The organism is Pseudoalteromonas sp. T1lg122 (genome assembly GCF_002964825.1).
In the GTDB taxonomy this organism is placed as follows: Bacteria; Pseudomonadota; Gammaproteobacteria; order Enterobacterales; family Alteromonadaceae; genus Pseudoalteromonas; species Pseudoalteromonas gelatinilytica.
In genome coordinates, this window is sequence record NZ_PQCG01000031.1 from 296,146 (window position 1) to 353,816 (window position 57,671).

Below are 57,671 nucleotides of genomic sequence, written 5' to 3' on the forward strand. Positions count from 1 at the left end.
TGTGTTGTTTCAACTGCTTGACGCACTTTCCAATAGGTGTCGCGGCTTTTAACGTGCTGCTCAGTTAAAAAGCATACCGCTTCCATCGAACCGGTTTCGTTTAGCGTGTTAATCGTTTTTGAGATGATTTGTTTATATTGTTTGTCATCAAGCTCACGCTCTTTACCACAACCTACTAGTAGTACACGCTCGCTCAGCACATTAGGCACATGATGCAATAGCAATACTTGGCCTGGTTTACCTTCAAGGTCACCGCGGCGTAGCAAGTTAGAAATATAACCGTCACTGATCTTATCTAATTGTTCACCAATGGGGGATAAACGACGTGGCTCATAAACGCCTACTACAATACATGCGCTACGTTGCTTTTCTGGACTACCACTTTTTACGCTAAATTCCATTGTTACTCCTGATATTGAGTCATATAACCTTAGTTAATAAGGGTAAGAAATTCTTTTACGAGTCCTTTCTTACATTTTTTAGTTTAATAGCACTAATCTTAGTACATAAACTATGACTCTATTTATGTGTTTTTGAACTTTATCTTAATGTGACTATCAATATCACATAATAGACGCCATCTGCACCATTTATGCAAGATTATATGTTCTTGCTAGGTATGATATTTAACTGTGATGGCATATAATAAAGTGAGTAAAATAACTAGTTTACTCAAAATTCCTTACTATTCCAGTGAAACTCGATGTTTAACAGGGGCGAGCATTGCTAATTTTTCGTTATTTGACCACTGAAGTTCTCAAGTCGCAGGTCGCCGTATTTTTAACTTTGATGACTATTTTTGTGTCTCAAAAGTTTGTTGTTATTTTAGGAGACGCCTCTGAAGGGGGTCTTCCTGCTAAACTTGTGCTCTCGATGATTGCACTAAAACTTCCTCAGCTGGCTTCCCTTATCTTACCTTTGAGTATCTTCTTAGGGATTATTCTGGCGTACAGTCGCATTTATGCCGACAGCGAAATGACCGTATTCAGAGCTTGCGGTGTCAGTGAATGGTATGTGGTTCGGGTAACCCTTATCTCAAGCACTGCGATGGCTGTTTTAGCTGGGACGCTGACACTTTACATCGCGCCATGGGCCAGTGAACAAGAATATCAATTAAAAGAGCAAGCCAAAGCTGATGCTGGCTTATCGGCATTACGTGCCGGGCGTTTCCAACAAACCGGTAACGAAAAAGCTGTGGTCTTTATTCACAATATTGAAAATGGCGGCAAAGAGTTACACAAGGTATTTGTTGCTCAGCTACCCGATCGTGAAAAAGGTGACTTAGCACGTTTGGTGTATGCAGAACGTGGTGTGGTGATTGAGCAAGAAAGCGGTGAACAGCAACTTGTTCTTAACGATGGTAAGCGCTACGAAACAGATGGCGAGTCTGCTGCGTTAAACTTAACAGAATTCGATGGTTACAGTGTGCAAATTCAAGATCAAGAAATTGAACACCAGCGCCGTAAGTTAGAAGCCATTCCAACGCTTGATTTATTCAAAATGAAAACCTCTGAAGCCATTGCACAGTGGCAATGGCGTCTTGCTATTCCGCTGTCAATTCCATTGTTAACTTTACTAGCAGTACCTTTGAGTGTGGTGAATCCACGCCAAGGTAAATTTGCTAAATTAGTGCCTGCAATCAGCTTGTATTTAGGGTATTTCATATTACTCAATGCCGCTAAATTTGCAGTTGAAGATGGCAAAATACCTCCTTCAATTGGTTTATGGTGGATCCATTTGTCAGCTTTATTTATTGGTGGATTCTTGATTATTAAAGGTCGTCCGCTCGGCGCATGGTTAAAAGCAGTTGTGACTAAGCGGGAGTTAAACGCATGATGAAAACACTCGACTGGTATTTAGGTCGCAGCATAATTCAAACCACCGGTTTTGCTTTAATGGTACTGGTAGGTATTAGTACCCTAATTAAGTTTATTGAGCAGTTAAAATCGGTTGGCCGTGGTAGTTATGATATTGCTACTGCGCTTATTTACACTCTATATAGCATGCCGGGTGATTTAGTTATCTTCTTCCCAATGGCAGCCTTGATTGGTGGCTTAACAGGCTTAGGTGCATTGGCATCAAACAGTGAGCTGGTAGTCATGCAAGCGGCGGGTATGTCACGTTTACAAATTATTGCATCAGTAATGAAAACCGCGATGTTTATGGCGATTTGTATGATGGCGCTTGGTGAATGGGGCGCCCCAGAAGCACAGCTCAAGGCAAAAGAGATCCGTAACCAAGCAATTAATGGTGGGGATATTTTTAATGCCAAGCGCGGTGTGTGGGCTAAAGATGGCAGTAATTTCATTAATATTGAAGATGTCGACCAGCAGGGCACTTTACGCGGTGTTCACATGTATCACTTTGATAAATCGTTGCAACTTACTCAAATTACGAAAGCAAAAGAAGCCGTAAACCGTAAAGATGGTTGGTTGTTGCGTGATGTAAACAAAGTAATGATCACGCCAGAGCAAATTAGTACAGAGCAGCAAAAAGAAGAGTTTTACGACTCGCAACTGACCGCCGAGAAACTCGGGGTGGTGTCGGTTAAGCCGGAAGCACTGTCGTTTACTGGGCTTTGGTCATATTTAAGTTACTTAAAACAGAATGAGCAAGATACTAGCACCTATGAATTAGCGCTTTGGCGCAAAATAATGCAACCGGTGTCTGTGGCTGTGATGTTGCTTGTTGCTTTATCGTTTATATTCGGCCCGCTTCGCACCGTGACGATGGGGGCACGTATTATAATGGGTGTAATAACCGGTATTACTTTCCACTTAACCAATGAGATTTTCGGTCCTGTGGTGATGGTTTATCAAATTCCAGCAGTGGTTGGTGCCGTGTTACCAAGCCTGTTGTTTATTGGTTTTGCAACTTATCTCTTAAATAAACGAGTGTAGTACTTGTGTAAAATGCACAAAAAAAGCGTGGTTTGTAGCCACGCTTTTTTTGTGCCTGATGTGTTGCTTAATCACTTAATCAAGTGAGCGATAAATACGTTTATTTTCTTCTTTGGTGAGGGTGATCACTTCAGTTTTTGCGATGTAATCTTGCAATGCGCGCTTATTTTTAAAATCGACCAACACCACTAAATTACCTAAACCTAATAGCGCAGTAATGGCTCTAAGTGCACCTTGTTGCCAGCTAATTAATTGACCATCGAGGGTTTGCACCTTTAAACGCCATGCCCGCATACCAATTGTTTGGCCGCTCTTAGCCCAAAAATAGCTAAAGAAACTAATACTCACTATCACCAATAGCGCACTACGGATGCCATACAATAATGGTGAATTTTGAATGAAAGCAGATACATCTTCAGCGTCACCAATGCTTAGTAACTCTAAAGAAATTAGCCCTTGAACAGCTAATAAATAGAGTACGGTTGTCAGCATCGCAAAAGCAATGATAACCAAGGTATCGTAAATTAAAGAGGCAAAGCGGCGCCAAAAACCGGCACGTGGAAACTCAGCTGACATAAACAATCTCATCCAATTAAATTGCGCAGTAGTTTAGCAAAGTCCTGAGCAAACAAGAAATAGTTAGCGGTTGTTTAGTAAGTCGACAAACAGGTCTGACCTGCTATAGTTGAGAAAATAATAAAAATGAGCACACAGTTATGGCCGTTTCTCAAAGCGAAACTCATCAGGTATTTAATCAACCCAAACCACTTGAAAACTACAATGCCTATGAGACCGACACGGTACTTCAATATTGGCAAAATCGTTTTGCTGGGCAATGGGGAACTGCGCATTTAACGGCGTTTGGGGAGCAAGTGGGAGGTGTATTACTGCAAGCTGGGTTCTTAGCAAACAAACACTTACCCGAATTAACCACTCACAGCCGATTTGGCGAACGCATAGACCAAGTTGATTATCACCCAAGTTACCATCAGCTAATGCAGCATGCGATAGAGCAAGGGCACTGCGCATTGCCTTGGCAGCAACAAAAAGCCGGTAGCCATGTTGTAAGAGCGGTAATAGCGGTGCTGCACAATCATGCTGATCCGGGCTCCGGCTGCCCATTAACCATGACCTTTGCCAGTGTGCCTGCCATTGCGAGTCAAGAAAATGTAGCGGCTATGTGGCTACCTAAAATACTGGCAAATCATTACGATTCAGATAATAAGCCTTGGACCGAGAAAAAAGGTGTCACCATAGGTATGGCGATGACCGAAAAACAAGGCGGCTCCGATGTTCGTGCTAATACCACCAAAGCCGATGCCGTCAATGAGAGGGGGGCAGGGCAATTATATGCTTTAACTGGGCATAAATGGTTTTGCTCAGCACCTATGAGCGACGCATTTTTAGTCCTCGCTAATACCGATGAAAAGCAATTATCTTGCTTTTTAGTGCCGCGCTGGCTCGAAACTGGCGAGAAAAATGCCATGTATATTCAGCGCTTAAAAAGTAAATTAGGTAATCAATCAAATGCGAGTTCTGAAATTGAATTTAGAGGCGCGCATGGCTGGTTACTCGGCGAGCCGGGGCGAGGCATTGCCACTATTATTCAAATGGTTGCTCTAACTCGTTATGACTGCATGTTGGGTTCAAGCTCGCTGATGTTACAAGCAGTAAAAGAGGCAATTTGGCATACCGCTGGGCGTAGTGTGTTTGGTAAAAACTTACATCAACAGCCACTCATGCTCAATGTATTGGCAGATTTAGCTATCGAAGCAGAGGCTGCACTAGCCATTTCAATGCGTATTGCCAACGCCCTTGATAACCAAGATGATAGCAATGAAGTGGCATTAATACGTAGCGCCACAGCAATCGGTAAATATTGGATCTGTAAGCGTGCAGTGCAGCATACTTATGAGGCTATGGAATGTATTGGTGGTGTGGGTTATGTACAAGACAACATTACCAGCCGACTGTATAAAGAAGCGCCGGTAAACTCTATTTGGGAAGGCTCTGGTAATGTGCAATGCCTCGACCTTCTACGCGTGTTTAGCCGTGAACCTGAATCACTTGAGGTGCTTATCAATGAACTTGAAAAAGCGCGCAGTTTGCATCCTGATTTTGCGATAAAACTCGATGAACTAAAAGAGATGCTCACAGATACTGCAAACCTTGAAATGCATGCTCGGCGCATAATTGAAAGGCTGGCACAGCTTTGGCAAGCAGCAACACTATTACAATTTGGCGAGCCACTTATTGCCGATGCGTTTGTAAAAAGTCGTTTAAGTGGTGCAGGGTTTAGTCAGTACGGCTGCCTGAGTCATGATATCGATTGTCAGGCGATTGTTTCGCGAATGATGCCAAAACTCTAAAGTTAACAACTTGTTTAATTATTGTGCGGTTGAGCAGTGGCGCCGCACAAAACGCTTGCCGCCTTACCCATTCTTTGTATAATGCTTGGCATAGAGACAAAAGCAGTTAAAAAAGCTTCTTGCTCTAAAGTGGTTTTTCTTTATCTTCTCGTGTTTAGAAGGTTAAAGAAAAATGAAGCCAGTATGATGGAATTGGTAGACATGACGGATTCAAAATCCGTTGCCTTCGGGCGTGGCGGTTCAAGTCCGCCTACTGGTACCACTTTTGAACCCTAGCCAATTGGTTAGGGTTTTTTTATGCCTGAAAAAGTTGTTTGCGGACTTGAGCGCCACGCGAGGCGTGGCACTGAAGCAAGTAAAAGTCCGCCTACTGGTACCACTTTTGAACCCTAGCCAATTGGTTAGGGTTTTTTTATGCCTGAAAAAAGTAGTTAGCGGACTTGAGCGCCACGCGGGGCGTGGCACTGAAATAAGTAAAAGTCCGCCTACTTGTACCACTTTTATGACCCCAGCAGATTTGCTGGGGTTTTTTTATGCCTGAAAAAGCTATCAGCCATCAGCTATCAGTTTTTAGCCGTTCGGTGCGGTTATTGGTTTTTGAAACCACCCTCAGCAATTCAATTCGTAAAGGTATTGTAGGAGGTACTTTAGTGCCGAACTAGCAAAACCTACCCAAATAACACCAAACCAGCAATGCTAAAAAACATAATTCATGGCTAAAGCCATTCCTACGGGTGCATTTTTCCTAGCGCCTAAAGCCTACAACTCAATTCAATATTCAGAGATAATTTAAAGGTCAGCTATCATCAGTCAGTTTTTAGCCGAGCGGTGCGGTTGTTGGGTTTTGAAACCATCCTCAGCAATTCAATTCATAAAAGCATTGTAGGAGGAAGTTTACTGCCGAACCAAGAAAACCGAACCAGCAATACCTACCCAAATAACACCAAACCAGCAATGCTGAAAAACATAATTCATGGCTAAAGCCATTCCTACGGGTACATTTTGCCTAGCGCCTAGCGCCTAGCGCCTAGCACCTAGCACCTAGCACCCAGAGCCTATAACTCAAATCTAAGTACCAATTCAGCCTTTATTAAAGCAACTTTTGTTCTATTTATAAGCGGTCAAGTTCAAACTATGCTTAGCCTACAAATAACCACGAAAAATGTGTGCTTATTTGGTTGAAAATTAATCATTTAAGACTAGAGTACGATGGTGTTTGAATACATCTTATAATACAATTTGCGGTCTGAACTATAAGTGAAGTCAATCACTTAGTGCACAATATCGGTAGGGTAGCATAGCGTGGGTACATACGACTTAAAGCGTATTGTTGAAAGTATTTCAAATCTTAAAAGTGAGAACTTTTATAATGCAATATGCCTGTCTTTATCAGAAGTGCTTGGTGCTTCTCATGTTTTTTTAGCTCAAGTCGATGAGTCAACTTTGTATGCAACGACTATAGCTTTGTGTGCGCATGACGAAATTGTTGAAAACATCAGCTACGATATCCGCTGTACGCCTTGTAACGATGTCAGCTGTGGCAGTATCTCTAGTTTCAGCTCGGGTGTTCAGCAGTTATTCCCAGATGATCAGATGCTCGTTGATATGGGTATCGAAGCCTATGTGGGTGTGCCTTTACAAAGTATATCGGGTAAAACCGATACCATTCTTGTCGCGCTATTTCAGCATGAAATAAATGATGCGATGCAAATTGAGTCTTTTTTCTCGTTATTTACTGGTCTTATCCAGCGTGAAATCGAAAAAGATCGCTTTATAGCTAAATTAGATTTCTCAAACCAACTGATTGAGCAAAGTCACGAAGCGATTTTTATTTGCGACCACAACGTACATATTACCTACGCGAATACCGCATTTACTAAAATGACGGGTTATTCATTGGATGAAGTCTTAGGGCAAAATCCAAAAATTTTAAGCTCAAACAAGTATGACCCGCATTTTTATAAAGCAATGTGGCACCAAATTAATACTGAGGGTAAGTGGTCTGGTGAGATCACTAATAAAACCAAACAAGGTAAGTTGTACACGCAGTTTTTATCGATAACCAAAATGCAAAATAATGGTGAAGATTGCTATGTGGCGTTTATTTTGGATATCACCGAGAAAAAAGAAGCTGAGCAGAAAATTTATTTTCATGCAAACCACGATCAACTCACCGGTTTGACCAATCGTTTTTACTTCAAAGAGTACTTATGCCAGTTGCTATCATCTTTGTCTTATCAAGATGATGAGAATACTAACTTAGCCGTGATCTACTTTGATGTTGATAAGTTTCAAGATATCAACACCGTTTATGGCTTAACCTTTGGTGATAAGGTTTTGTGTGAGCTTGCAGAACGCCTCGACGGTAGCTTTAAAGAATCGGCTTTTTCACGTATCGATGGTGATAGTTTTGCTATCTTACAAACTTATCAGCATGTCAGTGAACTAGAGCATGTTTGCAAACAAATTACCGCGTTACTTGTTGAGCCTGTTTCTATTGGCGGCATTAGTCAGCAGGTTTCAGTTACGCTGGGCATTAGTCAATTTGAGCAAGCTGGAACGGCGACTTCACAAGAAAAAATCGAAAAAATTGCTCGTCGTTTAGTTCGCCAAGCTGAGCTTGCTACCTTGAATGCAAAACAGACAGGCGATGAATATCTGTTTTTCTGCAAAGAGATGGATAACAAGGTTAAAAAGCACAACTTACTGGTTGAGCAGCTTACACAAGCCGTAAAGAACAACGACATAGAAGTGTATTTTCAACCTATTATTGATATTGAAAATAACACGGTCGCCAAATTCGAAAGTTTAGTGCGATGGAACAACCAAGGGCAATGGGTATCACCTGCTGAGTTTATTCCGTTAGCAGAAGAGTCGCGGGTAATTATTCCCCTCGGTGAACTTGTATTGATTAAAACCTGCCAGCAAATAAAGGCGTTAGAAGCACAAGGTTATGAAAACTTTGTTTTTAATGTGAACCGTTCTTTGTTTGAATTTACTGAGTTTAACCCTGAACGTAATGCATGGCTTGAGATTATTAAAGGGCAAGGGGTTAAACCATCACAAATTTCATTTGAATTAACTGAGAGTGTTTTAGCGCCAGAAAATACGAATCATCTCGATGTGTTAAAGCAGTTGAAGCAAGCTGGGTGTTTAATTTCGCTAGATGATTTTGGTACGGGTTATTCGTCTCTTAGCTACTTGCGTCGTTTTCCGGTTGATGTACTTAAACTTGATAAGTCATTTATTGATGAAGTACATGTTGATTTAGGCGACGAAGCGCTGGTTAAATCGATTATTCAAATGAGTCGTGTATTAGGTATTAAAGTCGTTGCTGAAGGAGTTGAAGAGCGCGAGCAATTGGCTGTGCTAAGCGAAGCCGGTTGTGACTATATACAAGGCTATTACTTTTCTAAACCATTGCCAGCAAATGATGTAATTCCATTTTTAACGCAATTTTCTCGAGAGCAGTAGGTAATTACTGTATGATTTTGACATCAAACAGTTAGCAAAGCTTGTGATGTCAGAATTAACCGCAAAGCAAAACATAAAGGCGATTGTTACAGCCATTAAGGCCGAAGAGCAATCGCTTAGAGCGCGTTTCCCTATACTCAACCAGCAAAATACACTTGCGATGATTATTCTGCTGGTGTCGTTGTGCTCACTAATCGGTGTTGCAACACTTTATTACTTAGCGGTTATTCCCTCTTGGCTGTGTATTATTCTGGCTGCCTTTATTACCTCGGTATCGCATGAGCTTGAGCATGACCTTATCCATAAGCAGTATTTTAGTAATCACCCTTTTATACATAACTTTATGATGTTAACCGTGTGGCTTATGCGGCCGAATACAGTTAATCCTTGGTATCGCAGAAAGATTCACTTACATCACCATAAAGTATCCGGCACCTCACAAGATTTAGAAGAGCGTTTAGTGGGCAATGGCATTAAATCGCCATTTTTGAGGGGCTTGGTCATTACTGATGGTCTGCTAGGTTTATTAATCAATACCAAGCGATTTAGTAAAGAAATTAGCGGCTTTAAGTTTTTACGGGTGTTTAATGCAGGCTTTCCGTTTGCAACCGCGTATTTTGCGATTCTTTATGGGGTAATTGCTTATTACGCAGTGCAGTTTGTACAGCCATTTACATTGCCGCCGTGGGGAGCTGAGTTACTGGCGGGAGCTGAGTTTTTAATGGTGGTACTTATTGTGCCTAATATCATTCGCTCAACGTCTCTTAACTTAGTGACATCTTCAATGCATTATTATGGCGGTGTAAATAACTTGCTTGAGCAAACGCATGTGATCACCAGCCGTTGGTTTTTACCGTTTCAGTTATTTTGTTTTGATTTTGGCCGAACCCATACAATCCATCATTTTGTGCCGAACCAGCCCTTTTACATTAGGCAATTGATTAGCAAAAAAATACGCCTTATTATGGCCCAGCATGGAGTACGTTTTAATGATTTACAAAGCTTAAAACAGGCTAATCATTACCCTGTAAAAGAGCAGCCATCTCAACAAGGAGTTTAATATGAAGGTTACCGGCCGTTGCCATTGTGGTGAAGTCACTTACCACGCAGAAGTTGATGAAAATAAAGTGATTAACTGTCACTGCACTGACTGCCAAATTATCTCGGGTGCGCCTTTTCGTACCGTTGTTGTGTCTGTGCCAGATGGGGTTACTTTTACAGGTGCTGAGCCAAAAGAATATATAAAAATTGCCGAGAGTGGTAATCAGCGTGCGCAAGGGTTTTGTGGTAACTGTGGTACAGCCTTATACGCGACTTCTGTAGGTGCAGGTGAACGTATTTATGGCTTACGTATTGGCGCTATAGAGCAAGCTGATAAGCTTATTCCAAAAGCGCATATTTGGTATCGCTCACATAAACCTTGGCTCGATAACCTTAGTAATATGAGCGCCTTTGAAACCGCCCCTAAATAGCTGCGGTTTCATATTTATTGTTGGCCGATAGTGATATTTCGGCCACTTAAGTAACCAAATAAAGCACACAATAGGCTTGATGCAATACACAGCCAAAGTGCTCCCGCCCAGTTATTAAAATAACTATGTAAGGCGCCCGCAATAATAGGGCCTGTTGCAGCCAATAAATACCCGATACATTGTGCCATACCCGATAACGCAGCGGCTTGCATTGAGTCATGAGTGCGCAGGCTTACAAATGATAAGCCCAAGATAAAACAGGCACCTGAGCAAAAACCTAAGGTGACTGACCAAAGCATCGCAAAGCTAGGCGCAACTAATAATCCAACAGAACAAAGCGCGCCAAGTAATGCCAAGCTTAGGGTTAAGATGCGTTGATCTTTTAATTTGGCAAGTAGTGGAATAAGCACAATACCTGGCAGCGCAGAGGCTACTTGAAAGGCGCCTTGCAAAGCACCCGCATGCTGCGCACTATGGCCGCCTTCTATTAAAATGCTGGGTAGCCAACCTAGCATGATATAAGTGAAAAAGGAGTTAAAGCCAAGTAATAAGGTGATTTGCCAAGCAAGTGCAGAGTGCCAAATTTTGCTTTGTGTACTGTTTGAAACGGATGCCTGTTTTGGCATGGTATGTTGCTTAAGTTGTGGTAACCACACCACAATAGCCAGCACAACCAATAAGGCATAACTGGCAAGCGCCAATTGCCAACCAAGGTCTTTATACTCAGCTAGTGGAATGATGAGTGCTGAATAGCTGCCACCAAAAATGCCCATTGCTAAAACATAACTAGACGTCATTACTGCTACTTTGTGTGGAAAGTCACGTTTTATTAAGCTTGGTAATAACACATTACCAATCGCGATACCGACACCAATTACAGCGGTGCCAATAAATAGCACGGTGGCAGAATCAATAACTCGAGAGACAACCCCTATGCCTATGAGTACCAGGGCAATGAACAGTGATACTTCAAGGCCGCACTTTTTAGCAAGGCTTGCTGCCATAGGCGAGGCAATAGCAAACGCGATTAAAGGTAATGTCGTCAACATGCCAGCTTGTGATGCATTTAACTTAAATTGTTCAATGATCTGTTCAAGCACCGGTGCAATACCAGTGATAGGGGCACGTAAACTGGCTGCAATAAGAAAAATGCCCAGCACTAAAAGAAGGTTACGAATTAGATTTTGAGAAGATGTCACGCTGTTTAGGAGTAATAGCAAGAGGTACATTTATCATACCAAAACACTAAACAGTGTGGGTGAACTATGAGATAGCTCACCAAAAAATGCGGTTATTTAAAACTGATAACTTGCTGATAACATGGCATTGCGCGGTCTACCCGGAAAGTAGCGGTCGCCACTAAATGTAGTGTAGTCAGCGCGCTCTGCATAACGCTCGTCGGTTAAATTGTTTATTCGCGCAGTCACCGTTAGGTTGTCTGTTAGCTGCCACGCCGCTCTTAAATTTACTAATGAATGGCCTTCGTAACTATGCTGGTTTTCAGGATCAGTAAAGTAGCTGCTGGTGGTATGTAACTCAAGGCCAACACGCGTTATGTCGTTTGCTTGCCATAGTAGCTGTAAGTTAGCGATGTTACGTGGTGCAGTATCAATGAGATTACCATTGATATTAACTCCGCTAAGTAATTGGTCATAACTGTATGTATGCTTGGCGTGGCTCGCGGCTAACTGCATCGATAGGCTAGGCGTTATGGCATAGGCTAACTCAAGCTCAATACCACGATGCTGGGTTTGGCCATCATTGACGTAATAAAAATCACTGTCGCGGAAAATTACGTTCTTTTTATTCATTGCATAAATGCTAACTACATAATGCAGCTGTGCTTGTTGACCTTTTAAACCAAGCTCTAGGTTTTTAGCAGTTTCAGATTTTAGATCTGCGACATTTTGTTCGCGTTGTAACTGATAAAGCTCTGCCGCTTGCGGTGCTCGATAACCTTCTGAAGCATTGGCATAGATAAACTGGTTATCTGCAAATTGATAGCTTAAACCAAGCTTTGGCGAAAAGTGAGTAAAGCGATTTACGCCGCTTTCTGGTCGAGAATAGCGACACCCACCCATTGCGCATGGAGTACCATCGTCTTTTGTAAGACCAGCCAACATATGGTTGTCGTAGTCATATCGCATACGCTCGTATCGGCCACCTAGGCTGATGAGTAACTCATCAAGTTGCCAATCAAGGTTAACAATTGGTGCTAATAGAGTGCTAGTTACTTGATAGTCGTAATGTTTACCTTGAGGCACGGTGGCGACTAAAAACGCTGAGCCTTCAGTTGGGCTATCTTGATATTGTAAAAAGTCAGCATCTGTAAGCTCACCATCAAAGCCAACAGTTAACAGGCTAGAACCGGTCAACTTATGCTGCCAGCTTGATTGAAGGCCAACACCTTGCTGAGCATTTTCTTCAAGGGGAGTACCCGGTAAAAAATGCTTAAAGAAGGTCATGTCTTGGTCGCGGATATAAGGCGTTAAGGTAAAGCTGTTAGCCTCATCTTGTGTCCAATTTAGCTTTGACCAAACACGCAAAGATCGGGCTTTACGAAATGCATCGGGGTCAAAATTAGACTGAGCTATTTGCTCATTTTTATAGCTTTCAAAGCCTTCAATAAAACCAGCCGTTTGTTGATCTAAATGGGTGTAAGTCAGGCCTGTACTTACGTTTAGTTTTTTGCCATCAAAACGGTGACGCAGTGATAGCTTTTCTTGATCAACACTTTCATCATCACGATAACCCGTATCTCGGGTGATCGTAGCATTAATGCCTAAACCTTGTTGGCCAAAGTCACGCCCCGTACCTAGTTTGTAGCGGGTGTAGCCAAACGAGCCGTAATCAAAACCAAGTTGGTTATGGTCGTAGGTTGTATCTGGGGTGATTACGTTGATCACACCATGCACTGCGTTTGAACCATAAAGTGCAGAGCCCGGACCTTTCAGTACTTCGATGCGTTCAGCCATTTCAGTGTGGGCTTCGAATAACTCATTGATGTTGCAAAAACCGGCTGCGCGAAGTGGAATACCGTCTTCGGCAGTGAGTAAGCCGCCACAGGCACCTGCGCCAGAAAGTACAGGTGAACGTAAAGCGGGTAAATACTCTTGTCCGTTACCATGTTGAAGATTGGCACCGGCCACTTGCCTTAGGGCTTGTTCAATGTGAGTTGGAGCGATAAGAGCCAGTTGCTTTTGTGAAATACTGCTGACGACAACAGGGAGTGGATCTGCCAACACTTCGCTGCGCGAGGCGGTCGTTGTAATATGTTCTAGCTCATTATTAGCGAAAGCTTGATGGTTAAATAATGAGGTGCTCACAAGCACTGAGAGTATCGACAACTTCATGAAAACCCTTTGGTTAGGTACAACAAAAACCAAAGGGTATCTGCTTTTTAGGATGGGTAAAAGCTTTCGCGATTAATAACTTTGTCTGTTATGCATTACGGCGATGTACGGCAAAACCTGCCAGTACTGCCACTAACCAGAATAAGCTACTGCCGCCAGTACCATTTCTGTGCGTGACATTAGCCACTTTTTCTTCTTTTACGCGGGTTTTAAATTGCGCCAATTCAGCATCGAGATTTGTGATCATGTCATCAACGGCACCATTAAAGCTTGCTAGTGACTGCTCTTTAGCGACTTCATCGATGCCAATCGCTGTGCTGCGTTGCTCTGCTTTATGAATACCTGGCGCGCGAAACAGCATTTTTCGGCTTTTTACGTCAAATACGGCGGTATCTACAAAGGTTTGTACTGAGTTTTCATTGCCCGGAATCACATATAAACCAACAATCGTTAGATATAAAAACGCAGCGTTATTTTCTAAGCTTTGCGACACTTGGTCGTACGAAACAAGCGCCATAATATCCACATCATATAAACGAGAAACTTGCTCTAATGCGGTAAATCCTTCACTACCTTTTAAGTAAGTGCTTGGGATCACTTCAATACGGTCTATGTAGTCATATTGCTTAAACTGCTTTTTAACTTTATTAAGCAGTGCGACTTCATCCCCATGATGCAAGCCATCATTGTACTTGTTAGGGATAAAGGCAATCCCTACTGTGGCAGGTAAGTTCAAGGTTGGAATTGTTGCTTGGTGTGCAGCTCTGTCTTGTTGGTCTGGGTAAAGGTACTCAACCAATGAACTTGATTGCGTTTTTTGATTGCCATATTGGCTCATCATGGCACTACAACCTGTTAGTGCAGTAATACTAATTATCAAACACCATTTTAGTACATTCATAAATTATCCTTATTATGTAGTGAAGAAGCGTTTGTTTATGTTGCAAATATAAAGACAAACACTGCAACTGGAACTGTAACTCAGACTTGATTTTTCGTAAATAGTGCCAAAGATGTTTAAAGAAATGTAAAGATTGGCTTTCTAATGTGTTGATATGTAAACAGTTGCGTTTTTAAATTGTAACCCTTCATCTATGATTCAGGCTAAAACGTTAGGCTTTTTATCAAGAGCAAACGTTGAGGGTCTCTATTATGAATAAATTAATTACTATCTCAGTTGCCGTTTTAGGTTTGAGTTTGATACCTATGGAAGCAAACGCGAAACATGATCGTGACCATGATAGATACGAACAAAAACACGAACGCAAAAAGCATAAACATAAAAAACATCACAAGCATCATCATCATGACAGACATGATCGTCATGACCGATATGACCATTACAGCTACCGTGATTTACCACCCGGTTTATACAAAAAAGTAGGGCATGGTGGTGGCTTACCACCAGGTTGGTATAAGCGTTATCACCATGGTGATATTCTTGACCGAGATATATATCGCCATGGTCGAGTGATTAAACGTCGCGACCGAAATGGCATTATTGCCATCGAAATCGATGACCGTCTTATTCATCTAGTACACGATACGCGAGAGATTTTATCAATCGTTACTCGCCATCGTTAATCCTGTCAAAAGCCGCTTAGCGGCTTTTTTTTAGCTTGTTTCATACCCAGTTCAGAAAAACTTGCTACGCTTAATTTGGACTAATAAAAGGAGCACTCGCATGAAAGCATTGTTAACAGTTGCAGTGATTGGTTTAAGCCTAGTGACGGCTGGCGCACTTGCAAAAGATAAAGACAAGGATAAGGACAAAGATAAAAGTCTGCCACCTGGCCTTGAAAAGAAACTTGATAATGGTGGTGATTTACCACCTGGTTGGCAAAAGAAATTACGTAAAGGCGATATTCTTGACCGTGATATTTACCGCCGCGGTAAAGTGATTAAATCACGAGACAGAGATGGTCTAATTTCAATTCAAGTCGACGATACTGTCGTGCGTTTAGTGGAAGATACCCGAGAAATTATTTCTATTCTGAGCCGCTAGTTTTGCTTGAATCGTTCATGACTTATGGATTGAGTTCACTATTGGCCATGCTGCTTGTGGTCTCAATCTTGCCATTTTCATATTCCCAACATTATTTAATTCGCAGTTGTGACTTTGTACGCTTGCAAGTGGTTTACCTTGCTTGTGCGAGTTTAATTGCTGCAAGCTATTTAATCAGTCGTACGGGCTCCGCGCTTTATATTGGTTGTGCTCTGGCGAGTATCGTCGTGTTGCTTTTACAAGTCGGCTGGATTTACCCTTACACAAGGCTCGCTAATAAAGAAGTTGCCTCAAGTAATAAATCCGATAAGCACAGTATTCGTATTATGTCGGCAAATGTACTGATGTCGAACACTGAATATGACCAACTCGTTGCTTTAGTTAAAACGCACCAACCTGATTTACTCATTACGTTAGAGTCTGATCAAACTTGGCAAAATAAACTGAGCAGTTTAGAGCAAGAATACCCATATCGAGTGTACTGCCCAAAAGATAATCGTTATGGCATGCACTTGTACAGCAAGTTTAAAATCAAACAACAGCAAGTTTGTGAGCTTATAGAAAGCGATATCCCCTCAATCCATATTTTGTTCGAAGATGCAGATGGCGTAGAAGTACAAGGGCACTTTATTCATCCTGCTCCTCCGAGCCCCACAGAAGAAGACAGCTCTCGACCCCGTGATACTGAGCTGATAATTTTAGCGAAAGCACTTAAAAACAGACTGCGACCTTGTATTGTTGCCGGTGATCTAAATGATGTTGCATGGTCGCGGAGTACCCGCTTGTTTATGCGTATTAGCGGTTTGTTAGACCCACGTAAAGGTCGCGGCTTTTTTAATACCTTTCATGCCAGCTATTTCTTTATGCGCTGGCCGCTTGATCACCTTTTTCATAGTAATGAGTTTAGTGTTAAGCGTATTGAGCGTTTGGCAAAGTATGGTTCTGATCACTTTGCACTGCTTACTGAGCTTGTTTATCACCCCGACTCTGACAATCAAAAACAACAAGAGCAGATTGATAAAGAAAAAGCCGTGGATGAGTTAAAAATGCCATCAGCCTCCAAACAGCAAGTGCCAATGTTTGATACCAACCCGCAATAATACTTAATCATTTTGTGGGATAAAACCTGTCGCTAACTGCGTTAAAAATTTCTCATTTAGAACAACTAAATAACGAAATTTTTGCCTTGTTATCAACGAGGTTTTATTGCCTCAAAATAGACTACTTAATTAAGCGGATTGGTATGAAAAGTGATACGTTTTAGTATTAAAGAGGGCTCTAATGAGCCCTTTTTGTGGTTAGTCGTTGACCATAATAGTTTTGATATTAACAAATTCTCGTAGTCCAAAGCCGCCGTGTTCACGGCCATAGCCACTGTCTTTTACACCACCAAATGGTAAGTTCGGCTGCGCAAGGCCATAGCCATTGATATTCACCATACCGGTATCAAAATGGTGTTTTGCAAGTTCAATGGCTGCTTGTTCATCTTTTGAGAAAATACCGCCACCAAGACCATAGCGTGAATCATTAGCAATTTGCATTGCTTCAGCGTTATCTTTTGCTCGAATAAGCGATGCTACAGGGCCAAATAATTCATCATCGTAAGCGGGCATGCCCGGTTTTATATTTTCAAGTAGAGTCGGGGTGTAATAAAAGCCTGTGTGTTCGGCAACTTTACCGCCGGTAATTATGCACGCACCTGCATTTACTGATTCAGTCACTTGCTGATGAAGCTTATCGCGTAGATCTTTACGGGCCATTGGGCCGAGCGTGGTTTTTTCATCATTCGGATCACCAAGAACAACCTGTTCAAATTGCTCTTTAATTAAGGCTTTAAAGTCATCGTATAAGGCATCAACCACAATAAAGCGTTTTGCTGCAACACAGGTTTGCCCGTTATTGATCAAGCGCCCTTGCGTACATGCGGTAATCGCCGTATTTAAGTTAGCATCATCGAGTACAACATAGGCATCGTTACTGCCAAGTTCGAGTACCGTTTTCTTAACCTGTTTACCCGCAAGCTCAGCCACTTTTTTGCCTGTTTCGTCGCTACCAGTAAATGTCACGCCACGAATAGCTGAGTGCTCAATAAGCTTGCTTGCGGTTTTGCCGTCAATCAGTAAGTTTTTAAAGCAATAGTCATCAAAACCTGCTTGAGTAAATAACTGCTCAATTTTTTCGGCCATGCCAAATACATTACCAGCATGTTTTAGCACCGTGGTATTACCCGCCATGATATTCGCGCAAGCATAGCGAATAACTTGATAAAGCGGGAAGTTCCAAGGTTGGATACCTAAAATGACACCGATTGGTTGATAGCTAATAATTGCGTGCCCGTCTTGCATATCACGGCTTTCATCAGCAAGCACTTTGGGCCCTTGCTCAGCGGTATAGCGACAAATTGCAGCGCAAAGCTCAACTTCTTGTAGGCCTTGTTGATATAACTTGCCCATTTCATCGGTCATCAATTGGGCTAATTCTTGTTGATTAGACTCAATCACTTGTGCAAGTTGATTGAGTAATTTAGCGCGCTGTTTATGGGATGTGGTGCGCCACTTTAAAAAAGCTTGATGACATTGGTCAACTTCACTCTGTGCTTGTTGCAATGACAATAAATTATACGTATTTAAGGTTTGCTCATTGGCTGGATTGATTGTAGTAACAGTATCAGTCATCATTATCTCCTCACAAAATTGTAGGAAAAGGTTTGCAAGGCTAATACCTAATTTTCGATATTTTATCTATATGATTTAAATGCCTTTTATTTTTATTTAATCTTAACTAGGCACTCTTTTTTCTGTAAAAACTGCAACAGGCTGCAAAACTTACAAGGAATACGTAATGACAAACTCAGTGTTAAATACCGAACTTGCGATTATTCAAGCACCGATGGCGGGTGTGCAAAATGCCAAGCTGACAGTGGCTGTGTGTGAAGCTGGGGGGCTTGGCTCGTTACCTTGCGCTATGCTCTCGGCTGAGCAGCTTGTCTCAGAGCTTGATTACATTAGTCAGCAGACGGATAAGCCGTTCAATCTTAATTTCTTTTGCCATCAAACACCTGACTATTCACTGGCTCAGCAAACTGCTTGGCATAATGTGCTTACATCTTATTTTGATGAGTTTGCTGTCGATGTCTCACAATTTACCCGTAACGCCTCACGCCAGCCAATTAATCAGCAAGTGATCGATATTATCGCCCCTTATAAGCCTGCTGTTGTGAGCTTTCACTTTGGTCTGCCAAGTAAAGAGATTGTTTCTCAAATAAAAGCATGGGGCGGGGTCGTTCTTTCATCAGCCACAACGTTAGATGAAGCGCGTTGGTTACAAGCAAATGGTGCCGATGCGGTTATCGCACAAGGGATTGAAGCAGGCGGCCACCGCGGTCATTTTTTATCGATGGATTTATCGCTGCAACCAACCACAGCGCAATTGGTGCGAGAGTGTGTAAAGCTTGATATTCCCGTTATTGCAGCTGGTGGAATTTGTACAGCAGAAGATGTAGCACACTATCAAGCATTAGGTGTAGCAGCAGTGCAGGTAGGGAGCGCTTACTTACTTTGTGAAGAAGCGACAACAAGTGCTTTGCATCGTGAAGTATTAAAAACAGTAGCACCAAACTCAACCGAATTGACGACATTGTTTTCTGGCCGCCCGGCACGAGGAATACGCAACAGAGTGATGCAAGAGTTAGGCGCGATGCCAGAGCAAGCGCCGCCTTTTCCGTATGCGTCGATTGCGATGACGGCATTACGTGCAAAAGCAGAGGCTAAAGGTGACAGTGGTTTTTCACCGCTTTGGTGTGGTGAGCGCTTTGTGGTTCGAGAAGGTATAAACGCCAAGCAAATGACGGAATTACTAATGCAAGGTTGGCAATCTTGATAGATACCCAGTTACTTCCGCTCGGTGATAGTTACCATCAACTAGCCTGTGAATTTCGTAACAAGCTTGCTGGGCAATGCGCTATAAAGCGTTACGCTAAAGGTGATGTTTTATTGCAGCAAGGCGACGAACAAGATGCAGGTTACTTAATTATATCTGGGGTGCTTGGGGCATTACATGCATCATCGCAAGGTGCGCAAAAGTGTAAAGAGTTCTACTTTCAAGATGAATTTGCACTGCTATATGGTAACTGGTTAACCAAAACCCCAGCGCTTTACCAGCTCAAAGTGATACGTGATGCTGAGCTTATTAAGGTGCCTTTGGTTTTACTTGATAGTGCTGACTGGCAAGCAATTAAACATCAGTTAGTTAGTCAGCAATTATTGTTTAAAGAAGCAAAAGAAGCGTTTTTATTACTCAATACCCCTGAGCAGCGTTATCAATATTTACTGGAACAAAAACCGCATTGGCTTGAACAACTGAGTTTAACCGAGGTTGCTATGTATTTAGGGATTTCTGCGATTTCTTTATCGCGAATTAGACGGCGTCTTAACTTAAGTTAAGGCGTAGCAAAATAGTGAACATTACACTGCTGATTTTTCAGGAGTTGTTATGTTTATTTTATCTCAGAGCCTAGTTGCCATTGCCACATTACTCGATTTGGCTTCATTTCAGTTTAAACAAAGGCAGGCAATTTTAGCTTGTTTGTTTAGCTCGGTTTTACTGACATCTGTGCACTTTATGCTGCTCGATAACTTCAGCGCTGCATGTTTAATGCTGATTGCAGCACTACGTTATGGCTATTGTATTTTTGCCCGCAAAACCTGGGTGATGATAGCTTTTATGCTTTTGAGTATTAGCGCAGTACTACTTACTTGGCAAAGCTGGATTAGCTTTATCGCGCTGTCGGCAACGTTACTGCAAACTTATGCTTCATTCCAAGGCAAAGATTTTACCTTACGCATACTGATGATTGTTGGCACGATTGGTTGGATAGTCCATAACATTTTGGTTTTTTCACCACTAGCAGTGGTAATGGAAACGGTGTTTTTAATAAGTAATTTAGTGGGCTTATGGCGCTTTTATGCTCATCCTAAGCCCGCTTAAATTTGATTTAAGACTTACCTAGCATGCGGCTCAACATGCCATCTTTATCAACAAACTGGTGTTTAAGTGCAGCAGCAATGTGTAAGGCTAAAATCACCACGATAATAAGCACTGAACTGTGGTGTACAAAGCTGCCTGCATCAGCAAGCCAAGGTGTTTTCTCTGGTGCGCTCAATAGCTCAAACTCAAAGAAGCTAATTGCACGACCGCCCGCATAGCTCATGATAAAGCCAGAAAGCGGCATAGCTAGGGTCGCAAGTAACAATAAGCCATGAGTGAGGTGAGCAACTGCTGTTTGCCATTTAGGCATTGCAGATGTTGCAGGTAATGCGCCTTCTTTAATACGCCAAATGAGTCTTGCAATGGCAAAAACCAATACCACTAAGCCCATTGATTTATGCCAACCCATATAGGTAAATTTAGCGGGGGGCTCGGCAAAATCAGCAACATAAATGCCCATCGCAAATACGCCGATAAACAAAATGGCAACGGTCCAATGTAACAGGATGGTTGGTTTTGAAAGGGCAGCTACTTTACTCATGGTTTACTCTTATAATTGGCTTTAATTATAAGTATAGACTGCCACAATGGCTGAGGGTTGCGTAAAGTAATGTAAAGTAACTTAAAGAGTGTCAGCAATCAGCTTTAATAAAAACGTTTCGCGCTGAATCGATAGGCCCTGTTTCTCACTCATTGCCATGGTGGTTTCGTTATGTGCAATGGCATCAAAAATATTCACCCACTTAGGGTGCATACCATTTTGCACTTCGTAGTGCTCCATTTTTGGGTCTGCAAATTCATCACTAATTTCACAGAAGTAGCAATAGGATTTGATATGAACACAATCAAAGTCGTCTTTATACCAAGGCCTAACTTCTTCGTATAATCCTAGTGGCTGCTTTATTTGAATTTGTTGTGCGCCTGTTTCTTCATGTAACTCTCGTAGAAGCCCTTGCTCAATGCTTTCGCCTTCATCAACGCCACCACCAGGTAGGCTGTAGTCATCATAACGGGCGGTGTATAAAAGTAGTATTTGTTCACCTTTTAAAACAATGGCGCGGGCAGTGTTACGAATAAACACCGTGCCATAGTCATTACTTAAACTTGGGTGAACTACTTTTCTTAATAACTTCATAGGATTACAACTTTAAATTAATGCAAGTACAGCTTAGCTTAATATTGAACGTGCCATAATAACTTTTTTTTCGCATTTAATTCATTATGCTTACCCCAAATTGAAACTAATAAGGTAATATAACTGGAATTAAGAACTATTTAGGTATCTAGCGCATATAGTTTTCATTTCAATATAACTGTGCGTAAAATGATTAAAAAAGCTTAGGGAATGAATATGTTAAACGTACTTTTGGTTGATGATGACAGTGAATTTAGTGATGTAGTTTGTCACATTGTTGAGTTCCTCGGGCACAATATAAATACTGCAGCGAACCTTGCTGAAGCGGAGCAATGGTTTGAAAACAATACGTTTGATCATGTCTTTTTAGATTTTATGTTGCCAGATGGCAGCGGCCTTCATTTACTTGAGCACTTAAAAGCAATCGGTCAATCGCCTCGTGTTACGTTAATTTCAGGTCACCCTTCAGTAAAAGGTAAGCTGGCTGAAATGTGTGAGCCAAATGTCGGCCATCTAGTTAAGCCACTGCAACGTGAAGACATTGAGCGTGTACTTAACCCTAAAAAAGCAGCCCCTAAGAAAAAAGCAACGCCAGCAATAAAGCGCCACTTCGGCACTCTAATAGGTGAATCTGAAGTGATGCAAAAGCTTTACACTATGATTGAACGCGTCGCTGCCACTTCTGCTAATGTGATGTTGATGGGTGAAAGTGGTGCAGGTAAAGAAGTGGTGGCGCAGGCGATTCATAATGCGACTGACTGTGATGGTCCGTTAGTAGCAACTAACTGTGGTGCATTTTCAAAAGAGCTGATTGGTAGCGAGCTTTTTGGCCATGAAAAGGGCGCATTTACAGGTGCGATTGCTCGTAAAGAGGGGGTGTTTGAGCAAGCTGCTGGTGGTACTTTATTTTTAGATGAAGTGACCGAAATGCCAATTGATATGCAGCCAAATTTACTGCGTGTGCTTGAAAGCAAAAAAGTAACTCGAGTGGGTGGCACCAAAGAGCAAGCAGTGAATTGCCGTGTTATTTCTGCAACAAATCGCACCTTGACCGACCTTGCGCAAAACAATGTTATACGTGAAGACATTTACTTTCGTTTAGCGGTATTCCCCATTGATATTCCACCGCTTCGTGAGCGCAAAGAAGATATTCCACTGCTTGCCAATGCCTTTTTAGAGCAGCTTAATGAAGAAAACGGCACTGACTTTAAATGGCAAGCGGCGCAAATCAAAGAGCTTGAGGCCCATGATTGGCCGGGTAACGTACGTGAGCTTCGTCACGCTATTCACCGTGCTTTTATTATGAGTGACCCGAAAGGCTCCGTTATTACATTACCTGATTCATTAGAGTCGCCATTTTCTAAAGTGAATAAAGAGAGTCAAGCAAACCAAGTTGTTGCTGGGCAAACTATTGAAGAAGTTGAAAAAGAATTGATCCACGCGACCTTAGACAAAGTACAAGGTAATAAGACGATTGCAGCACAAATGCTGGGGATCAGTACTAAAACACTTTATAACCGTTTAAATGCTTATGGAGGCATTGGCGAATACAAATAACAAAGGATAACTATGAATAATAACGAGTCTTTACGAAAAATGGTGCATGATGCACGTGCGCCACTAAACCGTATTTCGATGAATGCTGAGTTAGTTAAGCTCGTATTAGAAAATGATATGCCAAAACAAAAAGCACTTGAGGCATTGAATAAAATTATTGCTAATTGTCAGCAGTGTAGTGAGCACTTACAGGAAATAAGCGACGCTCACGCAGCTGATTAAGCACTCATAGATTGAGAAGTAAATGCAAAAACAAAAAGGAAAAATAGCAGTCAGTTGGGCTGGCTTTATTGCCGTGGTGCTTTGTATTGTGGTGGCTAATGCGTTTTTAGCCCTTAATAGCATTCGCTCACTCACTGAAACACAAAGTAGCCTTGATAATACCAACTCACTCAACACTGCGATTGAGCGTTTGCACTTATCTGTGGTGCAAGCTGAGTCTGGTCAGCGTGGTTATCTATTAACCGATCGTAAAGACTATTTACTCCCTTACAATGATGCGATTGCGTCGATGCAAGCGCAAATCATGCTTGTGAAAAGTTTGCATTCAGAAATACCCGGTCAGGCAGACCGCATTGCGCGGTTAATTTATCTAGTAAACGACAAAGTGGCGGTGATGACTAAAACCACCGATCTGGCCCTTGCAAATAAAGATCTTAAAGCACGCCAACTGTTGCTAACAGACCAAGGCCGCGAATTATATAAAGACATTCGTGTAGCGGTTGATGAAATTCAAATGCGTGAGCTTAACTTTAAAATCGAGCAGTTTGCGAAGCTGTCGCAAATTAAAAACGAAGCAAAGCTCACATTTTTGATAACCGCTGTGACCAGTACCTTATTGATTATTGGTATGTTTGTGTTAACTCGTATTAACCTACGCAACCAAACTAAGTACAGGGCAGAGCTTGAACAACAAAACGAGAACTTGGCGGCAAAAGTCGCAGAGCGCACGCAAGAGCTAACCATCTATTCTGACGAACTAAGCCGCTCTAACAGAGAGCTTGAAGACTTTGCTTTTGTTGCAAGTCATGATTTACAAGAGCCACTGCGTAAGATCCAAGCTTTCAGTGACCGCCTTGAAAAGATGTTTAAAGATGAACTCGGTGAAAAAGGTATCGACTATATTAGCCGGATGAAAAATGCGGCGCAGCGTATGTCTAATTTAATCAATGACCTGCTTGAGTTCTCTCGCGTAACCACCCGGGGTAAAGATTTTACTGATACTGATTTAAATGAAGTTGTTGCAGAAGTTCTTGATGATCTTGAAATTGCGATAAAAGAATCTGAAACCACAGTTAACCTTGATACTTTACCGCACATTCAAGCCGATCCAAGCCAAATGCTGCAATTGTTCTTAAATATTCTTTCTAATGCGGTGAAGTTTAGACGTGAGAATGTTGCGCCTGTGATTGATATTGCATACCAACGAACGTCAGAATTTAGCGAAACTCACAATAGCGATGTGGAGTGGGAAGTTATTACAATTTCAGATAACGGCATCGGCTTTTCTGAAGAGTATCTCGAAAAAATATTTGTTCCGTTTCAGCGATTGCATGGTCGTTCTCAATATAAAGGCACAGGCATAGGTTTATCGGTTTGTCGCCGTATTGTTGAGCGTCACGGCGGAGAAATAACCGCAAGCAGTCGCGTTGGTGAGGGGGCAAGTTTCACTATTAAATTACCCGTGGAAGCATCGCTTTTCACATTACAAGGAGAGGCGTAATGCCACTTAATAAAGTTAAACCAATTACCATTTTAATGGCTGATGACGACGAAGATGATCGTTTATTAACCCAAGACGCATTGGCCGAAAGCCGTGTATTGAACGAGCTGTTTTTTGTTGAAGACGGTGTAGAACTGCTTGAATACCTTGAGCGTAAAGGCAAATTTAGTGAAAAAGAAAACTCGCCTCGTCCGGGCTTGATTTTACTCGATTTAAATATGCCGCGTATGGATGGTCGAGAAGCTTTACAAGCCATCAAAGCCAACCCTAACTTGAAGGGCATACCGGTTGTGATTTTAACCACATCAAAACAAGAAGAAGATATGGTTAAAGGCTACGACTTGGGCGCTGCATCATACATCACTAAACCGGTTACTTTTGAAGGTTTAGTTGAGTTAATGCAAACACTAGGGAAATACTGGGTAGAGTTTGTAGAGCTGCCAACATCACAGAACGATTAAGTCCAATTCGCATAAATACTTAATTAAGCAAATTGGAATAAGGAATAAGAATGTTAGACAAGGTAACCCGATTACTCTTAGTAGAAGACGACGAAGACGATTATATTCTTACTTGCGACTACCTAGACCAATTAGGTTCCCATACATTCGATGTTGAGTGGTTAAGTTGCCCTGAAGAGGCCATTAGTGAGCTTAGCGAAAACAAACATGATATTTGTTTGTTAGATTATCGCTTAGGCGCATCAGATGGCCTCGAAGTATTAAAACGGGCTGTGGCAAATGGCTTTCGCGGCCCGATTATCATGCTAACCGGGCAATCAGATGAAGCTCTCGATTCTGCAGCGCTCGATGCCGGTGCGGTTGATTATCTGGTTAAAAGCGAGATGAACTCTAGCCGCTTTGCCCGTGCTATACGCTACGCTTTAGCTCGCCGAGATGTTGAAGATGAGCGTGTTGAGCGTTTAAAAGCAGAAGCTGAAAACCGCTCTAAAGACCGCTTTTTGGCCCATTTGAGTCATGAGTTACGCACACCTCTGTCTTCTATCTTGGGTTACACAGAGTTACTCATGCAAAGTGATAAAAATCAGCATGCTCAAAATGAGTTGGGTGTGATTTACCGAAATGGTAAACATTTACTGAGTTTGCTTAATGATGTGCTCGACCTATCAAAGATTGCTGCCGATAAACTGGAGCTCAATTGCAGTGATGTTAACTTAGATAGCCTAATGGCTGACGTTTATACCTTAATGCGCGTTTCTGCGCTTGATAAAGGCTTAACACTTAAATTTGAGTCACAGCAAGCCTTGCCTTTAGTTATAAACACAGACGCTACACGGTTACGCCAAATCCTCATTAACATTATTAATAATGCAATTAAGTTTACCAACCAAGGCGAGATCACCGTGCGTGCTTGGACTGCTTGGGTTAATGAACGAGAAATGCTGTTTTTTAGTATTAAAGACACAGGCCTTGGTATTCCAGCTGAAAAACAAGCACTGATCTTTAAACCATTTGAACAAATTGCTGATGTAGAATCACGAGATGTCGGTGGAGCAGGGTTGGGGCTTGCTATTTGTTCAGAGTTACTTAGTCGTATGCAAGGTTCTATTGAACTTGAATCAACGCAAGGCGTGGGCTCTGAATTTACCCTTTCGATTTACCCTGGCAATATTCGAGATATTGAACGCCAAGTGCTGCGCTTTGATTCAAACCCCGATTGCCAGCAAAAACTAGCAACGTTAAAAACCACTGGGCGAGTGTTGGTGGTCGACGACCTAAAAGATTTACGTAATCTCGTTGGCCATATGATCACCAGCACTGGCGCAGAAGTGGATTATGCCGAGCACGGTAAACAAGCAATTGAAAAAGTAGCTAATGCAGAGCAAGCGGGTAAGCCTTTTGATATTGTATTTATTGATTTGCATATGCCGGTTATGGGCGGCAAAGAAGCCACTATTGAGCTTCGTAAAATGGGTTATCAAGGACCAATCATCGCGCTTACAGCTGCCACCATGAAAGGGGTGAAAACTGAGTTAAGCGCGCTTGGCTTTAACGATATGATTGCCAAGCCGGTTGATTCTGGGCTGCTTTACCAAGTGCTCAATCATTATGTTTGCGAAGGCAATACTGCACCTGTGGTTGAGCAAGACGACAGCCCTGAAATGACAATACAAAGTACACGTTATTTACTGGTCGAAGACGACAGTGATGCGGCGCAAATCACTCAGTTATTGCTTGAAAGCTTAGGTGTTGAAACTGTTATAGCGCCAAGTTGTGCTGCATGTCTTGCGACGCTGAGTGACGATCAAAATTTTGCTAAAGTATTACTGGATATGCATTTGCCTGATGGTGGAGGGCTTGATTTAGCCCAGCAGATAAAACAGCGCCACCCCGACTTAAAGTTAGTCATTGTTAGTGGCGCCGAGCCAGAACCAGAAAAAATCAAGCAACTTGAGATTGAGCAAGTGCTGTTAAAGCCGATTAATCTTGGTTTGTTATCTGAGCTTATTGGCGGCTAATTGAATGCCTAATAACAAGTTCAGGTTCAAATAGCGTTTGTAGCGGTGGTGTTTGTTTTTGATAAACATGGCTTAACACCCAATCTGCTGCCATGCGGCCCATTTCATTTATTGGATAATTAACAGTGCTCAATTGTGGGTAAACGTGACGGGTGAAAAACACGTTATCGTAACCCATAATCGACAATTGCTTAGGTAAAGTTAGCCCTAAATCACGCGCGCTTGCCATGGCACCCACTGCCATTTCATCATTGGCACAGATAAGCGCCGTGAATGGATGCGTTTGTTGATGCAGCGCCTTTAACCCTTCATAACCGCTCGCTTCCATGAAATCACCTTGGAATAAGAGGTTTTCATCAAACTCAAGATTAAACTCAGCCAGTGCTTGCTTATGACCTTCTAGGCGGTCTTTGGCATCTTGCTTCCATAGCGGCCCGCTGATGTAGGCAATATTTTTATGACCTTGCTCTAACACATGTTTCGCCGCTAAATAGCCACCTTTGATGTTGTTAAGCAAAATACAGCGGTCACTGAGTTCGCTGATATAGCGGTTGATCAAAACAAACGGCGTGCGACCTTTACTGAGCTTAATAAGGTAGTCGTCGCTTACTGCTTCAACATGCAAAATAAGGCCATCGCAGTTACGGCTAATTAAAAATTCAATCCCTTGTTTTTCGCGTTCTTCATCACTGTGACCTGCAGCAATAATCAGATGTTTGCCTTGATTACGAAAGGTATTTTCAATGCCGCTCATCATAGGCCCGTAAAACGGACCTTGTAATTCAGAGACCAGTAGGCCAACACTGTTCGAGCAATTTGATGCCAATGACTGGGCAATAGAGTTAGGTCGATAGCCAAGCTCATCCATTGCGGCAGTGACTTTTTTACGCGTTGCATCGCTGACATTTGCATTGTTGTTCATTACTCGTGAAACGGTTGCAAGAGAAACCCCTGCAAGTTTCGACACCTCGTAAATGGTGGCCATGTTATTCCTTTTTAAACAAAGTTATGGATGCTGCTTTAACGATAAATCGGCACTGATCTGCTCAACCGTTTGATTATCAAGAATATACCTTTTCATGATAAATGCGACAAGCATACTACCTATTGCTGGATAAAGGGTAAATGAAATTAAGATACCCGAAAGCGTGTGTTCACTGAGTTCGGTATTGGCTTCATAGCCATAAAATGCCAGTAACCAACCTGCAATGGCACCGCCAAGGGCAAGACCAAGCTTAATGAAAAAGACCACGCTTGCGTAGACTAGGCCTGTTAGCCTTTCACCGGTTTTCCACTGCCCGTAATCTATGGTGTCGGCCATTTTTGCCCACAGTAACGGGGTTGCCATTTGCGTGAAGAAACACCATAAAAAGTACACCGCAAAGGCAAGTATCAGCTGTTCGCCCGGCAACCAAAATGCCACGCAACTAATTGCCGCAGAAATATATTGCAAACGAATATAGGCGGTTTTCTTATCAACACGTTTGCTGAGTGGGTTTGCACAGGCGCAGCCCAAAATATTACCTATCATGCCGATGGTAACAAAGTAGGTGACCAGCTCAGCTTCACCAAGCACATATTTTACATAGTAAATGGCAAGGGTGGTGCGTAGTACCATACTGGTTAACAGCATAAATGCGGCAAAGCACAATACTTTAAATGGGCCATTTTGCCATAGCGTATTCATGCGGGTTTTCCAGCTCAACGATGAGCTGTTATGAGCAGCTACGCGCTCTTTGGTAAAGCGAAAACAAATTAGAAATAAGATCACACCTAAGCCGCTCATCAGGGCCATAGTGAGTTGGTAGCCCGTAGCGTTATCACCTTTGCCAAGCCAGTTTACCAAAGGCAAAGTACAGGCACTGACAATTAAGCCGCCCAGCATACCAAACACAAAGCGATAAGATTGAATGGATACTCGCTCTTTCGGGTCGCCACTTAATACCCCACCTAAGGCTGAGTAAGGAATATTGATCGCGGTGTAAACCAGCATTAGCAAAGTGTAAGTGACAAACGCGTAAATGACTTTGCCTGATTCAGGCAGGTCTGGCGTGGTGAAGGTGATCATGCTGATCACCCCAAATGGTAAAGCAAGCCAGAGTAAGTAGGGACGATAGCTTCCCCACTTAGTGCGGGTTGAATCGGTTAAGGCTCCCATTAATGGGTCGGTAATTGCATCAACGACTCTCACCACCAAAAACAAGGTGCCAACAATCGCGGGTGAAATACCAAAGATATCAGTATAGAAAAAAGTTAAAAATAACATCACCGTTTGAAAGATGATATTACTTGCTGTGTCGCCTAATCCGTAGGCTATTTTTTCTCTTTTTGTCAGCATGTGTGTTCTCGATTGTTGTTATTTTTATCGCTGTTTGAGCAGCGCGCGATATTGTTTTGCGCTTTCTTTTAAAATGCGTTGTTGGCTTTGATAATCAATGTAAACTAACCCAAAGCGCTTTTCGTAGCCATACGCCCATTCAAAGTTGTCCATTAAGCTCCACGCAAAGTAGCCTTGAATATCAACACCTTGACGAATTGCATCACATACCGCATTTAAGTGAGTGTGATAATAATCTACGCGTTCTATGTCGTTCACTTCACCATTTTCTAGCGTATCGGCCATGGCTGCGCCATTTTCAGTAATATACATTTTTGGTAAATCATATTGCTGATGAAGTGATACTAAAAGCTCTGTTAAACCTTGTGGGTAAACTTCCCAGCCCATATCGGTAACACGAACATCAGTAAGGCTTGCTTCTTCAAACCAGCCATCAGCAGTATTTTTGTAGTGTATGCGGGTATAATAGTTAACGCCAATAAAGTCGACGGCTTGACTAATAATCGCCATATCGTCAGCAATAATAGTTGGTTTAACTTCATCTGCTAAATCATTCAGTAAAGAAGGGTAAGCACCCTCTAAAACCGCTTTGATATACCATTGATTATGATATTGATCGGCAAGTTCTGCGGCTTTTTTATCATCGGCTGTTAAAGGATACGTTGGGCTGAAGTTTAATACGATACCCGCTTCTGTGTCTGGGCAGTTTTTACGTAATACTTGCATAGCAAGGCCGTGGGCGAGTAGTAAGTGGTGCGCTGCTTGTCGGCCAGCTTGTTGTGATTTTATGCCAGGTGCATGTACACCCACTTCATAACCTAAGTAGGCGCTACAAAATGGTTCGTTCAAGGTGGCGAATGAATCAACCAAATGGCCTAAATGTTGAGTAACAAGTTCGGTATATTCTTTAAATTTATAGGCTGTATCGCGGTTTAACCAACCGCCATTATCTTCAAGGTATTGAGGTAAATCCCAGTGATATAAGGTGACATAGGTCTTAATGTTACGTGCTTTTAACGCCGATAATAGCTGGGCATAAAACGCCATACCTTGCTCGTTAACCGAGCCATCTTGCAGCATGACCCTTGGCCACGAAATTGATAAGCGGTAAGCATCGACAGCCAAATCTGCAATCATCTCGACATCTTGCTGCCAACGCGCAACATGGTCACAAGCTATATCGCCATGGCTTTGGTCTGCAATAGCGCCAGGCTTTTCGCAAAATGTATCCCAGATACAATCGAGGCGTTTATCGCGTGCCCCTTCAATCTGGAATGAGGCTGTTGCCACACCAAACGTGAACTCGGGCTTGAGTAAAGATGAATCTGGTAACAGTGAAATTGATTTATACACAGTTGATACTCGTCCTTCGGGTTAAGTGTAAGGCTTGGCTAATTAGAGCTTAAACTCGACTGTAAGCGCTTACAATTTTTCTGCAAATAAATTGCTAAATATGATTTATATGTTATAAATGTAAGCGCTTACATTTAATGTTGCAACATATTTCGCTATTTGTTGTTAGTGATTAAGTACCAAACGTTGCTGTAACAAACTGATAAATATAATTAACTAGAGAAGAAAAATTATGGCTCATGTTTCAACCCCTGTGTCGGCTGCTGCAAGCCAAGCAGATATGCCTAAGCAGCACTTTGCGTGGCATCATTGACCACATTATTTTTTATGTGGGGATTCATCACCTGTCTGAATGACATTTTAATCCCTTATTTAAAAGGTATGTTTTCACTTAACTATACGCAGGCTATGCTCATTCAATTTTGCTTCTTTGGTGCGTATTTTGTGATGTCGATTCCCGCAGGTAAGTTGGTCAGTCGTATTGGCTACCAATTTGGTATTGTGGTTGGTTTAGTGGTTGCAGCCGTTGGGTGTGCACTGTTTTACCCCGCTGCAGTTGCCCATGTGTATGAGTTATTTTTATTGGCTTTGTTTGTTCTTGCTTCGGGTATCACGATTTTGCAAGTATCAGCCAATCCTTATGTAAGTGTTCTTGGTCCACAAAAAACAGCGTCTTCGCGTTTGACTATGACGCAAGCTTTTAATTCTTTAGGAACAACAGTTGCGCCAATTTTTGGTGGCTGGTTAATTCTATCTGAAATTAGCCAAGCTACTGCAGAACAAGTGAAACTGCCTTATTTAATGTTGTCGTTAAGCTTGTTGGTACTTGCGGTTATCTTTGCGTTTTTAAAACTGCCAAAACTAGGTAAAGAAAGTGATAGCGAAGCGGCACATCAAGATTTAGAAGACTTTGTTGATTTAGGCAGTGTTTGGCGCTATCGCCACCTTATTTTAGGCGCTGTTGGTATTTTTGTGTATGTGGGTGCAGAAGTGGCAATAGGTAGCTTTTTAGTCGGCTTTTTGACCCTAGATAACATTGCGGGCCTCGCTGAAAAAGAAGCCGCTCATTACATTAGTTACTACTTTGCAGGTGCTATGGTTGGCCGCTTTATTGGCGCTGCTGTAATGCAAAAATTTAATGCTGGTAAGGTGTTAGCATGCCATGCCTTATTGGCTGTACTGCTGGTTGTGATTGCTATGACAGGTGAGGGTAGCCTTGCTATGTGGGCAATTTTACTTGTGGGTTTATGTAACTCGATTATGTTCCCAACCATTTTCAGCCTTGCTTTACACGGCCTTGGTAAATACACCTCAAAAGGCTCTGGCATTTTATGTTTAGCGATTGTAGGTGGGGCAATTATCCCATTACTACAAGGTGTGTTAGCCGATTCTGTTGGCGTACAAATGGCGTTGTTTTTACCTATCGCCTGTTATTTATATATTACTTACTTTGCGCTGGTTGGCTCAAAAGTATCGACTCAGACTTCATAGGTGCAAAAATGAAATTGAAAAAAACATTCACTCTCTGTTCGTTAATGATGGCAAGCGTCAGCATGCTAGGTTGTACTGGGCAAGATAAGGTGACCAACGTGAACGCTGAGCAAGAAATTTGGCCAAACATTGAAACGGGTATTGCTGCAAACCCAGAAATGGAAGCAAAGATTGCTAAAATGCTGGCAAATATGACCCTTGAGCAAAAAGTTGCGCAAATGATCCAGCCAGAAATTCGCGATATTACCGTTGAAGATATGCGTAAATATGGCTTTGGTTCCTACCTCAATGGTGGTGGTGCATTCCCAAATAATGATAAACATGCCAGTGCCGCAGATTGGATTGAGCTTGCTGAGAAAATGTATCAAGCCTCAATTGATGACTCGCTTGATGGCAGCTCAATTCCGACAATGTGGGGTACTGATGCCGTGCATGGTCACAATAATGTTATTGGTGCGACATTATTTCCACATAACATTGGTTTAGGTGCAACAAACAACCCAGAGTTAATCGAAAAAATTGCAGCTGCTACCGCGCAAGAAGTGATGGTAACCGGCATCGACTGGGTGTTCGCACCAACAGTCGCAGTTGTTCGTGACGACCGTTGGGGTCGTACTTATGAAGGCTATTCTGAAGACCCTGAAATTGTGAAAGCATACTCGGCAGCCATTGTTAAAGGGTTACAAGGTGCGGTTGATGAAGACTTTTTATCTGATAAGCGCGTGATAAGTACCGTGAAACACTTTTTAGGTGATGGCGGTACTGAAGGCGGTGATGACCAAGGTAATAACACGGCATCTGAGCAAGAATTATTTGATATTCATGCGCAAGGTTATGTTGGTGGGTTAGGTGCGGGTGCTCAGACCGTAATGGCGTCATTCAACAGCTGGAACGGTGAAAAAATTCACGGCAGCAAATACCTACTTACCGATGTACTTAAAGGCAAAATGGGCTTTGATGGTTTTGTTGTTGGTGACTGGAACGGCCACGGTCAAATTCCGGGTTGTACTAATGGCAACTGTGCGCAAGCAGCAAATGCCGGTCTTGATGTGTACATGGTACCGACAGATGCATGGAAACCACTTTACGAAAACCTTATTAAGCAAGTTAAAAGTGGCGAAATTGCACAAAGTCGCATCGATGATGCAGTAACGCGTATCTTACGTGTAAAAATGCGCGCAGGTTTGTTTGATAAGCCAAGCCCTGCTAAGCGTCCGCTTTCTGGTAAAACAGAGATCATTGGTAGTGCAGAACATCGCGCAGTTGCAAAACAAGCAGTCCGTGAATCACTGGTACTACTGAAAAATAAACAACAGTTGTTACCGCTATCAGCAAATTCAAACGTATTAGTTGCCGGTCAAGGCGCTGATAACATCGGTATGCAGTCAGGTGGTTGGACAATCACATGGCAAGGCACAGGTAACGAGAATAGTGACTTCCCGGGTGGTTCTTCAATTTTTGATGGCATCAAAAATACAGTTGAGCAAGCAGGTGGTCAGGTTCAATACAATGTGAATGGCGAATTTGAATCTAAGCCAGATGTCGCGATTGTGGTGTTTGGTGAGCAACCTTATGCGGAAGGTAATGGTGATTTAGATAACCTTGAATACCAACGCGGTAATAAAACTGATTTAGCTCTGCTTAAAAAGCTAAAAGATGCCGGCATTCCTGTGGTGTCGCTATTTATTAGTGGTCGCCCAATGTGGGTGAATGCAGAGCTGAATGCCAGTGATGCGTTTGTCGCAACTTGGTTACCAGGCAGTGAAGGTGATGCAATCAGCGATGTCATCTTTAAAAAGCAAGATGGCTCTATCAATCATGACTTTAAAGGTAAGTTATCGTTCTCATGGCCAAATAACCCGGTAGGTAACCAAAACCGTGGTGATAAAGATTACGCGCCATTATTGCCTTATGGCTTTGGTTTAACTTACCAAGATAAAAACACGTTAGAGGATGACCTTAGCGAAAAATCACAAGTCGCGGCTAAATTAGAAGACTTAGTATTATTTGAACGTGCCGTAAAAGCACCGTGGTCACTGCAACTACAAAGTGGTTCTGAGCTACAAGCCATGACCAGTAGCCGTGCAGCACTTAACGCTGTTAGCGTAAAAACCTTTGATAAAGACGTACAAGAAGATGCGCGCGCAATCAGCTTTAATGGTAAAGAAGCGGCTGCGGTTCGTTTAATGGCGGCGTTCCCATCGGATTTACGTTCATACGTTGAAAAAGCGGGTCAACTGCAAATGCAAATTAAGGTAGATCAAGCTGCTGATGCGCCGCTAATGCTGGGTATGCAATGTGGTGAAAACTGTGATGGCCAATTTGATATTAGCAAACAGGTTAAAGCAGCAAATGATTGGCAAACGCTAACCGTAGATTTGAGCTGCTTTGCAGAGCAAGGTGTGCAGCTTGGGCAAGTATTCTCGCCTTGGCAATTAGCCACTGAAGGTGCATGGCAAGTCTCAATTGCTAAACTATCAGTAACGAGTGCGCACACCGAGGACGCAACAGTCTCATGTCAGTAAAATCGTATGCTGTTATTTTGCTAACAGGTGCGCTTAGTGCCTGTCAGCAAACTCCAGCGCCTGTCAAAGCCAGCCTAGGAGAAGGCTGGCAGTTAGTTTGGCAAGACGAATTTTCGCAAAATGATCTCGACTTAACTAAGTGGCAACACGAAGTAAATTGTCGAGGTGGTGGTAATGATGAGCTGCAATGTTATACCGCGCGTAGCGAAAACAGTTTTGTTAAAGATGGCCTATTGCATATTGTTGCTCGCCAAGAGCAATACACTGGGCCATTGCATAATAGCGATGAAGTGAGTAGCGATGCTGAGCGAGAAAAACAAGCGACTCAGCCGTTTACTTCTGCTCGTTTACGCACTAAAAACTTAGCTGATTGGCGATTTGGCCGGTTTGAAATTCGCGCTAAATTGCCAGCAGGGCAAGGCGCGTGGCCAGCAATTTGGATGTTACCGACTGATTGGCGTTATGGTCGCTGGGCATCATCAGGCGAAATAGACATCATGGAAGCAGTTAATTTAAAGACTCTCACTGATGACAAAACAGCGCCAGCTGGCAGCCTTGAAACGCGCGTACACGGCACCTTGCATTACGGTGGTCCTGCACCCAAAAATGTTTACAGCGGTTCGCCGTACCGTTTCAGCGAAGCTAATAACCCGGCTGATAACTTTCATGTGTATGCCCTTGAATGGCAACAAGATGAAATTCGTTGGTATGTTGATGATGTTCACTATGCGACATTTCGCCACGACCAGTGGTATTCAACATCACAACAACAAGACGGCTCGTTTATAGAAAATACCGGCTTTGCTCCGTTTGATCAGCGTTTTCATTTACTGCTTAACTTTGCAGTAGGCGGAAACTGGCCAGCAAATGTGAATGATAAAGGCGTTGATTTTGCCGGTTATCCTAAGCAAATGCTGGTGGATTATGTACGTGTTTTTCAATGTAGTAAAAATAGTGAAACAGGTATCGGCTGTGCAACAAAGCAGCCATCAGCAGTACAAATAAAGGGTAAGACCAATCCGCAATAGTACTTAATTAAGCGGATTGCTATAAGTGAATTATGAACCAAGAGCCTGCAGATGCTTCGCCGAACTCGTTGCATCCGCTGGCTTTTGGTTCATTCTATCGGTTGAGCTTTTGTAGTAATAGCTGTCTTATTCTTCTGGCTGTTAGTTCGTCGATATCCGCTAATATCCCTTGCGCAGGCTCAGCAACGTGGCTTGCTAAATCCACATCATCAGCAAACACATAATGATTAAATAGTTGCTGCCATTTCTGTTTATGCTCGTTTGGCAAGTCTTTAATTGCCAGCATACTGTGCAGCATGGCATCAAATGGGTTTGCTAAATACTCTGGGGCTTGTCGCCACCAATAGTTCACCAACACATTAAACGGACTGGTTGCGCTAACCTGATGCCACCAAAGCGCTGGAATATAAATAGCATCGCCAGGGCCAAGAGTTGCCGATTGCGCTTTTGCTATAGCCTCTTTAAAGCGTGGAAAGCGGCTGAAATCGGGGTTATTAAAATCAACCAAGCTAACCGCTTGCCCAGCGGGTGTAAATTCGAGTGGACCAACGTAAAGATTATTGACCTGATCAGTTGGCAATAGAGTAAACGTACGCTCACCTGCAGCAACACAAGCTAGATTGTCGGCGTTGTCATAGTGAGCCGCAATCTGACTATGATTTCCCACCCAGAGGCTGGTTAGGCAGTTATAATCGGTCACAGTTAATGAGTTTTTAACACTAAAGCTCGGAGCGCAATACTCCACAGCAGTAGAGCCCATATACAGTGAATCACTGTCGGTTTGTGTGAGTGTTAGTGCTAATTTTTGCAGCACAGAAAGTAGGTTATCGGCGTGCTGTGAAAAATTAAGCCCCGAGAAATCAGCGTTATAAAAATAGCGCCCCTGATGAATTGCTTGGCTGCTAAAACTGCGTACTGGGGCGGTATTAGCAAGCCCTAAAAGATAGTCTAAGGCGTTTTTAGAACCTTGTTTAGCGGCAATGACTTGGGGCCAATTAGCGCAGAGATCTCTGATGACAAGTGGCTCAGTTAGCTCAGCTAAAAATGCTTTTAGATCAGCAATGCTTGAAGCCTGGCATTCTTTTATTGGCGCAGCCGCAAACATTACTGCTGAGCCCATTTTTTATTGAGCAAATGAGGAATGTGCTCCATTGATGCCAGCACCATATAAACGGCTTGTAGGTCGCCTTGCTGTTGTAACTGCTTAAGTTGTTCAGCGGTCAAGCCATTGAGTACCTGTTGGTTAATGGTATAAAAGCCGCTCACTGTGACTTTTTCGCCATTTTTATCTGCATATTCAATACTGAAAGCTTCGAGTAAATTAACGCTAAGCAAACGCTCAAAAAACTGATTAATTGTTTGGTGTTCTTGATGTAACGCGTTAAGTACTTGAGCAATATGATTTAAGTATTCGCTATTTCCACCATGTTCAAGGAAAATGGCTTCGCCATCACGTGTGCTTATGCGTGGGCTGTCTAAATCAATATGTACCACCAGAGATTGCTCAGGAATACCATTGTTATACTGGGTTTGTTGGCCAATTAAAAATGGCTGGCGCTGCATACTTAGTGGTAAGTAACTCAGTTGTAATTCGCCTTGCTCGTTTAGCAACAAGTTCTCGCCATTTTCAAAACCAAATAAAGCGAGGGCTTCGAATTGACCTGTTTGCGGGTGCTTACGAAATACGATAGGTTGATTTGCTTGAACTTTAGCAAACTCACTTGGAAATACGGTAGCGCAGCTAATATTGTCGCCCCAGTTAGCACCGCGTGTGGTGATCACTTTTAGGTCTTTATGGCTGATGTTATCAAGTAAGACATGATTGGCCATTGGGCCTCCTAATACTGAGATTAAATAGGTTGTATACCAAATTGCTGAATATGATTTAACAGCTCGCGGTTAGTGGGTAGTTGTTGTAATCCGCGTTTGGCTTGTTGTTGGTTAGCACTAAAATGCTCAATAATAGCCGTTGGCATTGCAAGTACAGGAAATTGTGGCAATTGCTTCATTCCATAAAGTACATACTGGTAACTGGCTGCAGAGAAGACCTCTTGAGCGCGGTCAAAGTCGTTTAACCACGGACTTTGATATTGCCAAAGTGCTAAGTTTTCTTGAAGTTGCAGAGGGACTGAGTTTGCCTCTTTATGGGCTTGCCAATAGGGGCTAGTGCGCTTTGACAACACATAATGCAGCTTTAAAAATTCAATGATACGTTGCCAGCGATAATGGCACTGCTCATCAAACCGCTTTGCCAGTGTCGGCATTGCAGCACGATGTGTTGGGAAATTAGCAAGTAAGTTATTCAGGCCAAGCTCCACCATGACTAACGCTGAGGCTTCAAGTGGTTCAATAAAGCCTGCAGACATACCAATAGCTAAACAGTTTTTATACCAAAAACGGCGTCTATAGCCGGGCGTAAAACTGATTTCACGAAATGTCAGTTCATTTTGCGCGGTACCAGGCTGGGTTTTTGCAATGTACTGGCTAAGCGCTTGTTTCGCATCTTCGCTGTTGGCAAAACGACTTGAGTACACCATACCTAGACCACGGCGGCTTTGTAAGCCGATATCCCAAATCCAACCGGCATCTTGCGCAGTGGCTTTGGTATAAGAAAGGATCTCTTGCTGCGGGTTTAAATAGGGCACCTGTACGGCAACGGCTCGATCGTTAAATAACACATCGTGTTGCTCAATTAGCTCTATCCCGTAATGTTGATGTAACAGCTTTGCGTGGGTGCCAGAGCAATCAATAAATAAATCACCTGCAATAGTGCCATGATCGCGGGTTTGCAATGAACTAATATAGCCATCTTCATCACTATTGATACATTCAACATGACTGACGATATGCTCAACGTTTAGTTTGGTCGTGCAGTGCTGTTGTAGCAGCATGGCAAACTTACCGGCATCTAAATGATAGCCATAGTTTGCTTCACCTTGATAGGCGCTATGCAAGTGGTTTTTCGGTGCTTTATGGTGATCGCATAAGTAGGTTTGGCTTGCCACCGCGTGGCTGAAACTCACGGCATCTTTGTTGGCAAACCAGTAAGGTGCAATATTTAATTGCTGATACGCCACCGGTAAGCTGAACGGGTGGTAATAATGTGCGTCGCCTTCATCGTCGCACCAGCCATCAAAACGTGAACCTTGTTTAAAAGACGCATCACAACGTTGAATAAATTCACTTTCGCTAATGCCGATGGTTTTTAAGGTTTGTCGCATGGTTGGCCAAGTGCCTTCACCAACACCAATGGTGGCAATATCGGGCGACTCAATCAGGGTGATCTGTGCGTTGTGAGTTAAATGGGGCTGGGCAGCAATTAAACCTGCGGATAACCAACCTGCAGAACCACCACCTAAAATGACGACTTTTTTTACTTCATTTTGTTGCATGTTTAAGGCCATCTCAAATGCTATGTAGACAAACTAGCATAAATACGAAAAAAAAAGCCGCTGTTGAGCGGCTTTTTTGACAACAAAATGCTAGAACGAGTAGCGGAAGCCGATGTTGTAGCGCGCACCATATTGGTTTGCACGTAACAGCTGCTCAGAGTAACGAACGTAAGTACGTTGCGTTTCATCTGTCAGGTTTAGACCTTCAACAAACACCGTTAGGTTCTCGTTAACTGAATAGTTCACGTTAATATCCCACTGGCCATAAGACTCAGTAAAGATTGGTGAAGCATGTTGGTCAAAGCCTGTTAAGAACTCATCACGCCAGTTATAAGAAATACGAGCCGATAAACCGTTTAAATCATAAATCGCAGAGAAGTTAGCTGAATCACTTAAACCCGGTAGGGCAAATTGATAGCCGATAGCATCTCGGTCTGCTTCAACATCACCAAATACGAAAGTCGCGTTAGCGGCAATACCAAAGCCAGAATCACCAAACATATGTTGCGCTGCTAGTTCCCAGCCCCATAGGTTTGCTGTTTCAACGTTGTTATCACGCGATACGAAGAAGCTTGCCAGTGGATCTGTATCGTTACCAACGATAGGCGTGCCTTCTTCTGTGCCTTGGTTTTCGTTGATCTTATCGTGGATTGCTTGGTCAGATGGTTGTTCACCTGCTGCTGCTAAATCTTCACGCGCTTGTTCTGCACGATCACCAATGAATGGGTCTGTAATACCATCAATCGTTTCTTCGGTTGTGATATTTACAAGGAAGTTATCAACTTGCTTACGATAGTAACCCGCAGACACATAGCTGCCTTCACCGTAGTAGTATTCAAGTGACAGGTCGATATTATCTGAAGTATAAGGTTTTAAGTTCGGGTTACCCACAGCCACTTTACGTTGACCCACTTTCGGGTTACCTAAGAATGACGTTGTTGAGCGAAGCGCGCCAACAGGAGGACGAGCAAGGCTGCGGCTGTAAGAGAAGCGTGCAATAACGTCTTCAACTACTTCGATGTTCATATCGATGCTAGGTAAAAACTCTTTGCTGCTACCTTCACCGTTTGAGAATGAACGTTCATCAGCGTAAATGTAAGACCATTCGTTACCGTTAACCCACTCCATTGCAACAGCAGGGCGCTCTAAGCTGTTTGCTGTAACATCTGTTGATTCGTAACGTAAACCCGCAGTGATGTTCACTGGCATACCGTTAAATTCTGTTTCGAAGTTAGCTTGTGCGTATACCGCAGTTGTTTCTTCGCTTACACGGTGGTCGTCATCGATTGGACCCGCTTGCACCATACCGTTTACATCAGCAGGCCAGCTACATGCACCAACGCCGCCATCAGGGTGATCACAGTCAATGCTTTCGGCAATCGCGACAATGTCATCGAAATCAGCATCGTAGTAGTAATTTAATAGCTTATCGCTACCACCACCAGAGAAGCCATCAAGTAAACCTGAGCTGTCTACACGAGTGAACATGCTGTCATCGTACCAATCAGCTGACATTAACCACCAACCAGCAGCAAGCTGACCTGAGTAGGCTGTCGTCGTACGGAAATCAATTTTAGTATGTGATACACCAAAGTTAATGCTTGATAGGGCGCCGCTGTTTTCGTTATACCACGTACCTTTTAACTGGTATTGGTCAAGGTCGTTGGTGTTAGTGTCTTTGTTTACACCGGCGAAAAGGGTCCCCATGTCGCTCGGTAAAATTTCTGCTTGGCCATTGGTTAATGTCATATCGATAAGCGGAATTTCGCCTTTGCTGAAGTCAGCCATTTTTTCGTCGATATTCACTGTTGGGTTTTCACACCATGAACATGACGTGTTACCAATAATCATAAACGCATCATGGCCGATACCCACACCGGCACTTTCAGCCGATGAGTTGTGCGCATCAAACTCGATGTTTAAATTGTCTGTTACTTGCCAATCAATGTTTAAACCAAGTGATTTATTTTCGTTAGTTGTTGCACCGCGGTTTAAGTTTGTTGAGTAGTCACCACCAATTTCAGTTACTTGCGTGTAAGTACCGTTTTCATTAATCGTTGCTGCGCTAACATTACCACCATTGTTGAACCACACACCAAAGCTACGGCCATCTTTTTCAAACTCAAGTTTTGAGTAAGTGTAATCAACGGTTGCAGTAATGCGGTCATTCGGTGCGTATTGCAGCACAAGTTGACCATTGGTACGTTTACGTGAATTGTCTGAAAACGCATAACCAGCATTTTGCGGATACCAGGTTGCGCCATCAGCGCGTTGGTTGTTATCTGTCAGTGCTAAATCAGGAGACGATGAAATATCAACATTTGGGATCCAGTTATCAACCGCCATTGATTGCTCGCGGTTGTCACGCTCTTGAACTGAGCCTGAGATTAAAATACCGAATTTGTCATCGTTGAATGTGTTGCTGTAGATACCTGATAACTCAGGCGTTACATCATCACCTGTTTCGTTTGATGTGTCGTGAACTGCTTTTGCACCAATCGAAGCGTGTAAACCAGGGTTAGAAAGAGGTTTAGCTGTGGTGATATTAACTGTTGCACCAATACCCCCGCTAGGGATATCAGAACGCGCTGTTTTATATACTTCAACACCGCTCACACTTTCTGTTGCGATGTCGCCAAAATCAAATGAACGACCGCCAGTTGTTGGCATTTGGCGATTGTTAAGGGTTACTAAGTTAAATTCAGGACCAAAACCACGAACCGTAATTTTGCTACCTTCACCATTACTACGGTCAATAGACACACCGGTAATACGTTGTAAAGATTCAGCTAGGTTGGTATCAGGGAATTTACCAATGTCTTCAGAGGTAATTGCATCAACAACACCCGCAGATTGACGTTTGATATCCATTGATTTTACTAGGCTTCCGCGAATACCTGATACTTGTATTACTTCAATATCACTTGCTTTGTCGGGCTGTTCTTCGGCGACAGCTGAGTGAGGAACTAGCGCGCTTAGACCCATTGCCATAGACAGGCTAATAGCAAGCTGCTTTTTCTTGAAAAGTGTGTGGTTCATGCAAATCTCCAGATTTGGTTTTATTTTATGTTGTTGTCTATTTTTGTAAGCGCTTACATTTTCTTTCAAAAAAAATCGCCGAACCCGATTTTATAAATGTAACCGCTTACATTAAGTTATTAGAAAGTAAAACAATCGTCAACACAAATAACGGTTTAAGATCAGAGGTAATATCTATGTTTATGTTATTATGGGAAATATTTTATCAAAAAGTTTATATTTTTTAGGTACAAAGGCAACGCCTTTCAGCTAAAATTAGAAAATTAGAGTCTTTTACATTTGTTAAAACAAGAGGTGTTTTCGTGCAAACAGTGAAATGGAATGAAGGTGTATTCACCCCAAGCAAAATCATTTGCGTTGGTCGTAATTATGCTGCGCATATTGCGGAGCTTAACAATGAAACACCAACAAATATGGTGCTGTTTGCAAAACCAAATAGCGCAATCACAGAGTCTCTTAAAAGTGAGCATTTAGCTGAGGCACTCCACTTCGAAACTGAGCTCTGCTTTTTAGTTAAAAACAAACAACTTGCTGCGGTTGGGCTAGGGCTTGATTTAACCAAACGAGGCCTACAAAGCACACTTAAAGAAAAAGGCCTGCCTTGGGAGCGCGCAAAAGCATTTAATGGTTCTGCACTTTTTACTGAATTTGTCACGGTTAATGACAGTTACCATTATCAATTTAGTTTGAAGATTGATGGTAAAGAGACCCAATTTGGCGATACAAAGTTAATGCTGCATAACGCTGAGCAAATCTTAGCTGAAATCAGTGAATTTATGGACCTAGAAGATGGCGATATCATTATGACTGGCACGCCTGAAGGAGTAGGGAAGGTTGTCGCTAATTCAAGCTTTGTTGTAACCCTTATGGATGATCAACAGGCGTTGCTATCTCATCAGTGGCAGGCTCTTTAAGCGGGTCTAAAATGTAGCGCTGGTAATAAGTTGAAAACTCAGGAAAGCTTTGTTCGAGCCAAGTTCGTTGGCTTTGCTGGTATCTCTCACTTGGCAGTACCTTGTTCTTCAGCGCCTCATTAATTTCTGCAAGCACTTTTTCGGCATAATTATTAGGCGCGTTCGTTGAGCAACCAATGGCACCAAAAACCACATTCTGAGCCGGATTAACAATGGTGAGCTTTTGAATATTCTGTTGGTTTTGTTGATTGTAATAATCAGCAACGTAGGGGTAATCAATGGTGTAATCAATGTAGCCATGCTCTAACTGCGAGAGCAAAGCAAAATTTGGACTACTGCCATTACCACTTAATGCTGCACTTTCGTAAAGCTTGGTATTTTTCGCTATAGCATCAAGCTTATTGCCAAATTTACGCGCATCATTTTGACCATAAATAAAATTGGCATCAGTGAGCAAAGAGATAAGTGATACTGGGTTACCGTGTTTTTGCTTAATTTTCAGTGCTTTCTCTTCGGTACTTAATACGCTAAAGGGTGGGTACACTGTGGTTGGGATTGAGTAAGTAGCGCGGTTGGTTTTTTTATCACGATGGATCATGCAGGCATAGCACGCCATTTGTCCGTCATCGAGATATTTACTGCCACGTTTTTGCGGCAACATCACTTTGTTGTGGTTAATGTTGGGTAAGGCTTCAATCAACATATCGGTAATTTCATTGCATAGCCCACCATGGGGATAAGCGTTACTTTTCTCGATAAAGAAGGGCTTACCATCATTTTCAAGCCAGGTAATTGAGAGCTGCTCAGAGGCATGAGTAATGGTGGCAAACAACGACCCTGCAACCACGCATAATACTTGTTTTACGACTCTACTCATTAACACCCTACAAAGTTAAATGCTATGAGTAACTATACACTAAAGTATGGATAAACCTGTAGGTGAAACAGAAAAATGATGAATAAGTATTAATAAGCCTGTCAGATCACAGGCTTATAATAATGCACATAATTGCTTAGAAAGGCATAGGATAGAGGGTAAATACGTCAGCGATTTTATCGTTAGCTTCATCGCTTAATTGCACCGAGAAAGCATCGATATTTTCTTTTAACTGCGCCATTGATGTTGCACCTATAATCGTTGAGCTTACGCCATCCACTTGATCACACCAAGCCAATGCAAGTTGTGAAGGTGTTAAATTAAAGGCGTTAGCAATTTCAACATATTCAGCAATCGCAGCGCGTGATTGTGCTGTGTCTCTAAATAGGCCATTACGTTGCACTAGCGTCCAACGACTACCTTCAGGGCGAGCACCATTTAAGTACTTACCACTTAGCATGCCGCCACCTAGGGGTGACCAAGGTAGGTAAGCAATATCTTCATGAATACATTGTTCAATCAAATACGGCCAATCTTTGGCGTGCAATAAACTAAATTCGTTTTGAATCGATACCATGCGCGGAAGGTTATGCTGCTCACTTAAGCGTAAGTACTGGCTGATGCCCCAAGGTGTATCGTCTGATAAACCACAGTGCTTAATTTTACCAGCCTTGATACAGTCATTCAGCCCTTCAAGAATATCTAACATACCCGCGATATTTTGATCAGTGTCAGCCTCTGAGAAGCACACTTTACCTGGCCACTGTTTACCAAAGTGCGGTGATGTACGGTTAGGCCAATGTAATTGGTATAAATCGATAACCTCAGTTTGCAAGCGTTTAAGAGATGCATCAACGGCTTCAACCACTGCTTGGCGAGTAATATCGCCTGCATCGCGTACCCAAGGTAAGCCGTTACCCGCAATTTTAGTGGCAATGACAAGATCATCGCGTTTGTCTTTATTACGCGCTAACCAATTACCGATGATCTCTTCTGTCTTACCGTAGGTGTCTGGAGAAGGTGGTACGGCATACATTTCGGCAGTATCAATAAAGTTAACGCCTTTATCTAATGCATAGGCGATTTGTTCATCGGCATCGGCTTGGTTGTTTTGCATACCCCATGTCATGCTACCTAAGCAAACACGAGATACATCAATACCACTTCGACCAAGTGGGCTATAAAGCATAATAGATCCTTGTTAATCGCTAGAATGGGCTTTAAGTGCAGTTAATAACTCATCATTTAACTGCGCTTTTTTACCCGTTTTAAAATTAAACATAACCACTTGTGATGAGCCAATGGTTGTTACTGCGTCTTGGCTTTCACTAAATACAGTGTAATGCATCATAAAACGATCGTGTTCAATGTCACTAATCTTTACACCAACATGCACCGTATCAGGAAATGTCACCGGGCGTTTATAGCGAGCATTGTTTTCGCTGATCACCGGACCCACACCTGTTACTTGTAAATCTTTAAGAAAACCTAGTTGAGTAAAAAAATCGATACGGGCTGTTTCAAAGTAGCGAAAATACACCACATTATTGACGTGCTGCAGGGCATCCATTTCACCCCATGCAACATTAATTTTTGTTCTGATAGGGTGTTGTTCTATAAACGATTGCATAGTAAATCTTCGTTGATTGTGAGAAAACTTAGGTTAGCAATATGCTGCTTTTAGCTCAAGGAAATTAGAAAACTCAGTAGATTGTGCTAGATTTATAAGTTCACGCTTACGTAAAGTGTGAGCAAAATGAACACACATTAAAGGACCTTAATTATGCAGCAACTAACCTTGAGGGTGATAAAGTGGATTGCACTTTTCATCTTACTCGCTCTAGCTTTGCTCTGTTATAGCATGGGCACAATGTCAGGATTTATCGCTTTAATTGTCGTGGGCTTGTTATTCGAAGCCGCGTTTTGGTTATTTGGCGCACGGCTTATCAGTCGCAAAAAACCAAACCAACAAACAAGCCAAACCTCTTAGCTTGCACTCTCAGGAAGTTTAAATATAATAACTGTATATATAAACAGTTGTTGTGTTCCTGATGAAAAAATTCATTCACATCGATATGGACTGCTTTTATGCAGCCGTTGAGATGCGTGATAACCCCGCGCTTGCGAATGTGCCACTGGCTATAGGTGGTAATAGTCGTCGCGGGGTGCTATCAACAGCTAATTATATTGCCCGTAAATATGGTGTGCGCTCGGCGATGTCGAACTATCACGCCAAACAACTGTGCCCCGATCTGGTTATCGTGCCCGGACGCATGCAGGTTTACAAAGAAATCTCCACGCAAATTCGCGCCATTTTTGCAAAGTACACTGACCTTATTGAGCCGTTATCGTTAGATGAAGCCTACCTTGATGTAACCGACAGTACCGCATGCAAAGGCAGTGCAACATTGATGGCAGAGCAAATCCGCCAAGAAATCTATGACACCACCGGACTAACAGCCTCAGCGGGCGTTGCGCCAATTAAGTTTATTGCCAAAATAGCCAGCGATGAAAATAAGCCTAATGGTCAGTTTGTGGTATTGCCCGATCAAGTTGATGACTTTTTGGCGAGTTTACCGCTTGGCAAAATTCCCGGCGTAGGCAAGGTGACATTAGAAAAGCTGCAACTTAAAGGGCTTTACACGGGGGCTGATGTGCGTGCGAAAGGTGTTAATTGGATGCAGCAGCACATTGGTAATTTTGGCGTGTCTTTATATCAAAAGTGTGCAGGCGAATACGTTGGCAAAGTGTCAACAGAGCGAGTGCGAAAGTCGCTCAGTGTTGAGCACACCTATGAATACAACAAAAATAATTTAGACGAGTGTTTAAGCCAGTTACCCCGCTTGATGGATGAATTAACTCGTCGTCTTGATAGACAACAATTAAACAACCGCATCAATAAATTATCGGTGAAGGTCAAGTTTGCCAATTTTGTTGTGACCAGTGCCGATCAAAGCCACCATCAATTAGACGAACGCATTTTTGCTGAGTTAATGAGCAAAGCCTATGAGCGAGGTAACAACCAGCCAGTACGCCTGCTAGGGATAGGTGTCGGAATAAAGAGTCAGGCTCACGAGCATTTTCAGCTGAGTATATTAGACTAAAGGTTAACACCTTGGTGCTTGAAAGTTTGTTAGTGTCTAGTTGGGGTGCTAGGCCTGCCTAGTTCAACACCTTAGACAACATTATAACTTAATAAGAGAGATGACTATGCAATCGGTCGTAATCGTGCTGCTCGGAATAGTCGGTATGTTGTTCGGATGGTTCTTTTATTCGAAATTCATCGCCGAAAAAATATTTAAAATGGATGATAATTTTGTCACACCTGCTCATGAACTTGAGGATGGTGTGGATTATGTGCCAACTAACAAAGTTGTGTTATGGGGTCACCATTTCACCTCTGTTGCAGGTGCCGCGCCAATTGTTGGCCCTGCCATTGCCGTTTATTGGGGCTGGGTGCCTGCGGTACTTTGGGTGGTATTTGGTACTATCTTTTTTGCTGGTGTTCACGACATGGGGGCTCTATGGGCCAGTGCGCGTAACAAAGGCAAATCAATGGGCGCTTTATCTGAAAGCGTAATTGGTAAACGCACCCGTGCGTTATTTATGATTGTGGTGTTCTTAGTACTGCTGATGGTGAATGCGGTATTTGGTGTGGTCATTGCTAAATCATTTGTATCTCAACCTAACGCGGTATTCCCTGCTTGGTCAGCGATTGTGGTGGCTTTAGTCATCGGTCAATTGTTACGCCGTAAAGTGTCGTTAATTCCACTTGTGTTTAATTGGTGTTGCCATTCTTTACTACACAATTTACCTAGGTAGTAGCATGCCAATCGCATTACCTGATGAAATGTTCGGATTGAGTGCGAATGCGAACTGGATCATCATCTTATTTATTTATGCTGCCATTGCTTCATTATTGCCGGTATGGATGCTGTTACAGCCACGTGACTTCATCAACGGTATGCAGTTATTAGTGGGATTAGTACTACTTTATGGTGCGGTATTTATTTCAATGCCAGATATCACAGCGCCTGCGTTTAATACCCAAACGGCGGTAGATACACCAAGTATTATTCCATTGTTATTCGTGACTATAGCTTGTGGTGCGGTATCGGGTTTCCACGGTATTGTGTCTTCAGGTACCAGTTCTAAGCAGCTTAACAAAGAAACCGATGGTCGCTTTGTTGGTTACTTAGGTGCGGTAGGCGAAGGTATGCTTGCGCTTATTACATTGGTTGCAGTAAGTGGTGTTGCGCTTGCGGTATCTCCAGAAGAATGGCATGAAATTTACAGCCACTTAGGTGCCGGTAGTGTGAGTGCCTTTATTAATGGTGGAGCTAATCTAATTGAAAACGGCTGGGGTATTTCGCAAGAAGTCGCCTCAACATTACTTGCCGTAATGGTGGTGCTGTTTGCGGGGACTACGATGGACTCTGGCGTTCGTCTGCAGCGTTATATCATCCAAGAATGGGGCGATATTTATAATATCAGCATTATTCGAAACGGTGTGGTTGCGACGTTAGTTGCTGTACTTTGCTGTTTACTGCTTGCTTTTGGTGCTGGTGGCGCTGATGGTAGCGGCGGTATGATCATTTGGCCGTTATTCGGCTCGACTAACCAAATCCTTGCAAGTTTAACCTTGTTGGTTATTTCAGTGATGCTAATTAAGGCGAATCGTCCTGCAAAATACACACTGATCCCAATGAGTTTTGTATTGATAATGGCGTTTTTTGCTGGGGTTATTAAACTTGGCGAGTACTATCAACAAGGTAACTGGTTACTGGTGACACTTGATTTGTTAGTACTGGTGGTGAGCGTACTGGTTATGCTTGAAGCTTGGTCTGTGATTGTTAAGCATCGTAAAGACTCAGCACACCTTACAGAGCAGTAAACTTAGCTTGCCAGCCTTATCGTAAGCTATCTTACTTGGCTGGCAATAGCGCTCTAAATCAATGATAATAAGGTCCTATGTTTCTAACAGCAGGACCTTTTTTTATGGCATACCCTCATGCAGTTGCAGCCCCGCAATTAGCGGATGCAAATCACGATGCATTGATTATTATCGGTGATGATTTTTCTTCTTTAGCAGACGCAAGCTTAAGCCAAGCTATTAGCGCTCAACAAGCCGTAGACGCACGTATTGGTAAACAAGTGACATTACTTGTGATTGACTCTAAACGCGTTATTTTGGCGCCTACAGGCCCTCTGAACCGTGATTATGATGATGTACGTCGTTACTTTGATGCGGCAAAGCAAGGTGTACTAGAAGCGAAAGCATCGGGTAGCACTCAGCCTGCAATTTTACTTGCTAATGTAAATCAAGATAGCCGTTACAAGCACGCCCTCGAAGTGGCTTATTTAGGTGCTTGCCAAGCACTTTGGCAACCACTTGAGGCTCGTGAGTACCATGGTCAAGCGATTGAACCAATTGGCCAAATTAGCCTTGTTGGCGCAGACGAGGCAATGAGCAAAGCGCTTAATGCTATTGCTGCGGGTCAATACGCTGCACGTGATTTATGTGGTACAGAACCTGAGCGTATGGCACCACCACGTTTTGCTGATTACTGCGTTGAGTTATTTGCGGGTAGCAAGGTGTCTGTTGAAGTGATTTCAGATATCAACACTATCGATAAAGATTACCCAATGATGAGCACTGTAGCGCGCGCATCTTACGCTGTTGAACGTCATCACCCACGTGTTGTAAAACTAGAATACGTGCCTGAAGGCGACGTTGAGCGTACCCTAATGTTTGTTGGTAAAGGTTTAGTTTACGATACCGGTGGTGCAGACCTTAAAGTGGGTGGCTTTATGGCAGGTATGAGCCGTGATAAAGGCGGTGCTGCTTCGGTTGCTGGCTTTATGAAATCAGTGGCTGACTTTGCACCAAAAGGCGTAAAAGTAATTGCCTATTTAGCCGTGGTTCGTAACTCAATTGGTTCTGATTGTTTTGTTCCTGATGAAATCATCACTTGCCGTGAAGGTGTACGTGTTCGTATCGGTAACACCGATGCTGAAGGTCGTTTAGCAATGGGTGACTTACTAAGTGAAATGAAAGATCGCGCTTTAAACGAAGTGAACCCAGAGCTATTCACTGTTGCTACGCTAACAGGCCACGCAGCACGTGCGATGGGTCCTTACAGTGCGTATGTTGAAAATGGTCCAGCTCGTGCAGCGAATGTTTCACGCCAAATTGCTGATTTAGGTGATTTATGGGCAGATGGCGCAGAAGTATCTCGTAGCCGCCGTGAAGATTACGATTTCGTAAAACCACGTACACTGGCAGATGACGTACTTTCAAGCAACAATGCACCATCAGCTGTAACTGCACGTGGTCACCAGTTCCCAATGGCATTCTTAGCGATTGTTGGTGGCTTAGATAAGCATGGCACTGAATCTGAAAAGCCATTACCGTATGTTCATATGGATATCGCAGGTAGCGGTGTAGAAGGTGGTGATTGGCAACATGGTAAGCCTACCGCAGCAACAGTAAGCAGCTTATTCGCTCGTTATTGTTTATAAGCTAAAAGCTATAAGTTTTAAGTTTGAAAAGCCCCGCACAGCAGTGCGGGGCTTTTTTGTGGTGTTAGTCGAGCTTGAAGCGGTTAACGACATCACTTAACGCTTGCGAGCTTTGTTTTAAGTTTTCACTGGCGTTCGAAAGTCCTTCGGTATTCGACAGTGATTGCTCGGTTGATTGCGAAAGCTCATTAATCCGTAAATTAACCTCATCTGCGGCGCTAGTTTGTTGCTCGGTAGCGCGGGCGATTTGGCTGTTCATATCTTTGATAATAGTGACAAGTCGCTCAATCTCACTCAGCGAACTATTTGCTTCACCTGCCTGTGAAACTGTTTCGGTTGATAACTGTTGGCTTGCTGATACAGCATCAACAGCAGCTTGTGCACCGGTTTGTAGTTTACTGATCATGGCTTGAATTTCGTCGGTACTTTTACCTGTACGACTTGCTAATGTACGTACTTCGTCAGCTACCACAGCAAAGCCTCGGCCTTGCTCACCAGCACGAGCAGCTTCAATAGCAGCATTGAGTGCCAGTAAGTTGGTTTGCTCAGCAATACTGCGAATAACATCAAGTACTGAACCAATGTTGTTACTCTCTGCAGCAAGATCCGCCGTTACCTTACTCACTTGTTCAATATTATGCGACAGGGTCTCAATGGCGGTAATGGTCTTGTTAAGAACCTGCTTGCCTGCTTCGGCATTTTGCGCCGCTTCATTGGCAGCATGTTCAGCTTGGTCAGCATTTTGACTAACATCGTGAATTTGATGAGTCATTTGTTCCATCGCGGTTGCTACTTGAGTCGAGCTATCGTTTTGTAATTCAATAAAAGAGTGATTGGTTTTACTGGCATCATCTACGCTATGAGCAAACTGATTTACTTGCTCGGCATTGTGGGCAACATGTTTCAGTGACTCACGCATTTTTGCGGTGTACAAATTAAAGTAGCGCGACAAACGAGACACTTCATCATTGCCATTTTCATCAAGCTTTTGGGTTAAATCCCCTTCGCCTTGTGAAATGTCTTTCATCATGTCGGCGGCAAGTTGGGTCGGGCGTAGAATACTATTGGCAATTAGGTAGCTAAGTGCAACCAGTAGGGCAATGAGCACCACTGCGGTGATAATGACATGGGTACGAAGCGAAGAGAATGCTTCTTCAATGGTATCAATATAGACACCAGAGCCTACAATCCATTGCCATTTGTCAAAACCTTTTACGTAGGCAATTTTATCAACCGGCTTATCTTTACCAGGTTTTGGCCACTTGTAGGGAATAAAGCCTTTACCTTGTTTTTTGACAATATTGACCATATCGACAAATAACAACACGCCATCTGGATCTTTACTACCCGCTAGCGATTTACCATTTAATTCGGGCTTAAACGGGTGCATGACCATCACGGGTTGATAATCGTTGATCCAAAAGTAATTGTTGTTGTCATAACGTAGTGCAGAAATTGTTTCGAGGGCTGCTTGTTTGGCCTGTTGCTCACTTAGCTTACCTTGCTCAAACAATTCATAGTTATGCTCAATAATAGAGTAAGCAGACTCAACAAGGTTTTGGGTTTTTATATATTGCTCATGTTTTAGCGAGCTGTATTGCTGCGTTAAACTCGAGACGCTCAAAAATATCAGCCCTATCACGACCACACTCACTAACATGGCGAGGCGCTGAAAAATTGTAAAACGGCGTAAGTAATTCATGTGTGTTCCTTCGTCATGCTCATAGGAGCAATGTATTAAGCGTAGCCAAAATAGGTCGAAAATCTAGTTAAATAGTAGAATACATTGAGACAAAAAAAAGGCTGATTTAACAATCAGCCTTTAGTCTAAGTTACCGAAATTGAACGTGATTATTCAACGTTAAAGTGTCGGTTGAAGAAACTTGTGATAGTTTGGTGTAAGTGCGTTTGTACGCTCTTGCCACGTAAACTGTGTTTTGAACCCGGGTAAGTCATCATTTCGAACTGTTTTTCTTGATCTTGCAGTTGTTTGAATAACTTAGTGGCGTGAGTGAATAATACGTTATCATCAGCCATACCGTGGTAAATCATCAGTGGGCCTTTTAAGCCTTCGGCATACGGGAAAACTGCACTTGCTTCGTAACCTTTCGCGTTAGTTGCAGGGTGACCTACATAACGTTCAGTGTAGTGAGTGTCGTAAAGTTCCCAATCAGTGACTGGCGCACCAGAAACACCGGCTTTGAAGTAGTCGCCCGCTTTAAACATGGTCATAAGCGCCATGTAACCACCGTAGCTGTGGCCATAAATACCAATACGCTCAGGGTCAACGTAATCAAGGGTACGTAAGAACTCGACCCCTTTAATTTGGTCTGCCACTTCAGCAACACCTAAGTGCTTATAAATCACGTCTTCAAACTTTTTACCACGGTTGTATGAACCACGGTTATCAAGTTGGAAAATAACATAGCCTTGTTGTGCCATGTACTGGAAGTATAAGTTTTTACTACGCCAGCTGTTTGTTACGCGCTGAGCATGAGGGCCGCCATACACGTTAACAATAACCGGGTGCTTTTTACCGTCTTGGTAATTAGTTGGCTTGAATAAACGGTAATGCATGATTTGCCCGTCTTCAGCCGTCAACGTGCCGTATTCAGGTGTGATCAAATCAGCAAGGTAAGGCGTTAATGGGTGTGACTTATCTAACTTGTTTTCTTCAAGCCAAGTGATAAATTCGCCATTAATTTTACGTAATGCTGCTGAGCCTGGCTTATTAACTGATGAGCTGTTATCGATAAAGGTTTTGTTATCTTTAGCAATCACCACATTATGGTAAGCGCCTAGTTCAGTTACGCGTTTAATTTCGCCTTTCTTGAATAGCGGTACGCTGTAAAGGTGGCTTTCAAGTGCTGTATCTTTACGACCTGCAAAATAAACGATGCCTTTTTTCTCATCGATACCTTTTAAGCTATCAACAACCCATTCACCTTGGGTGATTTGACGGATCATTTCGCCGTTTGTGCGGTATAAATAAAGATGTTTAAAACCGTCGCGCTCAGATGCCCAAACGAAATGTTTTTTATCGTTTAAGAACTGCAAATCAAAGTGCAGGTTAATCCAAGTATCACTGCTTTCTGTTAGGGCAACCGTTTGTTTTTTAGTGTCGCTATTATAAAAACGTAACTCTAAGTTATGTTGCGAGCGGTCTTGCCACTGATAAGAAAGTGTTTTGTTATCTTTTAACCAGTTAGCACGAGCGATATAGATATCTTGATCGTCGCCTAAATCAACCCAGTCAGTTTTTTGATTGTTGATGCTTACAACACCTAACTGAATTTTAACGTTGTCGGTACCTGTAAACGGGTAGCGTTGGTTAAAAAGCTTTACTTCATCCGCGTAAATTTCATTACGGATAGCTTCTTTTACTGGGCTTTCATCAACACGGGTATAAGCGATTTTAGATTCATCACCAGACCACCAGTAGCCAGTCATACGGCCCATTTCTTCTTGCGCAACAAACTCGGCCATGCCGTTTTTAATAACGCCGCCACCATCTTTACTTAATTGGATTTCTTGACCCGTTTTTAAGTTAAGTGCATATAGGTTTTGCTCACGAATAAACGACACATAATGGCCTTTAGGTGAGAAACGTGCATCGGTTTCAAATGCTTCTGTGTCGGTTAATTTACGGCTTTTAGCTGAAGCAAGCTCATAATAGTAAAGGTCGCCATTAAGTGGAAATAAAAGCGCTTTACCGTCTTTTGACCATTTATATTCTAAAATCCCTTTACCAAAAATACGCTGGCGCTCACGGCGTGCTTTTTCTTCGTCAGATAAGTTCTCTGGACCAGAGAATAGTGCAGCAGAGTCAACTAATAAGCGGTTTTTGTTATCTTTTAAGTTGTATTCCCATAAGTCGTAGCGATTGTAATCATCGGTTTTACCTTGCAGGTAAGTGACACGACTGCCATCTGGAGAGAATTTAAGTTGCACAGGCGCTTTGCCTGCTAAGCTTGGATCGTCAAAAATACGCTCAAGAGTAAGCGGTTCAGCGGTCACACTGAATGCTGTTGCCACCATCGGCAAAGCAAGTGAGAGAGATTTAATTTTTTTTAGCACAGGAGTACCTTCGCTCGAATAAAAACTGCCACGATGGTAATGGTAAGCTTAGGCAACTGCAACAAAATGCTATAAAGTAGGGGATGTTTACCCAATATCAAAGGATTTATTGATGAAAAATACTGATACGCCGTTTTCTCTGGCCCCAGAACTACAACGCGACTGCATTGAGCTTGCGGATTGGCCACTGTGTAAAGTATTACTGATGAATGATAGCCAATACCCATGGTTTATTTTAGTGCCAAGAGTCGCTGGTGTTAAAGAGATTATCGACCTTTCTGAAGAGCTACAAATTACCTTATTACAAGAGTCGGGCAAACTGAGTAAACTATTACAACAGGTATTCAACCCAGACAAACTTAATGTAGCAGCACTAGGGAATATGGTACCGCAATTACATGTTCATCATATTGCGCGCTTCACAACTGATGCGGCTTGGCCAACACCAATCTGGGGTAAATTACCAGCAGTGCCTTATACAGACGAACAAATTGCGGTATTAAAAGCGCACTTTTAAACTGTTTGTTCTACCAAGATTGGACTAAGCTAAATGGATGATGCACGAAGGGGTACAGAATAAATGAAACACACAGTGTTTGCCGTGTTGCTTATTCTGAGCTCTTTTTCTTGTTTAGCAAAAAGCTATTACTTTGTTGGTAGTCACTTTCCTGCCATTTTAGAACAAGATCAGCAGGGAACAGTGGTCGGCTTAGGTGCCGATATCGCACACGAAATTTGCAGACGTTTAGGGCATGAGTTGGTTATTGATATCATGCCACTAAAACGCGCACTAAAAATGGTAGAGCAAGGTCACGCTGATGCCATTATCGGTCCTTACAAATCCCCTATGCGTCAGCAGTATATGCAATTTAGTGACTTGCCCTTTTACGAAGACCCAATCGTTTTTTATACCAAGAAGAACAATGATGTGACCTGGGTTGGTAATTTTGCTAGTTTACGAAAAGATATTATTGGTACCATTCGAGGCTGGAACTATGGCCCTGAATTTAAACGTAATGAAACAAGTCTATCGCTATCTGAAGTGGGCAATGTGCGGGCTAGTTTTTTACAGCTGATGTATAACCGAGTTGACTTAATTCTCACCCATCCTCGGGCAGCAAAGCCTGTGATCGACAGTTTAGATATAGCCGATAAAGTGATTATGTTATCGCCGCCGGTGACGGTTAATCAGGGCTACTATGGCTTTAGTAAAAAACGCGAACTCGATGAATTTATTGATGCTTTTAATGCCGAGTTTCAAAAAATGCTGATCAACGGGGATATTGTAGAACTAAACTCCAAATATGGTTTGAACTTCGTTGCACACTAGTCGTGTTTTACTCGATTTCAGGCAATAAAAAACGCTGCAATTGCAGCGTTTTTTATTAAAGGAGAATAAGGCTTAAAGACCTAATACTTCTTTACCTTGTTTGAAAGTAACATCAACAGGGATGTTAGCTTGGCTTAGTTTTTCTAAGTCTTTAGCTAGTTCAGCTTTGATATCGCCATGGGTTGCGATTAGCTGATCAACTTTTTGGTAATCACCGTCACCTTGAATCGTTAAGATTAAGCGTGATAGTTTTTCCATTGCTTGGCTCATTTTCTCCATGTTAACGCTGTATAAGCCGTCAGCATTTTTAGAGAAGGCACCTTCTTCAGCAAAGAAGTTAAAGCGGATCATATTCGCTTTACCGTGTGCACTTGATGCACCAAAACGCACTGAGCGGAAGATACCAGCCATAAAGGTAATGTAGTAATCTTCTAATGTACCGTCAGTGATCTCGCCTTTCTTAAGTAATTGCTCAACCATGTAAAGACCTAAGATATCCGCTTTACCTTCTTCAAGGGCACTAGCATGCTCTTGCAATGATTGGCGAACAGTTCCTTTACCAGTAATGGTGTTTTTAATACCTAAACCGTGCGCTACTTCGTGGAACATTGTGTTTGCGAAGAACGCGTCAAAGGTGATGTGCTTGCGTTGCTCAGGAACAATTAGCTGCTCTGAAATTGGCACTAAGATTTTATCGAACTTAGCACGCATTGCATTTTTAAGCTGTAAACGACGTGTGCCTTTTTCTAGCTGTACTTGCTCATCATTTGGCAGGTTGATAGCAATAGTTTTACTACCTGCATTTGAGTGACCTGCGTAATAAACAACATCATAAGCATTTAGGTCAGCATCAGAGCCTGGGACTTCTTGCTTATACTTTTCATCTACAGGTAAACCTTTTTGTAGCTCAGGTAAGAAAGCGGCAAATTTAGCTAAACGCTCGCTCCAAGCTAAGTCTTTGATTAGTACATAGGCTTCATACGCTGCGCGGTAACCAAATAATTGATCTTCATAGGTTTCGATAGGACCAATAACCACGTCAATTGGGTTATTTTTCATATCCATCCAAGCAAAATCAGAAGGTTGGAAGTCATCACTTACCAATGCGTCTGCGCGCATGCTTAGGTAGTTAGCGAACTCTTTATCATCAGCAAGAGTGCTTGCTTCGCGTAATAAGTTAGCTGCTTTTTCTAGTTCTTGTGCGTACTCAACCGAGTAAGCTACGCTATAAAGAAGACCTTTTTCATCGCGTTTGATCACCGAGTAAAGACCGGTTTTGTCATCAACGATTGCATTGTTTAACTCTTCTTTTGTGATATCGCTTGGGTAAAA

General features: G+C 42.6%; 47 protein-coding genes, 1 tRNA gene and 1 pseudogene (2 of these 49 only partly in view). 28 read left to right on the plus strand and 21 right to left on the minus strand.

Translation table 11 applies throughout. The features are described from left to right. Positions 1 to 401, minus strand: the 5' end (the start) of a protein-coding gene (pepA, locus tag C2M33_RS12170; RefSeq protein ID WP_063702143.1) for a leucyl aminopeptidase. 1,114 nt of this gene lie to the left of the window's left edge; the window shows 401 of its 1,515 coding nt (coding positions 1-401); it begins with the start codon at positions 399 to 401; its stop codon lies beyond the left edge, outside the window. A gap of 322 nt (positions 402 to 723) precedes the next feature. Between pepA and lptF the strand changes: the two genes are divergently transcribed. Together lptF and lptG are read left to right on the plus strand one after the other, a co-directional pair. Then, positions 724 to 1,836, plus strand: a complete 1,113-nt coding sequence (lptF, locus tag C2M33_RS12175; protein ID WP_063702144.1) for an LPS export ABC transporter permease LptF — start codon at positions 724 to 726, stop codon at positions 1,834 to 1,836. Continuing rightward, positions 1,833 to 2,900, plus strand: a complete 1,068-nt coding sequence (gene lptG / locus C2M33_RS12180) for an LPS export ABC transporter permease LptG (RefSeq protein WP_105174541.1) — start codon at positions 1,833 to 1,835, stop codon at positions 2,898 to 2,900. The genes lptF and lptG overlap by 4 nt, the downstream gene beginning before the upstream one ends. Positions 2,901 to 2,975: 75 nt before the next feature. On the opposite strand, the gene C2M33_RS12185 is transcribed toward lptG, so the two are convergent. Beyond that, complete coding sequence (locus C2M33_RS12185) at positions 2,976 to 3,476, minus strand: RDD family protein (RefSeq protein WP_063702146.1); 501 nt, start codon at positions 3,474 to 3,476, stop codon at positions 2,976 to 2,978. A 140-nt stretch (positions 3,477 to 3,616) separates the two neighbouring features. On the opposite strand from C2M33_RS12185, the gene C2M33_RS12190 reads away from it, so the two are divergent. From C2M33_RS12190 to C2M33_RS12215, 5 genes are all read left to right on the plus strand, one after another. Beyond that, complete coding sequence (locus C2M33_RS12190) at positions 3,617 to 5,269, plus strand: acyl-CoA dehydrogenase family protein (RefSeq protein ID WP_105174542.1); 1,653 nt, start codon at positions 3,617 to 3,619, stop codon at positions 5,267 to 5,269. A gap of 177 nt (positions 5,270 to 5,446) precedes the next feature. Beyond that, positions 5,447 to 5,531: transfer RNA gene (locus C2M33_RS12195), tRNA-Leu, on the plus strand. Positions 5,532 to 6,571: 1,040 nt separating this feature from the next. Then, a complete protein-coding gene (locus C2M33_RS12205) occupies positions 6,572 to 8,743 on the plus strand; it encodes a putative bifunctional diguanylate cyclase/phosphodiesterase (protein WP_063702150.1) in 2,172 nt (723 codons plus the stop codon). Between the two features lie 46 nt (positions 8,744 to 8,789). Beyond that, a complete protein-coding gene (locus tag C2M33_RS12210; protein ID WP_063702151.1) occupies positions 8,790 to 9,803 on the plus strand; it encodes a fatty acid desaturase in 1,014 nt (337 codons plus the stop codon). Between the two features lies 1 nt (position 9,804). After that, the gene (locus C2M33_RS12215; RefSeq protein ID WP_063702152.1) at positions 9,805 to 10,215 is read left to right on the plus strand and encodes a GFA family protein; all 411 of its coding nucleotides are present in this window, start codon (positions 9,805 to 9,807) and stop codon (positions 10,213 to 10,215) included. Positions 10,216 to 10,229: 14 nt separating this feature from the next. Here C2M33_RS12215 and C2M33_RS12220 read toward each other — a convergent pair whose 3' ends face one another. The 3 genes from C2M33_RS12220 to rhlP all read right to left on the minus strand — a co-directional run bounded on the left by C2M33_RS12220 (position 10,230) and on the right by rhlP (position 14,469). Then, a complete protein-coding gene (locus C2M33_RS12220; RefSeq protein WP_082874006.1) occupies positions 10,230 to 11,444 on the minus strand; it encodes an MFS transporter in 1,215 nt (404 codons plus the stop codon). 66 nt (positions 11,445 to 11,510) lie between these two features. Beyond that, positions 11,511 to 13,568, minus strand: a complete 2,058-nt coding sequence (locus C2M33_RS12225) for a TonB-dependent receptor (RefSeq protein WP_105174544.1) — start codon at positions 13,566 to 13,568, stop codon at positions 11,511 to 11,513. An 88-nt stretch (positions 13,569 to 13,656) separates the two neighbouring features. Continuing rightward, complete coding sequence (gene rhlP / locus C2M33_RS12230) at positions 13,657 to 14,469, minus strand: rhombotarget lipoprotein (protein ID WP_105174545.1); 813 nt, start codon at positions 14,467 to 14,469, stop codon at positions 13,657 to 13,659. A 251-nt stretch (positions 14,470 to 14,720) separates the two neighbouring features. On the opposite strand from rhlP, the gene C2M33_RS12235 reads away from it, so the two are divergent. The 3 genes from C2M33_RS12235 (at position 14,721) to C2M33_RS12245 (ending at position 16,673) form a co-directional block, all read left to right on the plus strand. Then, positions 14,721 to 15,152 carry a hypothetical protein gene (locus C2M33_RS12235; RefSeq protein ID WP_063702161.1) on the plus strand — a complete coding sequence of 144 codons (432 nt, stop codon included), beginning with the start codon at positions 14,721 to 14,723 and terminating at the stop codon, positions 15,150 to 15,152. Positions 15,153 to 15,252: 100 nt separating this feature from the next. Continuing rightward, complete coding sequence (locus C2M33_RS12240) at positions 15,253 to 15,573, plus strand: hypothetical protein (RefSeq protein ID WP_063702163.1); 321 nt, start codon at positions 15,253 to 15,255, stop codon at positions 15,571 to 15,573. 17 nt (positions 15,574 to 15,590) lie between these two features. Further along, a complete protein-coding gene (locus tag C2M33_RS12245) occupies positions 15,591 to 16,673 on the plus strand; it encodes an endonuclease/exonuclease/phosphatase family protein (protein WP_105174574.1) in 1,083 nt (360 codons plus the stop codon). Between the two features lie 198 nt (positions 16,674 to 16,871). On the opposite strand, the gene C2M33_RS12250 is transcribed toward C2M33_RS12245, so the two are convergent. After that, entirely contained in the window at positions 16,872 to 18,248 is a 1,377-nt protein-coding gene (locus tag C2M33_RS12250) for an NAD-dependent succinate-semialdehyde dehydrogenase (protein ID WP_063702165.1), read from the minus strand. Positions 18,249 to 18,414: 166 nt separating this feature from the next. Here C2M33_RS12250 and C2M33_RS12255 point away from each other — a divergent pair, with 166 nt between their 5' ends. The 3 genes from C2M33_RS12255 to C2M33_RS12265 are packed head-to-tail and all read left to right on the plus strand — an operon-like array spanning position 18,415 to position 20,559. Continuing rightward, on the plus strand, positions 18,415 to 19,452 hold the full coding sequence (locus C2M33_RS12255) for an NAD(P)H-dependent flavin oxidoreductase (protein ID WP_063702167.1): 1,038 nt from the start codon (positions 18,415 to 18,417) through the stop codon (positions 19,450 to 19,452). Beyond that, positions 19,449 to 20,015, plus strand: a complete 567-nt coding sequence (locus C2M33_RS12260) for a Crp/Fnr family transcriptional regulator (RefSeq protein ID WP_063702170.1) — start codon at positions 19,449 to 19,451, stop codon at positions 20,013 to 20,015. The genes C2M33_RS12255 and C2M33_RS12260 overlap by 4 nt, the downstream gene beginning before the upstream one ends. 49 nt (positions 20,016 to 20,064) lie before the next feature. Continuing rightward, positions 20,065 to 20,559, plus strand: coding sequence for a YgjV family protein (locus C2M33_RS12265; RefSeq protein ID WP_063702172.1), 495 nt, complete (start codon positions 20,065 to 20,067; stop codon positions 20,557 to 20,559). Positions 20,560 to 20,566: 7 nt separating this feature from the next. On the opposite strand, the gene C2M33_RS12270 is transcribed toward C2M33_RS12265, so the two are convergent. Together C2M33_RS12270 and C2M33_RS12275 are read right to left on the minus strand one after the other, a co-directional pair. Continuing rightward, complete coding sequence (locus tag C2M33_RS12270) at positions 20,567 to 21,100, minus strand: cytochrome b (protein WP_063702174.1); 534 nt, start codon at positions 21,098 to 21,100, stop codon at positions 20,567 to 20,569. Positions 21,101 to 21,181: 81 nt separating this feature from the next. Further along, a complete protein-coding gene (locus C2M33_RS12275) occupies positions 21,182 to 21,694 on the minus strand; it encodes an NUDIX hydrolase (RefSeq protein ID WP_063702176.1) in 513 nt (170 codons plus the stop codon). 216 nt (positions 21,695 to 21,910) lie between these two features. Between C2M33_RS12275 and C2M33_RS12280 the strand changes: the two genes are divergently transcribed. The 5 genes from C2M33_RS12280 to C2M33_RS12300 are packed head-to-tail and all read left to right on the plus strand — an operon-like array spanning position 21,911 to position 27,453. Beyond that, positions 21,911 to 23,251: a sigma-54-dependent transcriptional regulator gene (locus C2M33_RS12280; protein WP_063702178.1), complete on the plus strand. Its 1,341-nt coding sequence runs from the start codon at positions 21,911 to 21,913 to the stop codon at positions 23,249 to 23,251. Positions 23,252 to 23,263: 12 nt separating this feature from the next. Continuing rightward, complete coding sequence (locus tag C2M33_RS12285) at positions 23,264 to 23,473, plus strand: hypothetical protein (protein WP_063702180.1); 210 nt, start codon at positions 23,264 to 23,266, stop codon at positions 23,471 to 23,473. A gap of 22 nt (positions 23,474 to 23,495) precedes the next feature. After that, positions 23,496 to 24,974 carry a sensor histidine kinase gene (locus C2M33_RS12290; protein ID WP_063702182.1) on the plus strand — a complete coding sequence of 493 codons (1,479 nt, stop codon included), beginning with the start codon at positions 23,496 to 23,498 and terminating at the stop codon, positions 24,972 to 24,974. Beyond that, entirely contained in the window at positions 24,974 to 25,435 is a 462-nt protein-coding gene (locus tag C2M33_RS12295) for a response regulator (RefSeq protein WP_062566100.1), read from the plus strand. Before C2M33_RS12290 ends, C2M33_RS12295 begins: the two co-directional genes overlap by 1 nt. A gap of 50 nt (positions 25,436 to 25,485) precedes the next feature. Then, positions 25,486 to 27,453 (plus strand): response regulator, encoded by a 1,968-nt coding sequence (locus C2M33_RS12300; protein ID WP_105174546.1) that lies wholly within the window; start codon positions 25,486 to 25,488, stop codon positions 27,451 to 27,453. Here the strand turns inward: C2M33_RS12300 and C2M33_RS12305 are convergent. From C2M33_RS12305 to C2M33_RS12315, 3 genes are read right to left on the minus strand one after another with little or no spacing between them, the layout of a single operon-like run. After that, positions 27,440 to 28,438 (minus strand): LacI family DNA-binding transcriptional regulator, encoded by a 999-nt coding sequence (locus C2M33_RS12305; RefSeq protein WP_105174547.1) that lies wholly within the window; start codon positions 28,436 to 28,438, stop codon positions 27,440 to 27,442. The genes C2M33_RS12300 and C2M33_RS12305 overlap by 14 nt on opposite strands. 21 nt (positions 28,439 to 28,459) lie before the next feature. Further along, entirely contained in the window at positions 28,460 to 29,791 is a 1,332-nt protein-coding gene (locus tag C2M33_RS12310) for a glycoside-pentoside-hexuronide (GPH):cation symporter (protein WP_063702188.1), read from the minus strand. A 24-nt stretch (positions 29,792 to 29,815) separates the two neighbouring features. Next, the gene (locus C2M33_RS12315; RefSeq protein WP_105174548.1) at positions 29,816 to 31,144 is read right to left on the minus strand and encodes a GH1 family beta-glucosidase; all 1,329 of its coding nucleotides are present in this window, start codon (positions 31,142 to 31,144) and stop codon (positions 29,816 to 29,818) included. A 327-nt stretch (positions 31,145 to 31,471) separates the two neighbouring features. On the opposite strand from C2M33_RS12315, the gene C2M33_RS12320 reads away from it, so the two are divergent. The 3 genes from C2M33_RS12320 (at position 31,472) to C2M33_RS12330 (ending at position 36,188) form a co-directional block, all read left to right on the plus strand. Next, a complete protein-coding gene (locus C2M33_RS12320) occupies positions 31,472 to 32,635 on the plus strand; it encodes a sugar MFS transporter (protein WP_105174575.1) in 1,164 nt (387 codons plus the stop codon). Positions 32,636 to 32,697: 62 nt separating this feature from the next. Beyond that, the gene (locus C2M33_RS12325; RefSeq protein ID WP_442793148.1) at positions 32,698 to 35,160 is read left to right on the plus strand and encodes a glycoside hydrolase family 3 protein; all 2,463 of its coding nucleotides are present in this window, start codon (positions 32,698 to 32,700) and stop codon (positions 35,158 to 35,160) included. Next, positions 35,151 to 36,188 (plus strand): glycoside hydrolase family 16 protein, encoded by a 1,038-nt coding sequence (locus tag C2M33_RS12330; protein ID WP_105174550.1) that lies wholly within the window; start codon positions 35,151 to 35,153, stop codon positions 36,186 to 36,188. The genes C2M33_RS12325 and C2M33_RS12330 overlap by 10 nt, the downstream gene beginning before the upstream one ends. 94 nt (positions 36,189 to 36,282) lie before the next feature. Here C2M33_RS12330 and C2M33_RS12335 read toward each other — a convergent pair whose 3' ends face one another. From C2M33_RS12335 to C2M33_RS12350, 4 genes are all read right to left on the minus strand, one after another. Continuing rightward, entirely contained in the window at positions 36,283 to 37,293 is a 1,011-nt protein-coding gene (locus tag C2M33_RS12335) for a cupin-like domain-containing protein (RefSeq protein ID WP_158685585.1), read from the minus strand. Continuing rightward, entirely contained in the window at positions 37,293 to 38,018 is a 726-nt protein-coding gene (locus C2M33_RS12340; RefSeq protein WP_063702201.1) for a SapC family protein, read from the minus strand. Before C2M33_RS12340 ends, C2M33_RS12335 begins: the two co-directional genes overlap by 1 nt. Before the next feature lie 20 nt (positions 38,019 to 38,038). Next, positions 38,039 to 39,580: a tryptophan halogenase family protein gene (locus C2M33_RS12345; RefSeq protein ID WP_105174576.1), complete on the minus strand. Its 1,542-nt coding sequence runs from the start codon at positions 39,578 to 39,580 to the stop codon at positions 38,039 to 38,041. A 90-nt stretch (positions 39,581 to 39,670) separates the two neighbouring features. Further along, positions 39,671 to 42,619, minus strand: a complete 2,949-nt coding sequence (locus C2M33_RS12350) for a TonB-dependent receptor (RefSeq protein WP_233999184.1) — start codon at positions 42,617 to 42,619, stop codon at positions 39,671 to 39,673. 302 nt (positions 42,620 to 42,921) lie between these two features. Here C2M33_RS12350 and C2M33_RS12355 point away from each other — a divergent pair, with 302 nt between their 5' ends. After that, complete coding sequence (locus C2M33_RS12355) at positions 42,922 to 43,533, plus strand: fumarylacetoacetate hydrolase family protein (RefSeq protein ID WP_105174552.1); 612 nt, start codon at positions 42,922 to 42,924, stop codon at positions 43,531 to 43,533. Here C2M33_RS12355 and C2M33_RS12360 read toward each other — a convergent pair. The 3 genes from C2M33_RS12360 to C2M33_RS12370 all read right to left on the minus strand — a co-directional run bounded on the left by C2M33_RS12360 (position 43,484) and on the right by C2M33_RS12370 (position 46,040). Beyond that, positions 43,484 to 44,410 (minus strand): hypothetical protein, encoded by a 927-nt coding sequence (locus C2M33_RS12360; RefSeq protein ID WP_082874007.1) that lies wholly within the window; start codon positions 44,408 to 44,410, stop codon positions 43,484 to 43,486. The two genes, C2M33_RS12355 and C2M33_RS12360, sit on opposite strands and share 50 nt — an antisense overlap. 136 nt (positions 44,411 to 44,546) lie before the next feature. Then, on the minus strand, positions 44,547 to 45,599 hold the full coding sequence (locus C2M33_RS12365; RefSeq protein ID WP_105174553.1) for an aldo/keto reductase: 1,053 nt from the start codon (positions 45,597 to 45,599) through the stop codon (positions 44,547 to 44,549). A 12-nt stretch (positions 45,600 to 45,611) separates the two neighbouring features. Continuing rightward, the gene (locus tag C2M33_RS12370) at positions 45,612 to 46,040 is read right to left on the minus strand and encodes an acyl-CoA thioesterase (RefSeq protein WP_054552595.1); all 429 of its coding nucleotides are present in this window, start codon (positions 46,038 to 46,040) and stop codon (positions 45,612 to 45,614) included. A gap of 153 nt (positions 46,041 to 46,193) precedes the next feature. On the opposite strand from C2M33_RS12370, the gene C2M33_RS12375 reads away from it, so the two are divergent. The 4 genes and pseudogenes from C2M33_RS12375 to C2M33_RS12390 all read left to right on the plus strand — a co-directional run bounded on the left by C2M33_RS12375 (position 46,194) and on the right by C2M33_RS12390 (position 50,932). After that, on the plus strand, positions 46,194 to 46,400 hold the full coding sequence (locus tag C2M33_RS12375) for a hypothetical protein (RefSeq protein ID WP_054552594.1): 207 nt from the start codon (positions 46,194 to 46,196) through the stop codon (positions 46,398 to 46,400). A 61-nt stretch (positions 46,401 to 46,461) separates the two neighbouring features. Then, positions 46,462 to 47,514 (plus strand): DNA polymerase IV, encoded by a 1,053-nt coding sequence (gene dinB / locus C2M33_RS12380; RefSeq protein WP_063702209.1) that lies wholly within the window; start codon positions 46,462 to 46,464, stop codon positions 47,512 to 47,514. 106 nt (positions 47,515 to 47,620) lie between these two features. Then, positions 47,621 to 49,304, plus strand: a pseudogene (locus tag C2M33_RS12385) (carbon starvation CstA family protein). Positions 49,305 to 49,408: 104 nt separating this feature from the next. Then, complete coding sequence (locus C2M33_RS12390; protein ID WP_105174554.1) at positions 49,409 to 50,932, plus strand: M17 family metallopeptidase; 1,524 nt, start codon at positions 49,409 to 49,411, stop codon at positions 50,930 to 50,932. 64 nt (positions 50,933 to 50,996) lie between these two features. Here the strand turns inward: C2M33_RS12390 and C2M33_RS12395 are convergent, their stop codons facing one another. Then, positions 50,997 to 52,634, minus strand: a complete 1,638-nt coding sequence (locus C2M33_RS12395) for a methyl-accepting chemotaxis protein (protein ID WP_105174555.1) — start codon at positions 52,632 to 52,634, stop codon at positions 50,997 to 50,999. A 149-nt stretch (positions 52,635 to 52,783) separates the two neighbouring features. Next, complete coding sequence (locus C2M33_RS12400; RefSeq protein ID WP_063702218.1) at positions 52,784 to 55,009, minus strand: S9 family peptidase; 2,226 nt, start codon at positions 55,007 to 55,009, stop codon at positions 52,784 to 52,786. A gap of 112 nt (positions 55,010 to 55,121) precedes the next feature. Between C2M33_RS12400 and C2M33_RS12405 the strand changes: the two genes are divergently transcribed. Both C2M33_RS12405 and C2M33_RS12410 read left to right on the plus strand, forming a co-directional pair. Then, entirely contained in the window at positions 55,122 to 55,526 is a 405-nt protein-coding gene (locus C2M33_RS12405; RefSeq protein WP_063702220.1) for an HIT domain-containing protein, read from the plus strand. A 63-nt stretch (positions 55,527 to 55,589) separates the two neighbouring features. Beyond that, positions 55,590 to 56,339, plus strand: coding sequence for a substrate-binding periplasmic protein (locus C2M33_RS12410; protein ID WP_105174556.1), 750 nt, complete (start codon positions 55,590 to 55,592; stop codon positions 56,337 to 56,339). 72 nt (positions 56,340 to 56,411) lie between these two features. Here the strand turns inward: C2M33_RS12410 and C2M33_RS12415 are convergent, their stop codons facing one another. Continuing rightward, positions 56,412 to 57,671 carry the 3' portion of a dipeptidyl-peptidase 3 family protein gene (locus C2M33_RS12415; RefSeq protein ID WP_063702224.1) on the minus strand. Its footprint extends 441 nt past the window's final position, so 1,260 of the gene's 1,701 nt are visible here — the last part of the coding sequence; its start codon lies off the right edge, out of view; the stop codon is at positions 56,412 to 56,414.

What these genes read in the sequence shown, in the direction of transcription:
- C2M33_RS12340 (WP_063702201.1), bottom strand. Translation starts at nt 38,018, where the DNA reads ATGGCCAATCATGTCTTACTTGATAACATCAGCCATAAAGACCTAAAA.
- C2M33_RS12345 (WP_105174576.1), bottom strand. Translation starts at nt 39,580, where the DNA reads ATGCAACAAAATGAAGTAAAAAAAGTCGTCATTTTAGGTGGTGGTTCT.
- C2M33_RS12390 (WP_105174554.1), top strand. Translation starts at nt 49,409, where the DNA reads ATGGCATACCCTCATGCAGTTGCAGCCCCGCAATTAGCGGATGCAAAT.
- C2M33_RS12225 (WP_105174544.1), bottom strand. Translation starts at nt 13,568, where the DNA reads ATGAAGTTGTCGATACTCTCAGTGCTTGTGAGCACCTCATTATTTAAC.
- C2M33_RS12255 (WP_063702167.1), top strand. Translation starts at nt 18,415, where the DNA reads ATGACAAACTCAGTGTTAAATACCGAACTTGCGATTATTCAAGCACCG.
- C2M33_RS12325 (WP_442793148.1), top strand. Translation starts at nt 32,698, where the DNA reads ATGCTAGGTTGTACTGGGCAAGATAAGGTGACCAACGTGAACGCTGAG.
- C2M33_RS12245 (WP_105174574.1), top strand. Translation starts at nt 15,591, where the DNA reads ATGACTTATGGATTGAGTTCACTATTGGCCATGCTGCTTGTGGTCTCA.
- C2M33_RS12275 (WP_063702176.1), bottom strand. Translation starts at nt 21,694, where the DNA reads ATGAAGTTATTAAGAAAAGTAGTTCACCCAAGTTTAAGTAATGACTAT.
- rhlP (WP_105174545.1), bottom strand. Translation starts at nt 14,469, where the DNA reads ATGAATGTACTAAAATGGTGTTTGATAATTAGTATTACTGCACTAACA.
- C2M33_RS12375 (WP_054552594.1), top strand. Translation starts at nt 46,194, where the DNA reads ATGCAGCAACTAACCTTGAGGGTGATAAAGTGGATTGCACTTTTCATC.
- C2M33_RS12360 (WP_082874007.1), bottom strand. Translation starts at nt 44,410, where the DNA reads ATGAGTAGAGTCGTAAAACAAGTATTATGCGTGGTTGCAGGGTCGTTG.
- C2M33_RS12335 (WP_158685585.1), bottom strand. Translation starts at nt 37,293, where the DNA reads ATGTTTGCGGCTGCGCCAATAAAAGAATGCCAGGCTTCAAGCATTGCT.
- dinB (WP_063702209.1), top strand. Translation starts at nt 46,462, where the DNA reads ATGAAAAAATTCATTCACATCGATATGGACTGCTTTTATGCAGCCGTT.
- C2M33_RS12220 (WP_082874006.1), bottom strand. Translation starts at nt 11,444, where the DNA reads ATGTACCTCTTGCTATTACTCCTAAACAGCGTGACATCTTCTCAAAAT.
- C2M33_RS12370 (WP_054552595.1), bottom strand. Translation starts at nt 46,040, where the DNA reads ATGCAATCGTTTATAGAACAACACCCTATCAGAACAAAAATTAATGTT.
- C2M33_RS12350 (WP_233999184.1), bottom strand. Translation starts at nt 42,619, where the DNA reads ATGAACCACACACTTTTCAAGAAAAAGCAGCTTGCTATTAGCCTGTCT.
- C2M33_RS12320 (WP_105174575.1), top strand. Translation starts at nt 31,472, where the DNA reads ATGTGGGGATTCATCACCTGTCTGAATGACATTTTAATCCCTTATTTA.
- C2M33_RS12190 (WP_105174542.1), top strand. Translation starts at nt 3,617, where the DNA reads ATGGCCGTTTCTCAAAGCGAAACTCATCAGGTATTTAATCAACCCAAA.
- C2M33_RS12185 (WP_063702146.1), bottom strand. Translation starts at nt 3,476, where the DNA reads ATGTCAGCTGAGTTTCCACGTGCCGGTTTTTGGCGCCGCTTTGCCTCT.
- C2M33_RS12215 (WP_063702152.1), top strand. Translation starts at nt 9,805, where the DNA reads ATGAAGGTTACCGGCCGTTGCCATTGTGGTGAAGTCACTTACCACGCA.
- C2M33_RS12405 (WP_063702220.1), top strand. Translation starts at nt 55,122, where the DNA reads ATGAAAAATACTGATACGCCGTTTTCTCTGGCCCCAGAACTACAACGC.
- C2M33_RS12235 (WP_063702161.1), top strand. Translation starts at nt 14,721, where the DNA reads ATGAATAAATTAATTACTATCTCAGTTGCCGTTTTAGGTTTGAGTTTG.
- C2M33_RS12290 (WP_063702182.1), top strand. Translation starts at nt 23,496, where the DNA reads ATGCAAAAACAAAAAGGAAAAATAGCAGTCAGTTGGGCTGGCTTTATT.
- C2M33_RS12365 (WP_105174553.1), bottom strand. Translation starts at nt 45,599, where the DNA reads ATGCTTTATAGCCCACTTGGTCGAAGTGGTATTGATGTATCTCGTGTT.
- C2M33_RS12240 (WP_063702163.1), top strand. Translation starts at nt 15,253, where the DNA reads ATGAAAGCATTGTTAACAGTTGCAGTGATTGGTTTAAGCCTAGTGACG.
- C2M33_RS12395 (WP_105174555.1), bottom strand. Translation starts at nt 52,634, where the DNA reads ATGAATTACTTACGCCGTTTTACAATTTTTCAGCGCCTCGCCATGTTA.
- C2M33_RS12265 (WP_063702172.1), top strand. Translation starts at nt 20,065, where the DNA reads ATGTTTATTTTATCTCAGAGCCTAGTTGCCATTGCCACATTACTCGAT.
- C2M33_RS12295 (WP_062566100.1), top strand. Translation starts at nt 24,974, where the DNA reads ATGCCACTTAATAAAGTTAAACCAATTACCATTTTAATGGCTGATGAC.
- C2M33_RS12310 (WP_063702188.1), bottom strand. Translation starts at nt 29,791, where the DNA reads ATGCTGACAAAAAGAGAAAAAATAGCCTACGGATTAGGCGACACAGCA.
- C2M33_RS12300 (WP_105174546.1), top strand. Translation starts at nt 25,486, where the DNA reads ATGTTAGACAAGGTAACCCGATTACTCTTAGTAGAAGACGACGAAGAC.
- C2M33_RS12270 (WP_063702174.1), bottom strand. Translation starts at nt 21,100, where the DNA reads ATGAGTAAAGTAGCTGCCCTTTCAAAACCAACCATCCTGTTACATTGG.
- C2M33_RS12285 (WP_063702180.1), top strand. Translation starts at nt 23,264, where the DNA reads ATGAATAATAACGAGTCTTTACGAAAAATGGTGCATGATGCACGTGCG.
- C2M33_RS12250 (WP_063702165.1), bottom strand. Translation starts at nt 18,248, where the DNA reads ATGACTGATACTGTTACTACAATCAATCCAGCCAATGAGCAAACCTTA.
- lptG (WP_105174541.1), top strand. Translation starts at nt 1,833, where the DNA reads ATGATGAAAACACTCGACTGGTATTTAGGTCGCAGCATAATTCAAACC.
- C2M33_RS12210 (WP_063702151.1), top strand. Translation starts at nt 8,790, where the DNA reads ATGTCAGAATTAACCGCAAAGCAAAACATAAAGGCGATTGTTACAGCC.
- C2M33_RS12305 (WP_105174547.1), bottom strand. Translation starts at nt 28,438, where the DNA reads ATGGCCACCATTTACGAGGTGTCGAAACTTGCAGGGGTTTCTCTTGCA.
- C2M33_RS12410 (WP_105174556.1), top strand. Translation starts at nt 55,590, where the DNA reads ATGAAACACACAGTGTTTGCCGTGTTGCTTATTCTGAGCTCTTTTTCT.
- C2M33_RS12330 (WP_105174550.1), top strand. Translation starts at nt 35,151, where the DNA reads ATGTCAGTAAAATCGTATGCTGTTATTTTGCTAACAGGTGCGCTTAGT.
- C2M33_RS12280 (WP_063702178.1), top strand. Translation starts at nt 21,911, where the DNA reads ATGTTAAACGTACTTTTGGTTGATGATGACAGTGAATTTAGTGATGTA.